This window comes from Aeromonas sp. 600527 (assembly GCF_049175415.1).
In the GTDB taxonomy this organism is placed as follows: domain Bacteria; phylum Pseudomonadota; class Gammaproteobacteria; order Enterobacterales; family Aeromonadaceae; genus Aeromonas; species Aeromonas veronii_A.
Genome location: NZ_JAAKVA010000006.1, coordinates 112,035 through 168,267 on the forward strand (window position 1 = coordinate 112,035; position 56,233 = coordinate 168,267).

Here is a 56,233-nt window from a genome sequence, read left to right on the forward strand (position 1 = left end):
CTCAAGGCGATGCTGCGGGCCAGCGAAGGACTCGACAATCTGGCCATCATGCTGCCGATGATCAGCAGCGTTAGCGAAATCAAAGCCTCCCGTCGTCTGCTGGATCAGGCGTGGCGGGAGGTGTCGGAAGAGGCGGCGAGCCGCGATGCAGTGATCCGCTACCCCAGTCTCGGGGTGATGATCGAGGTGCCCTCAGCCCTCTTTATCTTGCCGGAGATGGCGCCGCTCGTCGACTTCTGGTCGGTGGGCAGCAATGACCTGACCCAGTACCTGCTGGCAGTGGATCGCAACAACTCTAGGGTTGCCAACATTTACGACGCCTTCCATCCTGCGGTGATCCGTGCCCTGCAACAGCTGGTTGATGCTTCCCACCGCTACCAGAAGCCGGTGTCGGTGTGTGGCGAACTGGCCGGTGATCCGGTCGGTGTATTGCTGCTGCTGGCCATGGGCTATCGCCGCTTCAGTATGAACACCCACAACATCGCCCGGATCAAGTACGTGCTGCGTCAATCCACCCTGAGCGAGTTGACCGAACTGATGGCCGATGGCCTCAAACATGACAACCCCCACGTACTGCGCGGCCTGTTTGCCCGCTATCTGGAGGAACATGGTTTGGGCGGTTTGCTACGAGCCGGTCATAAATCGAAACAGAGTGATTGATAATCATGCCTTGTCCCTGCTGACGAATGATCGGAAAATGCGGCTTTTATTTTGACTGGGGCCGCATATGCAGCACGATGGATATTGGGTTTTCTCGCAGATTGATCCCGTAGCATTCAGTTTGGGACCACTATCGGTACGCTGGTATGGTCTCATGTACCTGTTCGGTTTTGCGTTTGCCATGTGGCTTGCCGGCCGTCGCGCCGATGCACCGAACAGCGGCTGGACCCGCAACGAGGTGTCGGATCTGCTGTTTTACGGTTTCCTCGGGGTAATCCTCGGTGGCCGTGTCGGTTACGTGCTGTTCTACAACTTCGATCTCTTCCTTGCGGATCCCACCTATCTGTTCAAGATCTGGACCGGCGGCATGTCGTTCCACGGTGGGCTGATCGGGGTGATCACTGCGATGATCTGGTTTGCCCACAAAACTAAGCGCCACTTCTTCACCGTGGCCGACTTTGTGGCACCACTCATTCCGTTCGGTCTCGGCGTTGGCCGGATCGGCAACTTCCTCAACGGCGAGCTGTGGGGCCGGGTCACCGATGTGCCTTGGGCCATCATCTTCCCGGAGGCCGGCCCCGAGCCGCGTCATCCCTCCCAGCTCTACCAGTTCGCACTGGAAGGGGTGGTGCTGTTCATCATCCTCAACCTGTTCTGGCGCAAGAACCCACCGCGCGGCGCCATCTCCGGCATGTTCCTGCTGTTCTACGGCCTGTTCCGCTTCCTGGTGGAGTTTGTGCGCCAGCCGGACAGCCAGCTCGGTCTCTACTTCCAGGAGATCAGCATGGGCCAGATCCTCTCCACCCCGATGATTATCGCCGGTGCCCTGATGATTTGGGCCGCCTACAAGCGTCCGCAGTTGTTCGGTAATGCCGTGAAGGAGGCGAAATAATGCGAGCTTATCTCGACCTGATGCAGAAAATCCTCGATGAGGGGACCGTCAAGTCTGACCGTACCGGCACCGGTACTATCTCCCTGTTCGGCCATCAGATGCGCTTCAATCTGGCGGAGGGGTTCCCGCTGGTGACCACCAAGAAGTGCCACCTGCGCTCCATCATTCACGAGCTGCTCTGGTTCCTCAATGGCGATACCAATACCGCCTATCTGAAGGAAAACGGCGTCAGCATCTGGGATGAGTGGGCCGACGAAAATGGCGATTTGGGGCCGGTTTACGGTGCTCAGTGGCGCTCCTGGCCTGCGGCCGACGGCTCTGTCATCGACCAGATCCAGAAGGCGGTGGATGACATCAAGCACAACCCGGATTCGCGCCGTATCATCGTATCCGCCTGGAACGTGGGCGAACTGGACAAGATGGCGCTGGCTCCCTGCCACGCCTTCTTCCAGTTCTATGTGGCGGACGGCAAGCTCTCCTGCCAGCTCTATCAGCGCAGTTGTGATGTGTTCCTCGGCTTGCCGTTCAACATTGCCAGCTACGCCCTGCTGACCCATATGATGGCCCAGCAGTGCAATCTGGAAGTGGGTGACTTCGTCTGGACTGGCGGTGATGTGCACCTCTACTCCAACCACATGGAGCAGACTGCGCTGCAGCTATCCCGCGAGCCGCGCCCGCTGCCGACCCTGGTGATCAAGCGCAAACCTGACTCCATCTTCGATTACAAGTTCGAGGATTTCGAGATCGAGGGTTATGACCCCCATCCCGGCATCAAGGCGCCCGTCGCCATCTGACAGAAAGGCGCCATGAGGCGCCTTTTTTTATATATAAAAACATTTAAAAATCTCATTATTGGCTAACTTAGTTGTGAATATGACGCAGGCAAAAACCTGTTATAGGTAGGCCAGTTCTATTTTGCTTTCGATTTTTCCGATGTTTTTGGCTGCAAGAAACGATTTTCCATTGGTTGTTGCAGGCTATAGACTTAAATTCAAGTAATTTTGTGGAAAAATTAACCATGAGTGACGTAATCAAAAAGTTCCTGAAGCTGGAGGCCGCCTCCGGAATTATTCTGATCATGGCTGCCATGCTGGCAATGATTTTAGCCAATACCGCGCTGGCTGGCGGGTATCAGGCGTTTCTCGACACGCCGGTGCAGGTGCGCATCGCGGCCCTCGACATCAACAAGCCGCTGCTGCTCTGGATCAACGATGGCTTCATGGCGATCTTCTTCCTGCTGGTTGGTCTGGAAGTGAAGCGTGAAATGCTGGAGGGGGCGCTCTCGACCCGGGTTCAGGCGACCTTCCCGGCTATTGCGGCGGTTGGCGGCATGCTGGCTCCGGCCTTGATCTACGCCTTTTTCAACTATTCGGATGAAGTGGCGCGTGCTGGCTGGGCAATTCCGGCTGCGACCGATATCGCCTTTGCCCTCGGGGTGATGGCGCTGCTCGGCAAGCGGGTGCCGGTGAGCCTCAAGGTATTCCTGTTGGCGCTGGCTATCATGGATGACCTCGGCGTCATCATTATCATCGCGCTCTTCTATACCCAGCAGTTGTCGCTGGAGGCGCTGGCCGTCGGTATTCTGGCAACCCTCACCCTGCTTTGGATGAATCGCCGTGGTGAGGATCGGATCAGCCTCTACATGCTGGTCGGTCTGGTGCTCTGGGTGGCGGTGCTCAAGTCTGGTGTCCATGCGACGTTGGCCGGTGTGGTGGTGGGCTTTATGGTTCCGCTTAACGGCAAGCGTTACGCCTCGCCGCTCAAGTATCTGGAGCATCAACTGCACCCCTGGAGTGCCTATCTGATCCTGCCGTTGTTTGCCTTTGCCAACGCAGGGGTATCGCTGGAGGGGATTGGTCTCTCCTCCCTGCTGAGTCCGGTACCCATGGGGATCATGCTGGGGCTGTTTATCGGCAAGCCGCTCGGGGTGTTCACCATCAGCTGGCTGTCGGTCAAGCTGGGCATCGCCCAGTTGCCGCCCGGGGTCAACTTCAAGCAGATTTTTGCGGTCAGCATCCTCTGTGGCATCGGGTTCACCATGTCGATGTTTATCGCGTCGCTCGCCTTCGAGCACGGTGGGCTGGATTACGGCAGCTACTCTCGCCTCGGGATCCTGGTGGGCTCTACCATGGCGGCGGTAGTCGGCTATCTGGCCTTGCGCATGGCCCTTCCCAAGGGTGAAGGGGAACAGAGTACGGAGGGACTATGAAGCTGCATACAGGGTTGTTGATGCTGTTGTTGAGCCCCGCGGCATGGGCCGGCGGGCTGGAGGATTGCAAGCAGGACGCCACTTCGGCGAACTGCTCTGCCTATCTGAACGGAGTGGTAGACAGCGCCCTGCTGCTGGGGGACAAGCAGGCCAAGGCGCGCTTTGGCGAGACCTTCTCCGAGCGGGCGCTGAGCAGCCGGGCTGGCGAGATGGTCAAACGCTCCAACAAGCGTTATTGCGCTGACCGGATGCCGGACAAAGCACGCCTCAAGGCCAGTCTGATGGAGCAGTTTGGCGCGAACAAGGTTGACTCGGTTAGCGACATGTATGACATTCTGGCGGTTGAACTCAGCTGCTACCGGAGTCCGCGTCAAGCGGGAACCCCATCGGATGTCACACCTTAACTACAACCATCTCTACTATTTCTGGATGACTCAGAAGAAGGGCTCCGTTACCCAGGCAGCGGAAGCCCTTTTTTTGACCCCGCAAACCGTCACCGGTCAGATCAAGCTGCTGGAGCAGCGCCTCGGGGGCAAGCTGCTCAAACGCAAGGGGCGCTCTCTTGAGGCGACTGAGCTGGGCCAGCTGGTGTTTCGTTATGCCGACAAGATGTTCAGCCTCTCCTACGAGATGCTCGATATCGTCAACTACCGCAAGGAGAGCCAGATCCTGTTCGACGTCGGCATCGCCGATGCCCTCTCCAAGCGCCTTGCCAGCCGCGTGCTGCTCTCTGTCATCCCCAATGATGGTTCCATCCATCTGCGCTGTTTTGAATCGACCCACGAACTACTGCTGGAACAGCTGAGCGAGCACAAGCTCGACATGATCCTCTCCGACTGTCCGGTGGACTCCAGCCAGCATGCGGGGCTGCTCTCCAAACGGCTGGGCGGCTGTGGCGTCAGCTTCTTCTGCAAGGCGCCGCTGCCTGAGAAGCCCTTTCCTGCCTGTCTGGAGGAGCGCAAGCTGCTGATCCCCGGTCGCCGTACCGCCATGGGGCGTCAGCTGACCCAGTGGTTCGAGCAGCAGGGTGTCTCCCCCAGCATTCTTGGCGAGTTTGATGATGCCGCCTTGATGAAGGCGTTTGGCTTCTTCAATCAGGGCATCTTCATGGCCCCCACCATCTATCGGGAGGAGATCCTCGAGGGGGAGGGGGTGATGCTGATCGGGGAAACCCAGGATCTGATGGAGGAGTATTACGTCATCTTCGCCGAGCGGATGATCCAGCATCCGGCGGTGAAGCGGGTCTGCGAGAGCGATTTTACCTTTCTCTTTTCCGGCCAGGAGAACTTCTCCGCTATCCAGCCTGCCACCCTGTCGTTTTAAAACGGCGCGTCACCACGTATCATCGGCGATCAGTGGCAGAGGAGAGATGTGATGCAACTTGAAGAGATGGAAGCCAATGCGAGTCGGGCTGTGGCACTGCTCAAGGCGCTAGCCAACGAACGACGGCTGTTTATTCTGTGCCAGTTGCTGGAGCGGGAGCTGTCGGTAGGGGAGCTTAACGAGCGCTTGGGATTGAGTCAGTCGGCCTTGTCACAGCATCTGGCGCTGCTGCGGCGGGATGAGCTGGTGACGACGCGCAAAGAGGCCCAGACGGTCTACTATTCGCTGCGCAGCCATGAGGTGCGTGAAATGATCAGCTTGCTGCATCGACTGTATTGCAGCGCAGATAAATAAAAAACCGGCACTAAGGCCGGTTTTTTCAGCTTTTATCAGCAGTTGCTGATTAAGCCATAGCTTTGATCTGGGCAGACAGGCGGCTCTTGTGACGAGCAGCTTTGTTCTTGTGGATCAGGCCTTTGGTCGCCATACGATCCATGATCGGCTGAGCAACAGCGAAAGCGGCAGTCGCGGCAGCTTTGTCGCCAGAGGCGATAGCAGCGATGACTTTCTTCAGGTAGGTACGGGTCATGGAACGACGGCTGGCGTTGTGCTGACGGCGTTTTTCTGACTGAAGAGCGCGCTTCTTAGCAGATTTGATGTTAGCCAAGGTAAAACTCCTAAAACTGTCTTAGCGAGTGTATTGAAAAGGCCCGGAAATATGCCCTTCCAACCACATAATGTCAAATGATTTGTGCAAATAAACACCGCCTCCCGGTGGTGTGTCAGTAGGGAGACGGTTAAACTGTCGGCCGATTCTAGCAGCATTCTTTTCATTCTGACAGTTCCAGAGGCCTCGTCTTGAGTAAGAAATTGATCAAATCCGGCATGATAGTGTCCGGAATGACGCTGGCATCCCGCGTAATGGGCTTGGTTCGCGATGTGGTCATCGCCAATCTGCTCGGTGCCGGGGTGGCCGCAGACGTCTTCTTCTTTGCCAATCGCATTCCTAACTTTCTGCGTCGCCTGTTCGCCGAAGGTGCCTTCAACCAGGCCTTTGTTCCCGTGATGACGGAGTACAAGAAAAATGGCGATGAGGGGGAAGTGCGTGAATTGTTGGCCGCTGTGGCGGGCACGCTGGGGGGCATAGTGACTGTGGTCACCCTGCTTGGTGTGCTCGGTTCGGGTGTACTGACCGCGCTGTTTGGCTGGGGCTGGTTCTGGGATTGGCTGCATGGCGGCCCTGCAGCCGAGAAGTTCGAGCTCGCCAGTCTGATGCTCAAAATCACCTTCCCCTACCTCTGGTTCATCACCTTTACCGCCATGGCGGGGGCCATCCTCAACACCTTCGGCCGCTTTGCGGTCTCGTCGTTTACGCCGGTGTTTCTCAACATCACCATGATTGCGGCGGCCTGGTGGATTGCACCGCTGATGGACAAACCTGAGATCTCGCTGGCGATTGGTGTCTTTTTGGGCGGTTTGGTGCAGTTTTTGTTCCAGTACCCCTTTTTGCGCCAAATCAACATGCTGGTATGGCCCAAATGGGGATGGCATCACCCCGGGGTGGTGAAGATCCGCACCCTGATGATCCCTGCCCTGTTCGGTGTCTCGGTCAGCCAGATCAACCTGCTGGTCAACACCATGCTGGCTTCGTTCCTGGCGACCGGTGCCATCAGTTACCTCTACTACTCTGATCGCCTGCTGGAGTTCCCCCTCGGTCTGTTTGCAGTGGCCATCAGTACCGTGATCCTGCCTGCGCTGGCGAAGAAGCATGTGGATGCCGATCCGGCGGACTTCTCCCGCACCATGGATTGGGGGGTGCGGATGGTGATGCTGCTCGGCCTGCCCGCCATGATAGGCATTGCGGTGATGCGCGAGCCCATTTTGCGGGTGCTGTTCATGCGCGGCGAGTTCGGCCTGCATGAAGTGAGCATGTCGAGCGCCAGCCTGCTGGCCTCCACTACCGGTCTGCTCTCCCTGATGCTGATCAAGGTGCTGGCGCCCGGTTACTACGCCCGTCAGGACACCAAAACGCCGGTGCGGATCGGGGTGATGTCGATGATTGCGAACATGGTCTGCAACCTCATCTTCATCTACCCGCTCGGTTACGTGGGGTTGGCGCTCTCGACCGCCTGCTCGGGTACTCTGAATGCGGCTTTGCTGTTCAAGGGGTTGTACCAGCAGAGCGTCTATCGTCCCTCCCGCCATACCGGCGTGTTCTGCCTCAAGCTGCTGGTCGCCAGCGTGCTGATGGGGGGCGTGCTCGCCTATCTGTCGCCGGATCTGGCTCAGTGGGGTGCATGGAGCATGGGTAAGGCCAGTTTGCAGCTGACCATGCTGCTGTCGCTGGGGGCTGCGGTCTATGCCGTGGTGTTGCTGCTGCTGGGCATTCGGCCGCGTCACCTTAAATCGGGGCAGCAGTAGCCGTGATCCTGCGGCGCCATGGGGATAGTGCCTCATGGCGCCGCGGGGGGGCGTGATGGGCCCGTATAGTTGAAATCAGGCTATGAGGGCTGACCATGTCTGCTGCCTGATATATAATCCGCCGATTTCCATGGCAGCAACGCACAAGGCACTGATGGAGCTTATTCGCGGCATTCACAATCTCAAGCCCCGTCACCGGGGATGTGTATTAACCATTGGCAACTTTGATGGGGTTCATCAGGGTCACCATGCGGTATTGGCACGTCTCAAGGAGAAAGCGGCCCAGCTGGGATTGCCCGCCTGCGTCATGCTGTTTGAACCGCAGCCGCTGGAGCTGTTTGCCGGCACGGCGGCGCCCGCCCGGCTGAGCCGGTTGCGGGAAAAGTACGAAGCGCTGCAGGGGCTGGATATCGATCGCATGCTCTGCGTGCGCTTCAGCCACCGCTTCGCCGAGCAGGCGGCTTCGACCTTCATCGAGCAGTTGCTGGTGGAGAAGCTCGGGGTGCGCTATCTGGTGGTCGGCGATGATTTTCGCTTCGGCAAGGGGCGGGAAGGGGATTTCCACCTGCTGGAGGAGGCGGGCCATCGCTTCGGTTTCGAGGTGATCAGCACCCAGAGCTTCCAGCTCGAACGGCAGCGGGTCAGCAGCACCCTGGTGCGTGAAGCCCTTAAGGCGGGCCGGATGGCGGAGGTGGAGCTGATGCTTGGCCGCCCCTACACCATCAGCGGCCGGGTGGCCCACGGCGACAAGCTAGGGCGCACCATAGGTTTTCCCACCGCCAATCTGGCCCTCAAGCGTCAGGTGATCCCGGTCGGTGGCGTGTTTGCGGTGGAAGTGATATGTTCCGGCAAGACCTTCCCCGGTGTAGCCAATGTGGGTGTACGGCCGACCTTGAGCGGTACACAAGCCAGATTGGAAGTACATCTATTTGATTTTTCTGGTGATCTATATGGTCAGCAGGTCAAGGTGCTGCTTCGCCACAAGCTGCGCGAAGAGCAGAAGTTTGCCTCTTTCACTGCCTTGAAAGAGCAGATCGAACGAGATGCCCTGGCGGCCCGAGCCTGGTTCGGGCTGCCACAATTCAATTTACCCAGCACTCTTTTAGAAAAGAAGGGAACCCAGGACTGATGAGCGACTATAAACACACCCTGAATCTTCCGGAAACCGAGTTTCCGATGCGTGGCGATCTGGCCAAGCGCGAACCCAACATGCTGAAACGTTGGTACGATCAGGATCTCTACGGCGCTATTCGCCGCGCCAAAGCGGGCAAGCCTTCTTTCATTCTGCATGATGGCCCCCCCTATGCGAACGGCAATATTCACATCGGTCACTCGGTCAACAAGATCCTCAAAGACATCATCATCAAGTCCAAGGGCCTCTCCGGTTTTGATTCCCCCTATGTGCCGGGTTGGGATTGCCACGGTCTGCCTATCGAACTGAAAGTGGAAGGCATGGTCGGCAAGCCGGGCGAGAAGGTTTCCGCTGCCGAATTCCGCGCCGAGTGCCGCAAATACGCCAAGACCCAGATCGAAGCGCAGAAGACCGACTTCATCCGTCTGGGTGTGCTGGGTGACTGGGAACACCCCTACCTGACCATGGATTTTGGCACCGAAGCCAACATCATCCGCTCCATGGCCAAGATCGTTGAAAACGGCCACCTGCACAAAGGCTCCAAGCCGGTGCACTGGTGTACCGATTGCGGCTCCGCGCTGGCTGAAGCCGAGGTGGAGTACTACGACAAGAACTCTCCCTCCATCGATGTGCGCTTCAAGGCCGTCGATGAGGCGACCGTTACCGCCAAGTTTGACTGCGCCGAAGGCCACACCGGCAAGGGCCCGATCTCTGCGGTGATCTGGACCACCACTCCGTGGACCCTGCCAGCCAACCGCGCCATCGCCATGCACGCCGATCTGGATTACGCACTGGTGCAGGTTGAAGGTGAGCACCCCGAGCGTCTGATCCTGGCCGCCGAGCTGGTCAAGGATGTGATGGATCGCGCCGGTATCGAGAAGTTCCACAATCTGGGTTACGCCAAGGGCGCCGCACTCGAGCTGCTGCGCTTCAACCACCCCTTCTACAGCTTCGACGTGCCGGTGGTACTGGGTGACCACGTCACCCTGGATGCCGGTACCGGTGCCGTTCACACCGCACCTGGCCACGGTCAGGAAGACTTCGTGGTCGGTCAGAAGTACGGTCTGGAAGTGGCCAACCCGGTTGGCAGCAACGGTGTTTACCTGCCGGATACCGAACTGTTTGCCGGCCAGCATGTGTTCAAGGCCAATGCCTCCGTGATCGAAGTGCTGACCGAGCGCGGCGCCCTGCTGCACCACAAGGTGTTCAACCACTCCTATCCGCACTGCTGGCGTCACAAGACCCCGATCATCTTCCGTGCCACCCCGCAGTGGTTCATCAGCATGGAGCAGAAGGGTCTGCGCAAGCGCGCGCTGGAAGAGATCGAGCGCATCGAGAAGGACGGCATTGCCCAGCAAGGCCAGAGCGGCTGGGTACCGGCCTGGGGTAAAAACCGCATTCAGGCGATGGTCGAGAACCGTCCTGACTGGTGTATCTCCCGTCAGCGTACCTGGGGTGTGCCCATCTCCCTGTTCGTCCACAAAGAGACTCAGGAACTGCACCCGGAATCCGTGCGCCTGATGCACGAAGTAGCCAAGCGGGTCGAGCAGTCCGGCATTCAGGCATGGTGGGATCTGGACAAGGCGGAGCTGCTGGGTGCCGATGCCGACAACTACGAGAAAGTACCTGATACCCTCGACGTCTGGTTTGACTCCGGTTCTACCCATGCCTCCGTGGTTGATGCCCGTCCCGAGTTCAACGGCAAGCCAGCCGACATGTATCTGGAAGGCTCTGACCAGCACCGCGGCTGGTTCATGTCCTCCCTGATGATCGGCGTGGCCATGAAAGACAAGGCCCCGTACAACCAGGTGCTGACTCACGGTTTCACTGTTGATGGTCAGGGTCGCAAGATGTCCAAATCCATCGGCAACGTGGTCAGCCCGCAGGACGTGATGAACAAGCTGGGTGCCGACATCCTGCGTCTGTGGGTAGCGAGCACTGACTACACCGGCGAGATGACTGTCTCCGACGAGATCCTCAAGCGCTCTGCCGATGCTTATCGTCGTATTCGCAACACTGCCCGCTTCCTGCTGGCCAACCTGAACGGCTTCAATCCGGCGACCGACATGGTGGCGCCTGCCGACATGGTAGTGGTGGATCGTTGGGCTGTCGGTCGTGCCAAAGCGGTACAGGCCGAGATCATGGCAGCGTTCGATGAGTACAACTTCCACGGTGTAACCCAGAAGCTGATGCAGTTCTGCTCCATCGAGATGGGCTCCTTCTATCTGGACGTCATCAAGGATCGCCAGTACACCGCCAAGGCTGACAGCCTGGCCCGTCGCTCCTGCCAGACCGCCCTCTATCACATTGCCGAGGCCATGGTGCGCTGGATGGCGCCGATCATGAGCTTCACCGCTGATGAAATCTGGGCCCTGCTGCCGGGTGAGCGCGGCGAGTTCGTCTTCACCGAAGAGTGGTACGACGGCCTGTTCGGGCTGGAAGCGGGTGAAACCCTCAACGACGAGTTCTGGGCCGAGATCCTCACCGTGCGCGGTGAAGTGAACAAGGCGCTGGAAGTGGCTCGTGGTGAGAAGCGCATCGGCGGCTCCCTGCAGGCCGAGCTGACCCTGTTCGCCAAGCCGGAGCTGGCCGCTCGTCTGAACGCGCTGGCCGATGAGCTGCGCTTCGTGCTGCTCACCTCCAAAGCCAAGGTTGTGGAGGCTGACACTGCGCCGGAAGGCTCTGTGGCGACCGAGCGTGATGACCTGTGGCTGAGCGTGGCCCAGTCTGCCGCCGCCAAGTGCGACCGCTGCTGGCACCATGTAGAAGATGTGGGCACCATCGCGGGTCACGAAGAGATCTGTGGTCGCTGTGTGACCAACGTTGAGGGTGACGGCGAAACTCGTCAATTTGCCTGATGAACATAACTCAACATAAAAGCGGCCTGCGTTGGCTGTGGCTGGCAGTGCTGGCCTTTGTACTGGACCAGGCGAGCAAGCTCGCCGTGGTCAAGTTGCTGCCATTTGGTTACCCGGGGGTGGAGATCACCCCCTTCTTCAATCTGGTTCACGTCTACAACAAGGGGGCCGCATTCAGCTTTCTGGCTGATCAGGGGGGCTGGCAGCGCTGGTTCTTCGCGGTGCTGGCTTTTGCCATCTGTGGATTGCTGATCCACTGGCTACGCAAGCAGTCGGTGACCCAGCGTTGGAGCGGTATCGCCTATTCACTCATCATCGGCGGCGCTCTTGGCAACGTCTTTGATCGACTGGTGTTGGGCCATGTGGTCGATTTTCTCGACTTCTACTGGCAGCGTACGCATTGGCCGGCATTTAATCTAGCCGACAGCTTTATCTTTATCGGGGCCGCCATGATTGTGCTGGACGGGTTCCGTGGTGAGAAAAAGGAGCAGGCATGAGCCAGCAGATCACCGCTAACAGCAGCGTGCTGTTCCACTTCTCCATCAAGCTGGAAGATGGCTCGGTTGCCGACAGCACGGCGCTGCACGGCAAACCTGCCCGCCTGCGGATGGGCGATGGCAGCCTGACCCCCACCTTCGAGCAGTGCCTGCTGGGGCTGAGCGAAGGGGAGAGCAAGAGCTTCACGCTGGCGCCGGAAGAGGCCTTTGGCCTCTCCAACCCCGACAACATCTACCATCTCGACCGTGCCAAGTTTGGCGCCGATGTGGAGCCAAAAGTTGGCACCATCATCCTGTTCGATCAGCCTAACGGTAGCGAGCTGCCGGGCATCATCCGGGCGGTCGCCGGGATGTCGGTGACGGTCGACTTCAACCATCCGCTGGCCGGTCATACCGTCACCTTCGAGGTGGAGATCCTGGGCGTTGATGATGAGGAGAAGGTGCATTAATGGATATTCTGCTGGCTAACCCACGTGGCTTCTGCGCCGGTGTCGATCGCGCCATCAGCATTGTCGAGAGCGCGCTGGAGAAGTTTGGGGCCCCCATCTATGTCCGTCACGAAGTGGTGCATAACCGCTATGTGGTGAACAAGCTGAAAGAGGCGGGCGCTGTCTTCGTCGAGGAGCTGGACGAGGTGCCGGACGACAGCATCGTCATCTTCTCTGCTCACGGCGTGGCCAAGACAGTGCGCGAGATGGCCAAGTCCCGCTCCCTCAAGGTATTCGATGCCACCTGTCCGCTGGTGACCAAGGTGCACATGGAGGTTCATCGCGCCAGCCGCAAGGGCTCCGAGGCTGTGCTCATCGGCCACGCCGGTCACCCCGAGGTGATCGGGACCATGGGGCAGTACGAGAATCGCGAAGGCGGAATGTATCTGGTAGAAACACCGGAAGATGTGGCCAAGCTCAAGGTAAAGAATCCGGATGACCTCTGCTTCGTCACCCAGACCACCCTGAGCGTGGATGAGACCTCTGACGTCATCGATGCGCTGCGCAAGCACTTCCCCAAGATCCAGGGGCCGCGCAAGGACGATATCTGCTACGCCACCCAAAACCGTCAGGATGCGGTGCGGGAGATGGCGGGGCTGGTGGACGTCATGCTGGTGGTGGGGTCTCGCAACTCTTCCAACTCCAACCGTCTGCGCGAGCTGGCCGAGAAGGTGGGTGCCAGAGCCTATCTTATCGACGATGCGTCGATGATCGAGGCGAGCTGGCTGGAAGGCGTGAAAGCGATCGGCGTCACTGCAGGTGCATCCGCCCCCGAGGTGCTGGTGCAGTCTGTGATTGCACGCCTGCGGGAGTTGGGTGGCAAGGTCGTCGCCGAGCACCCCGGTCGCGAAGAGAACGTGGTGTTTGAGGTACCACCCGAGCTGCGGATCCTCTGATCCCTGTCATCTTGCTAGATGTCGGTTTATTGCCAGAGCCACCTCGTTGAGGTGGCTTTTTTGGTCCCAACGAGTCCTTTTTGCATGTTCGCAACCAGATCGCAGCAAAAATTGATGATGTAGCTCGAACTTTTGCATTGCCGGGATTGAAACCCCAAGTGCCCGGCATAGACTTGCCAGCAAGCCCTTATTCTGGCTTAGCACACATGGAGTGTGTCTGTCCTCCTGGAACAGATCAGAGCGAAACAGGATGTTTTTGCGTTCAGGTTTTAGCCTTATCGAGCTTATGGTGACCATAGCGCTCGTCTCTTTGTTACTCACGTTGGGGGTTCCTTCCTTCAGCGCTTTGTTGCGCACCATTTCTCTCAATACTCAGGCCAACAACTTTGTTGCAGCTATCAACCTTGCCCGCTCGGAAGCCATTCGTCGCAACACGGTAGTGATCCTCTCCGCTGCTGCCGATAACCTGACCCAGCATCACTGGGAGGCCGGTTGGCAGATCTGGGTTGATGGCAACGGCAACGGCATACTGGATAATGGTGAGTTGTTGCGAGACTTTCCCGATATGGGGAGTGGAGTCCTGAGCAGCAATACCTCCCTGCTGCGTTTTAATAGCGAGGGTTTTCTTGATGGTCGTACTCCCTTGGCCCGGGTATTTTCTCTGCGTCCCGATGAGTGCAGAAATGAGGCCTCCCGTGATATCAACATCACAGTCGCTGGTCGCCCCTCCATTACCGAGGCTAGTTGCCCATGATGCGAGAACGGGGTTTGTCACTGCTTGAAATAATGATCTCGGTACTGGTGCTCTCCATCGGTATTCTGGGGATGGCTACTCTGCAACTGCAGGCTCTCAAGAGTAACCAGTCGGCGCTGACGCGTACCGAGGCGACCCAGTATGCATACATGATCAACGATATGATGCGGGCTAATCGCAGCGCGGCTCTGAACGGGCAATACAATATCGACTTGGGCGAAACTGTCTCGGGTAGCTCTATGGCGGTTCAGGATCTGCTGCACTGGAAGCGGGTCGTGGCCGAGCTACCAGGTGGCGATGGCGCCGTATCGGTCAGTGCCGGAAGGGCCACCATCACTATTCAGTGGGATAGCAGTCGGCTGTCGACTGATCCAGCGTCGCGCAGCATGATCCTGAGGACGGACCTATGAGCAGGAGCGGTTTGCCGCTACACCAGCACGGGATCGGCTTGGTCGAGGTGATGATCGCCCTGGTGCTCTCGCTGATAACGGTGGGGGTCATGATTCAGGTGTTTCTCGGCAATCACAAAACCTATCTCACTGGCGAGGCCATTGCCCGGGTGCGGGAAGATAGCGGATTTGCCACCAATCTGCTGCAAAAAGAGCTGCGTATGGTGGGCTATCAGGGGTGTCTCAGCAAGCAGGGGGTCAATATCACCAATACCCTCAATAACAGTACGGCACTGCCCTACAACTTCACCACCTTTTTGCGTGGTTACGACAATGTGACGTCCACTTTGCCAGCCGAGCTGTCTGCTCTGTTCAGCGGTTCCGAGCCCAGACCCATGCCGGGTAGCGATATCCTGTTGGTTCAGGGGCCGGTTGGGGTTGGGGTTCCGCTCAGTCGTGATAATCATAACAGTGCCGCCCAGCTGTTTGTGCAGCAGCTATCCAGCAAGGCCGACTATTGTGGTTCCGGCGCACAGGGTTATAGCGATCTGTGCGAGGGAGATATCGTCATGGTCTCCGACTGTCAGAAGGCCAGAATATTTCAGGTCACCAAAGTACAGGGCGTGGCAGGGGGGCGTGAGGTCAATATCGTCCACTCCAATGACAACAAATATACGCCAGGCAATGCCAGCAGTTCCTGGGGGGGGGCCAGCAGCCCACCCGAGGAGCGATTCGGTCTTGGCTCGGTCGTGAACAGGGTGGAAACCCGTCTCTACTATATCGCCCGCCCCTCTGCCAGCAGCCCCTACGCGCTTTATCGCAAGAACGGGGTGGCTGCAGGTATGCCCCTTATCGAAGGGGTTGCCAATATGCAACTTACATTCGGTGAGGATCAGAACCGGGATCGTGCGGCAGATCGCTACGTGAGCGCCGCAGGTAATCCAAACTGGGACAATGTACTGGGGATTGGAGTGCAACTTTTGATGCGCAGCAACCAGGGTAATGTGGTGTCGTCTCCGCAGGCCCTTAGCTTTGCCGGAGCCACCTTCCGGGCGACCGATCGCAACTGGTACTGGGTCGCCGAAACCACAGTTGCGCTGCGCAATCGGCTACCTTGAGGAGCCCAGTCATGATGGATCGACAGCAGGGGATGGCGCTGGTGATCAGCCTGATTTTTCTGGTCATGGTGAGCCTGCTGGGTATGGCCAGCATGCGTGGGGCGCAGTTGCAAGAGAAGATGGCGGGTAACCAGAAAGAGGCACTGCAGGCATTGCAGGCGGCAGAAGCGGGCCTGCGCGCTGCCGAGCGCTATATCGAGGCTGGCAACTCGGGTCCCTATGACAACAGCGCGGGCCTGTATGAATTTATCGACACCGCGGTGGATCCTGCCTCCCCTTCGACCGCCTGGCGTACCTATACCAACAGTGGTCTGGCGGGGCGCGCTCCCGAATACTTTATCGAACGGTTGCCCTATACCCAGGGGGGGAGCGAGGATCTGGCAGTCGATGAGCCCATCAGTGAGCGTCGTCTATATCGTATTACTGCAAGGGGATTTGGTCTCTCTGACGAGAGCCGGGTGCTGTTGCAATCGACCTATAGTCGCTAGGAGGCGGTGTATGGGCAAACTTGGTTTTGGCCTTTCAGTGATGCTCTGCTGTGCTTCGGCACAGGCGGCGCTCGATATTGCCCAGGTTCCCCTCTATCTCGGCACCCGGGCCGATCCCAATATCATGTTTACCCTGGATGATTCGGGCTCGATGCATTTCGAGTTGATGCCGGAGGGGTTGATTGAGAACAGCGCTCGCTACGTCTACCCCAGAGCCGACAATGTCTATGGCAGCGAGGATTATGACAACCGGACCGTGACTTTCACCAGCAATAACGACCGCAATGCCTATACCCGCTCAAGCAACAACAACAAACTCTACTACAACCCGCAGCAGAGCTATCGGCCCTGGGCCAAGGCGGATGGTACCCCGATGGCGAATGCCAGCATCAGCTGTGCACCGCACAACCCCTTCAATACCGCCGCCGGCTGTCGTGATCTGACCAAGAACAACCGCTCCAAGTCCCTGCGTTACTACACCGGATTCTCTTCCACCGATTACAAAGATGACGAGACCTTCTGGCCAGCCGTCTACTTTGCCTACAAAGGCAGTGGTGACGTGAAGAAAGTGAGCAGTTATACCCGGGTCGAGATAAAGTCCGGCAGCACCTATGGCGGGCGGCCCAATCGCAGTGATTGTAAGAGCGCCCCCGTTTGTACTTATGACGAGGAGATCCAGAACTTTGCCAACTGGTATACCTACTACCGCTCCCGGATCCTAGCGGCTCGTGCCGGGGTCGGCCGTGCCTTTGCCAGCCAAGGGCAGGCCCTCCGGGTGGGGTTTGCCACCATCAATGCTAGCGGCAGTGTGATCCGCGGGGTAGCGCCTTTCTCCGGAACCGATCGCAGCGCCTTTTTCAGCGACCTTTACAGCCGCGATATTCCGGCCGCCGGCACGCCGCTGCGCACCAGTCTGAAGGACGTGGGGGAGTACTTCTCCCGCACTGACAAAAACGGCCCCTGGGCGGCCAGTGCCGGCAGCACCTTGCCCCACCTCACCTGCCGGCAGAGCTACAACATCCTGATGACTGATGGCTACTGGAACGGAAATTCTCCCTGGGTCGGCGATCAGGACAAAGATAGCATCGAGAATACGCTGGCCGATGTGGCCTACCAGTACTGGAAGACCGATCTGCGCCCCGATCTCGCCAACAAGGTGCCGACCAGCACGGCGGATCCGGCCAATTGGCAGCATCTGGTCAACTTTACCGTCGGGCTTGGCGTCAACGGTTCCCTCAATCCTGCCAACGGTATCCCGAGCCGTTGGCCCAATCCCCATGATCCGGATGACAAGGAGTACAAGAATGCGACCTACATTCCGGAGTACAAGATTGATGACCTGTGGCACGCGGCACTCAACAGCAAGGGGAGCTTTTTCAGCGCGGCGGATCCGGATACCTTCGCCGCAGCCCTGAGCAGCACCCTGGCCCAGATCGCGGCCCGCAACAGCTCCGCCAGCTCGGTGACTGCCAACGCAACCCGGCTGGACAGCAATACCCACATCTACCAAGCCCGCTATAACAGCGGCGACTGGTCGGGGCAACTGGTCTCGATCCCGCTGAACAGCGATGGCACCCTTGGGGAGATCGCCTGGGATGCAGCTACCTTGATCCCCGAGCCTTCAGCACGCAATATTTTCACCCGGCAAGACGGTGTCGGCATCCCCTTCCGTTGGGATACGCTGAATGTGGCCAACCGGGCTCTATTCAATGTTGCTGGTGACAACCAGGGAGAAAGCCGCGTCGCCTATCTGCGCGGTGAGCGCAGTGGCGAGCAGCGCAATGGCGGTGCGTTTCGCAATCGTAGCGATCTGCTTGGAGACATCATTAATTCAGATCCCGTCTATGTGGGCAAGCGTGATTACGGTTACAGCAGTGCAGCCGGTCTGACCCAGCCAGAGCGGGAGGGTTACCAGGCTTTTCTAGACTCAACGGCGATTACCCGCCGCCCCCCCATGCTCTATGTCGGTGCCAATGACGGTATGCTGCACGGATTTCGAGTCTCCGACGGTGTCGAGCGGCTGGCCTATATCCCGTCCAGCCTGCTGGGCGAGCTGACTCAGTTGACCAGACCGAATTACAGCCATCGCTACTATGTGGATGGGACGCCCAAGGTGGGCGATGCCTATCTGGGCAGTCGCTGGAAGAGCATCTTGCTGGGATCCACTGGTGCCGGTGGCAAGGCGGTATTTGCCATCGATGTGACGGCCCCGGATAACTTCACCGCAGATAAGATGCTGTGGGAGTTCACCAATAGCGAAATGGGGGTTGCACTGGCGGCACCCACTTTGGTCCGGGTCAAAGCCGACAACAAATGGGTTGCTCTGGTTGCCAATGGTTACAACAGCACCAGCCAGACTGCGAGGCTATTTGTGCTGGATCTGGCAACTGGCGCCATTATCAAGGAGATCGATACCCAGGTGGGGTCGGCCAGCGAGCCCAATGGTTTATCTTCCCCCTTACCGGTAGATCAAGACGGGGACAGGGTTGTCGACTATGTCTATGCCGGTGACCTGCACGGCAATCTGTGGAAATTCGATCTGACCGGCAACAACAGTGCCCAGTGGGGAAGTGCATTGAAAACGGGCAGCAAGCCCACGCCGATGTTTCAGGCCTGTAATGGTAGTTGCAGTGCCAGTACGCGTCAGCCGATTACCATGCGCCCTTTGGCTATTCGTCACCCTAAGGGGGGGGTTATGGTAATGATGGGGACTGGCAGTTATTTTACCAATGATGACAAACTGGTTCTCGCCACGCCGAGGCTGGAAGCGGTGTACGGTATCTGGGATACGGGGGCTACCGTGCTCAGTAGCCAGCTGTTGCAGCAGAGCATCACCCATGAGTTTGTGGCCAACGGCACCACTATCAAGTTCAACGTGAGGGTTGTCTCCAACCGGAATGTCAATTACACCAGCCAAAAGGGTTGGTATCTGCTATTGAAATCGCCAAGCTTGAGCAAGGGGGTAGGGGAACGGGCTGTCTCCGAGATGCTCTATCGGCATAAGCGTTTAATTTTCAACACATTGATTCCGTCAGCGGATGCCTGTGATTTTGGTGGCCGCTCCTGGCTGATGGAGCTGGATCCCATCTCGGGTGCCAGACTAACCTACTCGGTGTTTGACGTTAACGGCGACGGGGCTGTTAACGATGATGATTATGTCGCGATCAAGGATGATGCTGGTAATGACATCAAGGTACCTGTCAGCGGGAAACAGTTTGATGAGCTCACCACGACGCCAAGCGTGGTGGAGGATGCCGAGATGGAGCGAAAATATATCAGCGGCTCCAGTGGTAATATCTCGGTCACGCTGGAAGAGGGGGCAGGCGATCTGGGTGGCCGTCAGTCCTGGTTGCAACTGGAGTAGAGGTTGGCATGGAACGTGGTTTTACCCTGATTGAGTTGATGATAGTGGTCGCAGTGGTCGCCATTCTGGCCGCGATCGCATATCCCAGTTACAACAACTACATGGCGGCAGCCAAGCGAGCCGAAGCTAAGGCCGTATTGCTGGAAGCTGCACAATATCTGGAGCGGGAGTTTACCGCCAGCGGCAATTATGACGCAGGTAACCTGACCTCTGCCGGCCTGGCGACCCTACCGAGGGATGGTGGTGCTGCTTATTACAATGTGGCGCTCAATGCCAGTGGGGCACGTTATACCCTGACCGCTATTCCGACCGGTGTGATGAATGGCGATCCCTGTGGATTGTTGACCCTCGATCAGAGCGGACTGCAGGGGGTATCACGAGCCACCATGACAGCCACCGAATGCTGGTAGCGTTCAGTTCCAGCACTCGGCAGGGTGCTTGATGTCGGCCTTGTTGATAGTCAGGGTATCACAGGCCGTGCTGCCAGCCTTGTCACCGACCTGGGCCCCCTTGCTGGTGGCTACCAGTGTGTAGGCGGTGGCGGTGGCGCCAGAAATGCTAAAGGTGTAGTAGTCGCTGGTTGGGTTGCCCACACTGGCTATCGCACTGCTGTAACTGGCATTGGAGATGCGAAATTCTTCCTGTTTGAGCTGCATGGTCAACAAGCCCTTGATGGCATCGGCTCGACGAGATTTACGCAGACCGTCGGTAAAGCTCGGGTAGGCGACAGCAGCAATAATGGCAACAATGGCAACGACCACCATCAATTCCAGCAGGGTGATTCCAGATTGTTTGATTCTCATGGGCGCGGCAGGGTTCGTTAAACAGGTAGATACTATAGGATAGTACTTACCTCATACTCTACTGGCATGAGCGAAAAGAAAGGAGTATTTAGCCAATGGAATTCACAGAGGGGCGCTCAGCCGGTTTTACCATGATTGAATTGATGATCGCCATGGCTCTGGTCGCCCTGCTACTAACCGTGGCTATTCCCAGTTACCAGTCATTGCGCCAGGAACAGATGGTCAAGGCGGCTACCCAAGCTGTTTACACGGATATCATGCTGCTCAAGTCTGAGGCTATCAAACGTAATAAACCGATTATCTTCAAGATATTTAATGCGGGGCAGGCCAATTGGTGCTATCGCATAGCTCTTGATTCTACATGTAATAGCTGCATGGATTCATGTTCTGCTATTGAAGGTCGCAAGGGCGTCGATGCCAGCGAGTTTAAGGGTATTACTCTGACTACAAACTATGAGTTATCCGGTTCTGAACATGCTCTTGAAATCAATAATCGCAGAGGCTCATTCAAAGATCTTCACGGCAGTGGCGGTTTGGGCAATGGTTCTATTTGTCTGAAGAACGGTGCCTCTGAGCACAGGGTTATTATTGCCACGAATGGCCGAGTGAGAACCGAGCCTGTAACGGGGAGCTCTCCATGCGATTAGGTCTGGCACGAGGCTTTAACATAGTCGAGTTAATGGTGGCCATGGTCGCAGGTTTGTTTTTGGTCGCGGCAGTAACATCCTTGTTCGCCACTATTCTCAAGGCCAATCAAACATCGATGCAGGTGAGTCGTCTAAATCAGGAACTGCAAAGTATCACCGATATGATTGCCCGCGATGTACAGCGAACCGGTTACGACCAGGCTGCGACTGCATTCCTCGGTGCTGCATCGGGTGTCAAATCGCCATTTTATTTTGATACCACCAGCGATTTGAGGAGTGAAACGATCAGTGGCTCCAAGATTTATCGCTGTATCAGGCTGAAATACGATGATGATAACAATGGAATACTTGGTACCAATGAAACCTTTATTTACAGCTACGACAGTGCTGACAAAGGGGTACAACTTGGTTCCAGTTGCAGCACAGGTAATTTACTTAGCACCGATGACACTATTGAGGTGACTGACCTGACTTTTTCGCTCCTTGGAAGCAGTGCCTCGGCTGGCGCGAGAACGGTACGTTTGAGCATATCGGGTCAGTTAAAGGCGAATCCCGCACTTAAACTCACCCTGCAGCGTGATATCAAGCTGCGTAACGACGGGTATTGATGCCATGAAACGTCATCTTGGCTTTACCACATTCACTATTACGCTATTGCTTATTGTGATCCTGCTTGGCATTTCATTGCTGGCGGGCAAACTGATGGTAGCAGACCGTCGTGTCAGTCTTAATGAAGTACAGTATCGCCAGGCACTTGCACTGGCCGAGCTGGGCCTCTCGGATGGGGTTGGACGGCTCACGCAAGATGCTGCTTGGCGTACCCCTAGTAGCGGTATATCTATCACTGTTTCAGCTGGAAATTATACCCTGCAGGCACAGGACGAACCGGCAGTGGTTGTCGGTGGGGCGAATGTAGTTCCTGTTAGAGTGCGCGCTATGGCGAGCTTGGTGGACAGTACTGCCAATGCCGAGGTTGAAATTAAGGCCATCAAGATAAGCGTATTGGCGGGCACACCGGCGGCCCCTCTGACGATTGCTGGTGGCATGGCAGTATCCGGCAACTTTACAGTGGTGGCTAACCCCAACGGTGGAGGACCGGGCGTCCCGCTATCAGTCTGGACAAATGGCAATGTGGATTTGACCAATGGTTCTGGCCAGACCTGCCATCAGGGGGACTACAGCGGCGGGTGCAGTGCTTACATTAGTCAGAAGGGCGATAAACAGTCGGACATAAAAGACAATGATACTGCATTCCCCACTGATCTGGTCTGGTATCTGTTCAATGAAAATGACGACGCTACAGGGTGGGCCAATCTGGAGTCGCGAGCAGTACAACTACTGAAAAATTGTGATTCGCTTTCGACGGCATCGAGCGGCCTGATTATTGTCGATGGAGACTGTAAACCGGGTGGGTCAATTGGGTCTACATCTGCGCCTGTAGTACTCATCGTGCGCAATGGCAATCTGACAGTAAATGGGAGCGCCACCATCTATGGACTGGTGTTTGCCTATTCATCCACACCTGCAACTACGACTACCGATATCAGCTTGAAAGGGGGGGCCATCGTCAATGGTGCTGTAGTGGCCAACTATCAACTGGGCAAAACGGCTAACGGTACCTTTGATGCCAAGTATGATCAGGCGGTGTTGAGCAATATCGAAAATGGGGCGGCGTTTCAGAGCATCAATCTGGTGCCTGGTAGCTGGCGCGATTGGTAGGAGCATGTATGAAACCGCACAAGGGATTTGGGCTGTTAGAGATTTTGATCACTCTGGTTCTGCTGGGGGTGGGGGTTGCTGGACTGGTGGCTATGTCTCGTTCATTGCTCAATACCTCTCAGGATAGTCGCCGCTATGAAGTAGCCATGCGGCTGGCGGAGTCAAAGCTGGATGCATTTCGTACCTTCAATGGGGTGGTGAGTGCGGTTTCTCCGCTCACTGCCTATAACAGTATCGCGGCCGGTTCCAGCTCGGCCACTCCTCCCGATGGTGGTGGGACTTATGCTCTTACTTGGTCTGTCAGTAACCAGTACTGGAATGGTTCTGCTTGGCAAACGGCTATCCCGGCGGGTTACTTGCGTGCCTACCCTGGCCGAAAGGTGGTTAATGTAACCGTCAGCTGGAGTGACAGCGTCGGGCAGTCTCATTCCTTGCTGCTTTCTGGCGCTGTATCGCCGGTGGAGTCGTTAACCCAGAATCAGTTTAACGGGGGGCTGGATACCAGTCGCGAACCGCCCCATGTGGTTTATACCCCCGGGGTTGCGCCTGATGTCATTTCCATCCAGATTGACCAGGAAGGGCGCAAACAAGAGACCAGCAAGCCATTGCCCACCGTGACCTCCAAGGACGGTACTGTCGGCAAATTGGTGCAATTCGAGACAGTTACCTATAAGCCAGACAATGGTGGCAATACCCAACAGGTGCTGCAGGATCTGGCATCGGTTTCCTGTTCCTGCAGCTATGGCTCGAGCGTTAATGCCTACTTGCCAGGTAAGGCCATTTTGACCAGCAGCAATCTGTTGTACTGGAACGTGGGCTCTCAGGTTACCAAGCAGACCGGGGTACTTAATAGCAGTGTCAGAGATCAACCGAGTCTCTGCACCAGCTGCTGCAAGGATCATTTCGATGGTAGCGGCAGCAGTTTCGAGCAGTTTTACGCTCCACTCAATACCAGCCGACTGCGCTACAACAGTGGCCTCTCATCGGTCAATAGCGGCGATTATGTGGATGCCTGCCGCTTTGTCAGGCTTGATGGCTACTATCGTCCCCTGCCGGACTGGAACCTGATCAAAGTTATCGTGACCAGCGCTGATTTTCTTGCCAAGCCCGCAAACCAGACTAGCTATCAGAACTACATCAAGTACGTAGTTACTACCTACATCACCTGGCAGAAGAACATTCTCAACTGGACCGCAAACCCCACGGCTACGGCGCCGACGATCACCGAGTTTGCGGATTGGTTGCCTGCCAATGCTGCGACAGGAGGAGATACCAGCACCAAGATCACCATGAATACGGGGACCGCCCAGTTGATTGCCAGAGGTATCTACGTGGATCTGCTCTCGCCAGACAGTCTCGCGAAGCTCGATCTGACTTCTCAGGATCTGTTGGCCAAGGTCCCGTTTCAGGATATCAATCTGACCATGCTGGCGGAGTGGAGTCTGGTGCCATTGAGTGGCCAGTTGACTGGCAGTGCCTCTGACTATGTCGGTGTGACCAACGAGCCGGTCAAGACTGTCGTTGATCTTGGCAGCTATTATTTTGGTAGCTATAGCCGTGGCTATCTGTCCGCCAAGAAGAGCACCAAGGATGCATCCAACGTGTTGCAAAGTGCATCGATCAAGGTGACTGCCTATCAGGGTAACTCGGGGATCACCGCTTCGCTTATCTCACCGGTAGACCGAAATGAGGCCAAGGTCGCCATCATGCCTATCTCGGTCGATACCAGCTCCCAGACGGTGCCAACCCTCACGGTATCAGGGCGGATCGAGTGCCTAGAAAAAGTCAGTAACAAGGATTCATCGCCTACGGCGTGCAATAAGAATACCTTTAACGGGCTGAATCCGCCCACTACGACTACTAGTGGTGCCACTTGCCGTATTGATAAACCCCAAGCTAACAACCAGCCGGCCACCTATGTCTGTACTGCTCCGCAAAACAGTACTCTGGTGATAAGTTTTTCTTATAGTGCCCAGGGCAATACAGCCTATTTGCTGAAGCCCGCTTCTCTGAGCATTGCCATGACACCGCCTGCCAACGGTCAGGTGATTAGCGGTCCTTGTGCCCTGCTGGTGGACAATGGTGTAACCAACGCAACCAATCTAAGTTGCACCCCTTGAATCCGGGGCGCTGGCACAGCCAGCGCCTTTTCTTTATCATTCCCCATCATTTTCGAATACAAGATGCATCGCCATGGCAAAAGCCCTCTCTCTGATGCTTGCCCAGTTGAATCTGACGGTAGGCGCCATCGAAGATAACACTGACAAAGTGCTCGCTGCGGCGGCTCAGGCCGAGCGGCAAGGTGCCGATCTGCTGGTCTGCTCCGAGCTGGCCCTGACCGGCTATCCTCCGGAAGATCTGCTACTGCGCGCCGACCTGATGGTCCGGGTGGAAGCCGCGCTGACCCGCATCGCGGCATGGCAAGGTGCTTGCGCCATTCTGGTGGGCCATCCCTGGCGTGAAGGGGAGGCGCTCTATAACGCCGCCTCCCTCTATGAGCAAGGCAAGCTGATTGCCCGTTACTTCAAGCAGGACTTGCCCAACTACGGGGTATTCGACGAGAAGCGCTACTTCACCGCCGCGACCGAGACTTGTGTGGTGCCGTTCCGTGGTCACCAGCTGGGGATGCTCATTTGCGAAGATTTATGGCAGCCGGGTCCGGCGCTGGCCGCTAAGGCCGCGGGGGCAGAGCTGCTGCTCACTATCAATGCCTCGCCCTATGATCAGGAGAAACCCTGGATCCGCCGCGAGCTGATGGCCGAGCGCTGCGATCAGACCGGTCTGCCACTGGTTTACCTCAATCAGGTATGCGGTCAGGATGAGCTGATTTTCGACGGCTGCTCCAAGGTGTTCAGCAGCCAGGGCGAGTTGACCCACAAGCTGGCCCCGTTTGCCGAAGAGCTGGCGCTGGTACGTTTTGCTGATGGTCAGCCGGTGAAGGAGCGGGAACCCGCTGCGCCGCTCGAGCCGTTGGCCGAGACCTATCAGGCGCTGGTGCTGGCAGTGCGCGACTACGTTACCAAGAACGGCTTCCACGGCGCTGTGCTGGGCCTATCTGGCGGCATCGACTCGGCGCTGACGCTGGCCATTGCGGCCGATGCCATCGGGGCCGACAAGGTGCAGGCAGTGATGATGCCGTTCCGCTACACCGCCCAGATGAGCGTGGAGGATGCCAAGGAGCAGGCTGAGCGGATGGGGGTGGAGTTCAATATCATCTCCATCGAGCCCATGTTCGAGGGCTTTATGGCCCAGCTGGCACCGCTGTTTGAAGGGACTGCCCGCGACACCACCGAGGAGAACTTGCAGGCGCGCTGCCGTGGCGTGCTGTTGATGGCGCTCTCCAACAAGCGTCGCCGTATCGTGCTGACCACCGGCAACAAGAGCGAGATGGCTGTCGGCTATGCGACTCTTTATGGCGACATGGCCGGTGGCTTCGATGTGCTGAAAGATGTGCCCAAGACGCTGGTGTTCAAGTTGTGCGAGTATCGCAACTCGGTCGACTACGTGATCCCGCAGCGGGTTATCGACCGCCCCCCTTCGGCAGAATTGGCGCCGGATCAGGTGGATCAGGACAGTCTGCCCCCGTACGACATCCTCGATGCGATCCTCAAACGCTATGTGGAAGAGGATGCCTCGGTCGCCGACATGGTGGCAGAAGGGTTCGAGGAAGCGGTGGTACGCAAGGTGATCCGGTTGGTGGATCTCAACGAATACAAGCGCCGTCAGGCGGCGGTCGGGCCCCGCATCACGGCTCGCAACTTTGGTAAGGATCGCCGTTACCCCATTACTTCCGGGTTCGGTAAACAGAACTGGTAAGGAGTCACCATGAAGAAGATTGAAGCCATCATCAAACCGTTTAAGCTGGACGATGTGCGCGAAGCCCTGGCCGAGATCGGCATCAACGGCATGACCGTCTCCGAAGTCAAAGGCTTCGGTCGCCAGAAGGGTCACACCGAGCTCTATCGCGGTGCCGAATATATGGTCGACTTTCTGCCCAAAGTGAAAGTGGAGCTGGTGGTACAGGACGAGGATCTCGATGCCTGTCTGGAAGCGATCCAGAATACCGCCCGCACCGGCAAGATTGGTGACGGCAAGATCTTCGTCTGCGAGGTGGAGCGCGTCATTCGTATCCGTACCGGCGAAGAGAACGAAGACGCTATCTGATGTCGTTTTTGCCTCGTTATGTTCAGGAGAGCAAAACAAGTTCTGCTCTGATGTCCCGAAAGCGCATAGTGGCGGTGGCCGGCCTGCTGGCAGTACTCACTGCGTGCAGTACCCGCCCGCCGGCCCAGCCGGAAAATCTGTGCCAGATCTTTCGCGAGAAGCCGGAGTGGCACAAGGCCGCGCTCAAGATGAACGAGAAGTGGGGGACGCCGATCCATGTGGTGATGGCCATGATGTATCAGGAATCCTCCTTCGTGCACGATGCCCAGCCGCCGATGCAGTATTTCCTCTTCATCCCGACCGGGCGGGCCAGTTCGGCCTACGGCTATGCCCAGGTCAAAGATGAAACCTGGGCCGACTACCAGCGGGAAACCGGCAACGGCTGGAGCGATCGCGACGACTTTGCCGACGCCATCGACTTCATGGGCTGGTACACTCACAAGGCCCAGCGGCTGAACGGCACCTCCAAGTGGGATGCGTATGGCCAGTATCTCAACTATCACGAAGGGTGGGGTGGCTATCGGCGTGGCAGCTACCGCAGCAAGGGATGGCTTATGAAGACATCCCGCAAGGTGGAGGCCCGCGCCCAGCGCTACGGCGCCCAGTATCGACAATGCAAGGATCAGCTCTCCAGCGGGGGCTGGTTCTGGTAACCAAATCAGGAGTCAGAAATGCCGTTATTGGACAGTTTTACCGTTGACCACACCCGCATGGCTGCGCCGGCGGTGCGTGTTGCCAAGACCATGCAGACCCCGAACAAGGACACCATTACCGTGTTCGACCTGCGTTTCTGCGTGCCGAACCAGGAGATCCTCTCCGAGCGCGGCATCCACACCCTCGAGCACCTGTTTGCCGGTTTCATGCGTGATCACCTGAACGGCAATGGGGTGGAGATCATCGACATCTCCCCCATGGGTTGCCGTACCGGCTTCTACATGAGCCTGATCGGTGCACCGGACGAAGCCCGGGTTGGCGCCGCCTGGCAGGCCGCCATGAGCGACGTGCTGACCGTGCAGGAGCAGGGCAAGATCCCCGAGCTGAACGAGTATCAGTGCGGCACCTACAGCATGCACTCGTTGGAAGAGGCGCACGCCATCGCCCGTCATGTGCTGGAGCGCGGTATCGGCGTCAACCACAACGACGAGCTGGCCCTGCCGGAAGAGAAACTGAAGAGCCTGTGAGGCGGATGAGCTGTCGCTCATCGGGTAATCTCTTCGGGGAATGTTAAAAGAGCCAGTCAGCTATGCTGACCGGCTCTTTTTTTATTTCGCCCGATCGCGGTCGTGGGGATGACTTGCTCCCCTTGCCGACTCTGATTAGGATGGTTTTTGACCTGAATCTGTTGGCGGAGGTGTGACGATGAAGGGGGTATTGCTGCGTTGGTTGGCCCGTTACGATGCGTGGTGTGAGGAGTGGGGCCTCACCCAGGAGAACCGGCGCTGCTGTACGCCGGTTCGTTATGATGATGATTCAAGCCAAGAGCGAGCTGGCGCAGAAGAGGCTGAGCTCAATCAAAATTGCGGGTCACGGCGCCGGTAACGCTGTTGTACTCGAAGCCGAGGCCATTTAGATAATCCGAGCTGGTTTGGAAGCGGTTGATTGAGTCGCGCAGGATATAGCGGCAGTTGAAGTGTTTCTCGTTGCCTTCATCCTCATCTTGATGGCCTGAACCGACTTGTGTGGATAGATAATCAAACCCTTCTGGGATATTCACAGCGTTGGGAGCTATGGGGGTGACCGTTTGGTCTCCATCAAGCAGGTCATTGAATAGCAATTCACAGTCATCATCATTGTTGACCGATATATGGTTACCTGAGCCCGGCTGATATGGTTTATCGCTTCCCGCACTCCCTTGATCTTCCTTCGAGCCCGTTGGCCAACCATATCGATTGATATCCAATTTGCCTTTACCAAAGCTGCTCAGATTGTAGAGCGCGATTGCTTGTCCCTGCATTTTCACCGCCCATCCAGCATGAGCCAGCTGAACTGCACTGGCAAAGCTGCCTGCGGTCGCCGAGACCGTGCTTTTCAGGGCATCATCCTTGATATTGATAAAGCGGGGCAGGGCGGTGACGGCCAGGATCCCCAGCACTATGATCACCAGCACCAGTTCAATCAGGGTAAAGCCGTTGTTTCTGTTGTTCATCATGTTCAATGACCCATTAAATACCGCAAACAGGTGTGAGTGATATGCAGCTGATAGATACCCATTGCCATCTCGACTTTCCGGTGTTCGACCAGGACAGGGAGGCGCTGCTGGCCCGTTGTCGGGCATTAGGGGTGACGGAGTATATCATTCCTGCCATCGCAGAGGATAACTGGACTCGTGTGATGGCACTGGCAGAGCAACATGACGGCCTCTTTTATGGTCTGGGCATTCATCCCTGGTATGCCGGTGAACAGCGTGAGGGGGTGATGGAACGGCTGCGAACGCTGGTGATGAGCCAGCCTGCCGGGCTGGTGGCCATTGGCGAGTGCGGGCTGGACCTCCGTTCTCACGTGCCGCAGGAGGGGCAGCGTGCGCTGTTTGAGGCTCAGATCCGGCTGGCTGCCGATGTCGGGCTTCCCCTGATGATCCACTCGGTGCGTGCCAATGACACTGTGGCCAAGCTGTTGCGCCGTTTCAAGCCGCCTCGTGGCGGGGTGATCCATGCTTTCAGCGGTTCGTTGCAGCAGGCGGAGGCCTTCTGGCAACTAGGCTTTCGACTCGGGGTGGGCGGGGTAATCAGTTTTGAGCGGGCGAACAAGACGCGAGAGGTATTTCGGGCTATGCCGCTCGAGGCTTTGGTGCTGGAAACCGATTCGCCCGATATGCCGTTACAAGGTGATCAAGGCACCCGGAATACCCCGGAAGCGCTGCCGAAAATAGCAGAAATATTGATGACATTGCGGGAGGAATCATCGGTAGATGTTGCCAAGGTGTTATTTGAAACTGCCCGGCATCTTTTCCATCACGACCTATTGTCATGAAACAAATTCGCAACACCTGATTTAGTTGTCAGGAAAAAAAATGAGCGTAAAAATCGTTTGCTGTCTAATTTTGTGACACTTGGGCATTTTGATAACGATAAAATGTGACCAGCATTCTATTTTATCGGACTTTAATTAGTATAATGCGCTCCCCTTGATTAGTTGGGTTTGATAACAACTCACTAACAAGCCAGGTGCTACTAGAGGAAGATAATAATGAATTTGTTCATGGGTCTGGTAGGGATGGCGACGCTCGTCCTTATCGCGGTGCTGTTCTCCAGCAATCGCAAGGCAATCAACGTACGTACCGTTGTCGGTGCGTTCGCAATTCAAGCCGGTCTGGGGGCGTTTGTACTCTATGTTCCGGTTGGTCGCGATATCCTGGTCGGCGTGTCCGATGCGGTATCCAGCGTGATCAGCTACGGCCAGAACGGGATCGACTTCCTGTTCGGCGGTCTGGTCAGCAACAAGATGTTTGAAGTATTCGGTGGCGGCGGCTTTATCTTTGCCTTCCGTGTTCTGCCGGTCATCATCTTCTTCTCTTCCCTGATTGCCGTGCTCTACTACCTGGGCATCATGCAGATGGTCATCAAGTTGCTGGGCGGCGGCCTGCAGAAAGTGCTGGGCACTTCCCGCACCGAATCCCTCTCTGCAACTGCCAACATCTTCGTCGGTCAGACTGAAGCGCCGCTGGTGGTTCGTCCTTACATCTCCAAGATGACTGACTCCGAGCTGTTCGCCGTCATGTGTGGTGGTCTGGCTTCCGTTGCCGGTTCCGTACTGGCCGGTTATGCCTCCATGGGCGTGAAGATGGAGTACCTGATTGCTGCCTCCTTCATGGCTGCACCGGGTGGTCTGCTGTTCGCCAAGCTGCTGGTTCCCGAGACCGAGACCCCGAACTACGACGAAAGCTCTGCCGATGCCGAGCTGGATGACAAGCCTGCCAACGTCATTGACGCTGCTGCTGCTGGCGCCTCTGCCGGTATGCAACTGGCCCTGAACGTCGGCGCCATGCTGCTGGCATTTATCGGTCTGATCGCCATGATCAACGGCATCTTCTCCGGTGTGGGTGGCTGGTTCGGTTATCCGCAACTCTCTCTGGAACTGCTGCTGGGCTGGATCTTCTCCCCGCTGGCGTTCCTGATCGGTGTGCCCTGGAATGAAGCAGTGGTTGCCGGTTCCTTCATCGGTCAGAAGCTGGTAGTGAACGAGTTCGTGGCTTACCTGAACTTCGCTCCGTACCTGAAAGACGAAGTACTGATCAACGGTGTGGCCATGTCCGATCACACCAAGGCGATCATCTCCTTCGCACTGTGTGGTTTTGCCAACCTCTCCTCTGTTGCCATCCTGCTGGGTGGTCTGGGGTCCATGGCGCCGAACCGCCGCGGCACCATTGCACGCTTTGGTCTGAAAGCCGTACTGGCTGGCTCTCTGTCCAACCTGATGTCTGCCACTATCGCTGGCTTCTTCCTGGCACTGTCCGGCATGTAATCGTCGCCTGACTGACAGGGTATAAACACGAACGCCACGGCACCTGCCGTGGCGTTCGCGTATGGAGCGGTGACAACCGTTTTCCTATCTAAACTAATAATAAAATGAGTCAAATCGGAGGTTATATGAATGAAGTGCTACTGGCGATGGTGGCCGGCTTTATAGTTGGTTTGTTGTTTTCTTTCCTCAAATTGCCGATCCCGGCACCTCCCGTTTTGTCCGGGGTAATGGGGATCGTCGGGGTCTATCTGGGGGGATTGGCCTACTCTTGGATCCTGACTCGTTTCTTTTCGTAAGGCTTTTTTAGACCTGGATTTGCCAGATGTGAGGTACCTCTGAAATTGGCAAATCCGGCTTGCAAACAGGGGGTATCTCGGCTGAAATAGGCGTTGCCAGCAGGGTGCTGGCAATGACTAATACTCGATGAAATCGGGTGTTGGCGGTCAAATGGAATTGATTGGGAAGTCGGGTCAGATGCTGTCGGCCTTTCTCAAGTCTTCATGGAACCAAGTCCGCACTTTTGTAAGAAAGTGACAGGGCTCTTGCCTTATTTACAGTCGCAGTGCCTGCAGGGTGTTTTGAATAGCATCCCGATAGTGCCGGTGCCTTCGCACTGTAATTCCATTCCCGTATAGCTGGGGATTACTGCCTGTGCATCCATCGCTGGATGGTATGGTGGTGCCCGGTTATCTGGATTAAATCGAGACTTTGGAGAACAGAATGACTGATCTGAAAGTGGCCGCTCAGCGCGCTCTGAACCTGATGGACCTGACCACCCTGAACGATGACGACACCGATCAGAAGGTGATCGACCTGTGCCATAAGGCCAAGTCACCGGCTGGCCTGACCGCCGCCGTCTGCATCTACCCCCGTTTTATCCCTATCGCTCGCAAGACCCTGCGTGAGATCGGCGCTGCCGACGTACGCATTGCGACCGTGACCAACTTCCCGCACGGCAACGACGACATCGAGATCGCCGTGGCCGAGACCCGTGCCGCTGTCGCCTACGGTGCTGATGAAGTGGACGTGGTGTTCCCGTACCGTGCCTTCATGGCCGGCAATGAACAGATTGGTTTTGATCTGGTCAAAGCCTGTAAAGAGGCCTGTGGTGCCAAGGTGCTGCTGAAAGTGATCATCGAAACCGGCGAGCTGAAAGAAGAGGCGCTGATCCGTCGCGCTTCCGAGATCTGTATCGATGCCGGTGCCGACTTCATCAAGACCTCCACCGGCAAGGTGCCGGTCAATGCGACCCCAGAAGCGGCACGCATCATGATGGAAGTGATCAAGGCCAAGAATCCGAAAGTCGGCTTCAAGCCAGCTGGTGGCGTGAAAGACGCCGCCGTTGCCGGTCAGTACCTGGCCATGGCCGAAGAGATCCTCGGCAACGACTGGGTATCCGCCCGTACCTTCCGCTTTGGTGCATCCAGCCTGCTGGCCAGTCTGCTGGCCACTTTGGGGCATGGCGACAAGCCGGCCAACACCAGCGGTTACTAATAGGTCGATGAGAGGGCGGACAGCTGTCCGCCCTGTTAGCCCCCACCATGCGGTGTGCGGGCAAAGATTCAGGCTTGTGTAACGCCAGCAATGGCGGAGGGAATGAAAGATGTTTTTGCCTCAAGAAATTATTCGCAAGAAGCGCAACGGTGAAGCGCTCAGTACCCAAGAAATTCAATTCTTCGTTCAGGGCATTACCAACAACACCATCGGTGAGGGGCAGATTGCCGCGCTGGCGATGGCGGTCTACTTCAAAGACATGACCATGGATGAGCGGGTTGCCCTGACCTGCGCCATGCGCGACTCCGGCATGGTATTGACCTGGGATCACCTCAATCTGGGTGGCCCGATTGTCGACAAGCACTCCACCGGCGGGGTGGGTGACGTTGTCTCCCTGATGCTTGGCCCGATGGTCGCTGCCTGCGGCGGTTTCGTGCCGATGATCTCCGGTCGTGGTCTGGGCCATACCGGCGGTACCCTCGACAAGCTGGATGCCATTCCCGGCTACCAGACCTCGGTCGACAACGACCGTTTCCTGAAAGTGGTGAAAGAGGCGGGCGTGGCCATCATCGGCCAGACCGGCGATCTCGCCCCTGCTGACAAGCGTATCTATGCAGTACGTGACATTACTGCAACCGTCGAATCCATCGCCATGATCACCGGCTCCATCCTCTCCAAGAAGCTCGCCTCCGGGCTCGAAGCGCTGGTGATGGATGTGAAAGTGGGCTCCGGCGCCTTTATGCCAACCTTCGAAGCCTCCGAAGAGCTGGCCAAGAGCATTGTGGCCGTGGCCAACGGTGCCGGTTGCCGCACCTCTGCGCTTTTGACCGATATGAACCAGGTGCTGGCCTCCAGCGCCGGTAACGCGGTGGAAGTACGTGAAGCGGTGCGTTACCTGACAGGTGAATACCGCAACCCGCGGATCCACGAAGTGACCATGGCGCTGTGCGCCGAGATGCTGATCTCTGCCGGTCTTGCCAGCGACGAGCGCGATGCCCGCACCAAGCTGCAGGCGGTGCTGGATAACGGCAAGGCAGCCGAGATCTTCGGTCGCATGGTGACTGGTCTCGGTGGCCCGGCCGATTTCATGGAGCGTTATGACGCTTACTTGCCCAAGGCTGCCATCGTGCGCCCGGTCTTCGCGGCCAACAGCGGTTTCGTGACCGCCATGGATACACGCGAGCTGGGTCTGGCCGTGGTGGCGATGGGCGGTGGTCGCCGCGCTGCCGGTGACAAACTTGATTATGCGGTCGGTCTGACCGACTTTATCCGCCTGGGTCAAAGCGTTGATGCTGACAAGCCGATCGCGATGATCCACGCTCAGACTGAAGAGCAATATGCTCAGGCTGCCAGCATGGTGCAGGCGGCTGTCCGGATTGGTGGCGAGCGGCCGGAGGCACTGCCTGAAGTGTACCGCCGTATCACCCTGGCCGATTTGTAACAAGGGGAAGACCCATGAAACGTACCTTTATTCTGATGATGGACTCTTTCGGTATTGGCGCTGCTGCCGATGCCGACAAGTTCGGAGATGTGGGCGCCAACACCCTTGGCCATATCGCCAAGGCGTGTGCGGCAGGTGAAATTGAAGGCCGTGGCGCCCTCAATCTGCCCAACCTCAACAAGCTGGGTCTGGGCCATGCCTGCGAGCAGGCCTCCGGCTACTTCCCGGAAGGGCTGAAGAAAGATATCGAGGTGGTCGGTGCCTACGGCTTTGCTCAGGAGCTCTCCTCCGGCAAGGACACCCCGTCCGGTCACTGGGAGATCGCCGGTGTGCCCGTTCTGTTCGAGTGGGGCTACTTCAAGGATCACCACAACAGCTTCCCGCAGGAGCTGCTGGACGCCATCGTCGAGAAGGCCGGTCTGCCGGGTTATCTCGGCAACTGCCATGCTTCCGGTACCCAGGTGCTGGACGATCTGGGCGAAGAGCACATGCGCACCGGCAAGCCGATTCTCTACACTTCTGCCGACTCCGTGTTCCAGATTGCCTGCCACGAAGAGACCTACGGCCTCGAGAAGCTCTATGAGCTGTGCCACATCGTGCGCGAGCTGCTGGAGCCCTACAACATCGGCCGCGTGATTGCGCGTCCGTTCGTGGGTACTGGCAAGGGCAACTTCAAGCGTACCGGCAACCGTCACGACTACTCAGTGCTGCCGCCGGCGCCGACCGTGCTGGATTACATGAAAGATGCGGGCGGTCAGGTAGTCTCCATCGGCAAGATTGCCGACATCTATGCCCAGCAGGGCATCACCAAGCAGGTGAAAGGGACCGGTCTGACCGAGCTGTGGGATCGCACGCTGGAAGAGGTGAAAGCGGCCGGTGACAACACCATCGTCTTCACCAACTTCGTCGACTTCGACTCCTCCTATGGCCACCGCCGTGATGTTGCCGGTTATGCCGGTGCGCTGGAGTATTTCGATTCCCGCCTGCCAGAGCTGTTTGAGCTGCTGCAGGATGGCGACGTGGTGGTGCTGACTGCCGACCACGGCTGCGACCCGACCTGGGGTGGGACCGACCACACCCGCGAATACATTCCTGTGCTGTTCTTCGGCAAGCCGGTCAAGGCCGGCTCCGTTGGTCGTCGCGAGACCTTTGCCGATATCGGCCAGAGCATCGCTGCTTACCACGGTCTGCCGAAACTGGCGTACGGTACCAGCTTCCTGTAATTTACCCGCCCGCCACTTCGGCGGCGGGCAATTTATAAAACAATAAAACTCAACCTAGTGTGAAGGAATCAAGAGAATGGCAACTCCTCATATCAATGCGAAAGATGGCGCCTTTGCTGATACCGTGCTGATGCCGGGCGATCCCCTGCGCGCCAAGTACATCGCTGAAACTTTCCTGGAGAACGTCGAGCAAATCTGCGACGTGCGCAACATGTTCGGCTTCACCGGTACCTACAAGGGCCGTCGTATCTCTGTAATGGGCCACGGTATGGGTATCCCCTCCTGCTCCATCTACGCAAAAGAGCTGATCACCGATTACGGTGTGAAGACCCTGATCCGTGTGGGCTCCTGTGGCGCCGTGCGTGAAGACGTGAAACTGCGTGACGTGGTGATCGGTATGGGTGCCTGCACCGATTCCAAAGTAAACCGTCTGCGCTTCAAGGATCACGATTTCGCTGCCATCGCCGACTTCGACCTGGTTGCCAATGCCGTGCAGGCCGCCAAGAACAAGGGCGTTGCCGTGCGCGTCGGTAACATCTTCTCCGCCGACCTGTTCTACACTCCGGACCCCTCCATGTTCGACGTCATGGAAAAATACGGCATCCTGGGTGTCGAGATGGAAGCCGCCGGTATCTACGGCGTGGCCGCAGAGTACGGTGCCAAGGCACTGACCATCTGCACCGTCTCCGACCATATCCGTACCGGTGAGCAGACCACCTCCGAAGAGCGTCAGCTGACCTTCAACGACATGATCGAAATCGCGCTGGATTCCGTCCTGCTGGGCGACAACTAATCCCGCAGCCTCTGGAACCATGCAAAAACGGCGACCTCTGGTCGCCGTTTCTTTATCCGTTTACTGCGCCGCATCATTGTTGGTTGGCGGTGGGGAGGGCGGGGGACTTCGTTTTTTGTGCTTGCGCACTCGCATATAGTTGCGACGAATGCCGTAGGAGATAAGCAGACCTGCCAGCAGGGCAACCAGCAATATCAGCCGCTGTTTCTCCTGAATCGTTTTGAGTCTGGTGTCCTTGTCCGCCAGCATCTGCTGCTCTTCCAGGGTGATGCGCAGGTAGCCCAGTGTCTGATCGCCATCCAGGACCTCCTGTACGAACTGGATCCGACCCTTACCTTGTTCCGGCATCGATTTGTTGTTGTCGCCGATGGGCAGCAGGCTCTCCAGCGGTACGGCCTGTTCCGACTGTGCGAGCGGAATGCCGCGTCCATCATAGAGAGTGACATCGAGGATCTCCGGCTCGGTCGCCAGATCCCGGGCCAGCCGTTCCAGCTCACTGCTGTTCTCCTCCTTGAGCCAGCGCTTCATGTCGCGGGCAGCATAGGCGACCAGCGCCTGGGCGCGGTTGCGTGCTTCGGTGTGCAGCGCAGCCTGGCTCTCTCCCTGCATATGAAGGAGAACAACAAGTACCCAGCAGCCGAGCAGCAGGCCGGCTACCAGACTGAGCACACGTTTGATGGGAAGATGACGCTGCAAGCGCGAGACCTCATGCTGACAAGGAGTGCCGGATCTTGGCGCTTGCCTGCGCAAAAAGCAATACGCTACTCTGGGTCAGCATTGTTAACCCCCTGATCACCAAGGAAGGCGTATCCCTTATGTTGCTGTCCCGGCTCTCCCCCCAGATATCCGATTGGTCCGCGTTGTTGTCCGGCTCACCTTATTGGCAGCTCAACGCCGATGCGTTGCAACCGACAGAGACCCCGCTGGCGGGCGGTTGGTTGGTGCTGTTTGGCAAGGGGCTGGGCGCCTCCCATCTGGCGTGCCTGTCACCACTGTTGGCTGCGCAGGGGCTGGTGGCCACCCTCTATCCTCCCGCCGAGGTGACGGGTGTGCCGCTGCTGTTGCTTGGCTGCGATCGCTTCTCTCCCGCGCTGGTGGCCGAACTCAAGAGCGGTGAGTGGGAGATCGATCTTTGCCATCTGCCCGCGCTGCCGACCCTGAGCGAGCCCGGCCTGCTGGTGATGGATATGGATTCCACCGCGATCCGTATCGAGTGCATCGACGAGATCGCGCGGCTGGCGGGGGTCGGCGATCAGGTGGCGGCGGTAACAGCTGCTGCCATGCAGGGCAAACTGGAGTTCTCCGACAGCCTGCGCAACCGGGTGGCCCTGCTGGCTGGTGCGCCGGTCACCATTCTCGACGAGGTTGCCGCCAACATGCCGTGGATGCCTGGCCTGCAGCTAATGGTCGATACCCTCAAAGAGGCTGGCTGGAAGATGGCCATCGCCTCCGGCGGGTTTACCCATTTTGCCGGTGAGTTGCAGCAAGTGCTGGGACTCGATGCTATCTTCGCCAACGAGCTGGCGGTGGAAGGGGGGCAGCTGACCGGCAAGGTGAGCGGGCGCATCGTTGATGCCAGCGTCAAGGCCGAGGTGTTACAGCTGCTTGCCCAGGAGTACGGCATTGCTGCCGTCCAGACCGTGGCCATCGGCGATGGTGCCAACGATCTCAAGATGATGGGGGTCGCTGGTCTTGGGATTGCTATTCATGCCAAGCCGCTGGTGCGGGCACAGGCTGCAGCAGCCCTCAATCATCACGATCTGGAGGGCGTGCTCTGCCTGCTGACGGCTCGGTCCTGCAGCGAGCGACGCTGGGATAAGCGCTGAGACCGTTTCAAGGAGGAAACCAATTAAAATGGAATTGTTGCAGCAGTCTCTGTTTATCCCCTGTGGCGCCCATCAACTGCATGTCCGCCATATCAAGCCCCGTGTCGCCGTGCATGGTGAGCCAATCCTGATGGTCCATGGTGCCATCGAGAACGGCCGGATTTTCTACACCGAGTCGGGCAAGGGGCTGGCCTGTTTTCTGGCCCGCCACGGCTATCAGGTCTATGTGGCTGATTTACGAGGGCGTGGGCTCAGCACTCCGGCCATCGCCGAGCAGGCGGAGCACGGCCAGCACGAGCTGATCACCGAAGATCTGCCTGCCCTGCATCGCTGGATTGGCGAGCGCCATCACGGCTTCAAGGTGCATTGGGTGGCTCACTCCTGGGGTGGCGTCATCATGGCCTCGACACTGGTGCGCTTCCCTGAGCTGGCGGAGCAGGTGGCCAGCCTGCTCTTCTTCGGTACCAAACGGGGGGTCTCGGTACAAAATCCGGAACGTTGGTTGAAAGTGGACCTTATCTGGAACCGACTGGCCCCCTGGCTGGCTCGTCGCCGCGGTTTTTTGGCCGCTCGGGATCTCAGGTTTGGAGCCGATGATGAGCCGCTGCGCTATCTGCAGGAGACCATTCCCTGGGTCAAGTGTGGACCCTGGCGGGATCCTTACGACGGTTTTGCCTATGATGAGGGCGCGGCGCGGGTGAACTGGCCGCCGCTCTGGATGATCTCGGCCAAGGCTGACAAGGTATTGGGTCATCCGACCGATGTGCGCCGCTTCAGCGACGAGATGGGGTCAAAGAGTCGTCACACCCGATTGGGGCGTGATAACGGCAACTGCCTCGATTATGACCATATCAATATGCTGACCGCCCCGCAGGCACAGGAGGATCATTTTCCCCAGATCCTTGAATGGCTGCTCCATCCGCAGGCGGCATGACAAAAACAGGGCGCATCTTGCGCCCGGGTCGATAGGTCAGAGGGACGGCGGCGTGATGCCGAGCCGGAACAAGGTTGCCTGGGTGGTGTCGGTCAGCTCGCCAACCCCCACGACACTCCACAGCTCCTCTTCCAGCCGCTTTGCCTTGTGAATAGCGAACTTGGCGATGTAGTCCAGCTCGTTGGCGATGAAGTTGGTGTCGGGGCGTCCTGTGCGGGAGATGCCGACCAGCACAGAGTAGAACTCCCCCTGCTGCAGTGCTTGCTCGATGAACAGGCGTTTCTCCTTTAGGCTGCCAAAGCTGCTGGCAAGGCGACTGGTGCAGATGGGCAGGCCCGCCTTGGTCTGGATGCTGGCAATGTATACCTCATCTTCTCGCGGTTTATCCTCACGCTCAATGGCTCGCAACGGATTCATCAGTAGCTCCTTGAGCAGCTCCCCCTGAAACAGTGGGTAGAGGTTCTCCTGCTCAGGTTGTTCGGCACAGGCGGTGAGTATCCGTTGAAGGCTGCGCGGAGTGAGTGACTTGCCAATGGCAGCGAGCTTGGGAGCCCCCTTCAGCTTGTTGATATAGACCGGTGAGTTGAACAGATGGTGGGTGTAGATATTGCGCAGTGCTCGCGCCAGTCCGCGATAGCGGCGCTGTTCCTGCGCCGCCTTGAGCTTGCTCTGGTTGCTCTCGATCAGCAGGCTGAAGAACTGACGACCTGTATGGCGATCAGAATCCCCATCGATACAGAGGTGCAGCACGGTGCGAGTCATGTTGAGACTAACCAGCCGGTAGGAGAGATGCTGCAGATCCATGCTCTTGGATAACTCCTGCAGACGGGGCAGGGCGATGGTCACCACATCGTTTTTATCACCGGCAAACGCCTCTTCCAGCTCGATCTGCAAGCCATGGGCCGAGATATCTCGGGTCCAGCCAAGCCATGACTTGCCGTTGTGATGGATAGCAACGGCTGTCTTGTGGATATAGCGCAGTTCCTTGCGCAACTGCACATAGTGCAGGGATTCAATCTCGAAGGGGGCAACGCCCAGCTCGTGACCAAAACGTTGTAGTTCATTGGCATTGTTGCCGAGCTCGCCCTCCGGGCGGAACTCCTCCCGTTGGGACTCCAGACTGATCTCCTGCAGCAGGCCGCAATACCCAATCAGTTTGAGACGTTCGAGTAACAGAATATCCTGCAGTTGCGAATTTTCGACCCCCTGCAACTGCCCTACATCTGCCTCCAGCGATTCACACGCCTCCAGTGAAAACTTGTAGACACGCCAGCTGGGACGCCGGGAGCCCACCTGGAAGAAGAGGGCGGTGAGGCCACTCTGGCGAAGCTCTTCAGCAGTGGCAGAGAAGAAATAGATATGGCTGCGTACCGTGTGGGTAAAGCAGTAGATGAGGGTCTCGGTCGTGGTGCCGGGGGCAGGGCAGAGTCGTTTCATCCGTTTTGCTGAGAAGAGTCCCGCCAGGGCATCGCGGTTCTTCTCGTCGCGCCAATACTCCAGCAGGTGCTGGTTGTTCTCGGTGCGCAGGGCTATCTCGAGTGAGGGACTGTCTCCTGTGCTGAAGAAAAGCGGCATGCCGGTCATCCGTGGCAGGTAGAACTGCTCATATCCCTTGATGATGGCGGCGGAGAGCAGATAGTCGACGCTGACCCGATAGCGGATTTTGTTGGCCTCGATGAAGTCGCTAAGGAAGGCATCGAATGCAGGCTGATCGCCAGAGCGCACCAGCCTCAGCCAATATTTCCCCTCCTTGCTCTCTTCACCGAGGATCTGATAACCGACCGGTTGATGCAGCACCGGATTGGGGTGGTCCCGCTCCATTCCTGTGAAGAAGACTTCCACCTGAGCGCCGGTCTGGTAATTGGGCAAATAGGGGACAGAGACTCTCATGCCGCCGAGGGAAAGATCGGAACTTTTGGCGAATAACTTTTCCCCGTCATGAAGTTTGATGAGCAAGGGCGAGCTGAAGTGCATCCGCTCCTGCCGTCGTCCATAGTAACTGGCAAAGACGATGGTGTTGACGTCGTATTGTCGGAAGGGACTGACAGGGGGTTGCAGCAGACCATCTACCCGGGCGTGGTGATGGTTCTTTTGCCATTGCTGCAGTGCTTCGTAAACGCCAAGGGTATAGGCGTCACGGTAGAGATAACACTGGGACTGAAACAGTCCGATGGCCTCGGTCGGCATAAAGTGGGTGATACCGTCGAACTCGTGCACCAGGCACTCGTCCTCCAGCTCATCGCGCATGTCGATAACCCTGCGGCAGGGGGAGCATTTGCGATTTAGCTCCATCTTGATCAGAAAACGGCCGTTGCTGTTTTCGTCCTGAGTCAGACGGTTGAAGATCTCTTCGAAATCTTTCTCCCGCAGCAGGGGTACAAGTTGTTCAATCAGATGTTGTTGGTGTACTGAATCCATGTGTTCCTGCCACGGAAAGTCACTTTTCCGATTCTGGGTTTGATCTGTCGGTCGCAAACAAGTATATCAAGCAGGAATTCATCCTGTCCCCGAGTTATCAATGGCTAAAAATAAAACTGCTTATGTTTGTTCCGAATGTGGTGCCGACTTCACACGCTGGCAAGGTCAATGCAGCGAGTGCAAGGAGTGGAATACCATCACCGAGGTACGCCTTGGCTCCGTCACTCCCGCTGGCAAGAGTGCCCGTTACACCGGTTATGCCGGCGCGGTCGGTAGTCAGGTACAGACATTGGCAGAGATTGCCACCACCGAAATCCCCCGTTTTACTTCCGGTTTCAAGGAGTTGGATCGGGTGCTCGGTGGCGGAGTGGTGCCTGGCTCGGCGATTCTGATCGGTGGTAACCCGGGGGCTGGTAAATCAACCCTGCTGCTGCAGACCATGTGTGGTCTGGCAGAGCGGATGAAAACTCTCTATGTCACCGGTGAGGAGTCGCTCCAGCAGGTGGCAATGCGGGCCAACCGCCTTGGTTTGCCTACCGATAAGCTGCGGATGCTCTCCGAGACCAGCGTTGAGCAAATCTGTTTGATTGCCCAGCAGGAGCAGCCGCAGATCATGGTGATCGACTCCATTCAGGTGATGCATGTGGCGGATGTCCAATCTTCCCCCGGTTCGGTCTCACAGGTGCGTGAGGCGGCAGCGTTACTGACCCGTTACGCCAAGCAGAACCATGTGGCCATCTTCATGGTGGGTCATGTGACCAAGGATGGCAGTCTGGCTGGTCCCAAGGTGCTCGAACATTGCATCGACTGCTCGGTACTGCTCGACGGTGGTCACGATTCCCGCTTTCGAACCCTGCGTTCTCACAAAAACCGCTTCGGGGCGGTCAATGAGCTGGGGGTGTTTGCCATGACTGAACAGGGAATGCGTGAGGTGAGCAACCCCTCCGCTATCTTCCTCAGCCGAGGGCAGGAGCAGGCGCCCGGTTCCATCGTCATGGTTATCTGGGAGGGCACCCGGCCGCTGCTGGTGGAGCTGCAGGCGCTGGTGGACTACTCCCAGCTCTCCAACCCGCGCAGGGTGGCGGTGGGGATGGATCACAACAGGCTCGCCATGTTGCTGGCGGTGCTGCACCGTCACGGCGGGTTGCAGATGGCGGATCAGGATGTCTTCATCAACGTGGTTGGCGGGGTCAAGGTCGAGGAGACCAGTGCGGATCTGGCGCTGCTGCTGGCGATGGTCTCCAGCTTCCGGGATCAGGCACTGCCCAAGGATCTGGTGGTGTTCGGCGAAGTGGGTCTTTCCGGTGAAATTCGCCCGGTGCCGTCTGGCCAGGAGCGGTTGCAGGAGGCGGCCAAGCACGGTTTCCGCCGTGCCATCGTGCCGCACGCCAATGCCCCCAAGCATCCCATCGAAGGGATGGAAGTGGTGCCGGTCAAGAAGCTGTCTGAGGCACTCGAGGCACTGTAATTCTCCTGCATTCCAGTCAAGACAACAGCACAACGAAAAAAGAGCGCCTTGGCGCTCTTTTTTATGGGCTGGAACCTGCCATCAGGGCTGGCTGTGTTCCAGATGCTCGCTCAGCAGTTGTTCCAGCTCGCGGTGGAGCAGCTCTTCGTCGCCGACGTTAAGCTCGATCATCCGCTTGAGATGGGTAGCACTGTCGATATCGATGTGGTGGCAGTAGAAACCCAGCTTCTTGCTGGCTTCGTGGGTCAGCTCGACCTGCATTTTGATCTCGATATCGCTACCGCTCAGGATAAAGCTGAGCTGGTACTCCTTGTTGTCACGGCTCTCCCAGTCGTCGGGGCGGATCAGCAGGGCTCCCTGCAAGGAGACGTCGACAAGCTGGGTCTGCCACTTCTGTTCCCCCTGGGTGAGTTCTGCCATGGTCAAGTAGAGGATCCGTGCAAAACGGCGGCGCTCAGACATGCTCATCTCCTGTATGCAATAAGTGTGGACGCTAGGGTCATTGCTCTGAGTGTAATCCACCTTGGTTGCCAGTATCTTGAACTTGCTCCGAAAATGGCATTCAGGCTTGCTGGGTACTTAAGGATTCCACCACATGAAGCGCCTTGACCAAGCGGTCTTCCTGTTTGAACCGCTCTTCCAGAACCGGACCCAACTCGTTGAGATCATCATCTAGTAGCAGCAATTGGGCCTCGTCGGCATCACTGTATTTGTCGTTGAACTCGAGGGCGAATTCAGTGCTGTTACGAATATGGGGATAGATGCGCTTGGCCAGCTCCAGTGTTTCGCCGCTGGCTTGCTCGAAGGCGGTGACGACGTGGTGGTAGATCTCGAAATGGCCCGCGCTGACATAGTCGACCAGGCGGTCGCAAAACTGATGCAGCTCTTCTGTTTTGGGCAGGCTGCGTTGCTTGGTCCGCGCCGGAGTAAGGCCTGCCAGCTGCATGTATCCGACCAGCAACGCTTGCCTTGCATCCAGCCAGTCGTCGATAGCCTTATGCTTGCCTGCCAGCGCCTGCTTGGTCTGTTCCAGTTTCGTCAACATAATCCCTATCCCTCCGTGGGGCAAAGGCTGGCCGATTGTTCGGTATTCCGAGCCGTTTGAGCAGTGACACAACCTATAACTAGGGAAAATCTGGGCAAGCGTCAATAGCCATGGGGGGATAATGTTAAGTGGCGAAGAAATAGTCAGTGGATTGTGTCTGCGTGCTAGCAGGTTTCAGGCCTGCTCACGGTTTTTCGCGTGTGGAATGTGACTATTTCCGCAGATCTTGATGAAAACCCCAGCGTTTGACGCGTTCGGCTCGATAAAGGCTTTGCCTGTGAGTTTTTTTTTGCATAGAGTGACCCAGCGCTAAATGCCCGATCATAAAGGAAATGTTATGAACAAAGCTCAACTTGTCGATGCGATTGCCGCCAAAGCAGATCTGAGCAAAGCTCAGGCCAAAGTGGCTCTGGAAGAGATCATCAATGGTATTACCCAGAGCTTGAAAGAAGGCGATGCTGTGCAACTGGTCGGTTTTGGCACCTTCAAGGTCACCCACCGCGCAGGCCGCACCGGTCGTAACCCGCAAACTGGTAAAGAGATCCAGATTGCTGCTGCCAACGTGCCTTCATTCGTGGCTGGCAAGGCTCTGAAAGACGCCGTCAAGTAAGTCCGAAAGTCTGTTTTGTCCAATGCCAGTCAGCTTGCTGACTGGCATTGTTTTTATGGGGTTTTCCCATCCTTCCGGTTAGCGCTCCCTGGCTTTTCCTGTTGTACCAGTTCCTTTGTCAACCTTGTTGAGTCTGAGGCCTTATGCCGTCTGCGGAGTGGATGGCAGCGGCCAGATCCGCTCATAGGCCCAGGTAAAGACCATGATGTAGACGAGGTAGAAGGCGACGAAACCGAGATCCAGCATCAGGGCGTCCCACACTCCCAAATCGAGCCAGAACATGACGCAGGGGAGGGAGAGCATCATAAAGCTCGCCTCATAGCCAAACGCGTGCAGGAAGCGGTCCAGTGGTCGTTTGTTGGTGCGCCCGCACAGTTTGAGCAACCCCTTGTCGAACAACAGGTTCCAGCCGTAGGTCCAGGCGGTGGCGACGATGGAGAAGAAGATGGCCAGCGAACCGACCTCGGCGACGCCCTGACCGAACAGCTGGCTGATCAGCGGTGCGACCAGTGCCAGCCCGATGCCTTCGTAGAGAACCAGATAACGAAGTCGATCCGGGGTGGTGCGTAGTTGGGTACTACTCATGGGTGATGTGCCTCCTGTGGGAGGCGCATTCTAATCAGGGAGTGGTTAAAAGAGAAGCATCGGCCCGTCATGACGGGCGTTGAGGGGCATGATGATGCGCCCTCTTTGCGATACTTCTCTATTGCCAATTTGGGCGTTAGCCCTGAGTGGTCAAGTCTGCGACTCAGGCGCCGGTTGGCGTGACCCGGGTCAGCATGGCAAAGCCCTCTTCCACTTGAGTGAGCTGTACCTTGGCCTCCCCCAACTCGGCGAGCGAGGCAACATGGGTGCCGCCACAGGGGATGGTGACCTCCTGGCCTTCCAGCATGCAGTGCCAGTAACGGGAATCGATGATCGCCTCGCCAGCGCGGCTACGGCGGATCTCGCCTCCGGCTGCAATCCAGTCGGCCAGTTGCTGGTTGACTTTCTCTTCAATCAGCGCCAGATCTGCCAGCAGCGCCTCGCTGTTGACCCCTTTCTTGCGCAGGCTCTTGCCGATGCGGTACTGCTCCCGCGAACCGCAAGGCTCGACCCGCGAGCTTTGAATAGCAAGACGATCGAAGTCGGGCTGGCCCAGTGCATCGCGCTCGCTTACCTCCTTGCGCCAGTAGGGGATGAGTACCCTGTTGAGGGCTAGTGCCGCCAGATGGCAGCCACTATGGCCCTGACTCAACGCGTGGCGGGCAGCGCTATCCACTTGCAATTCGACCTGGCTGCCAACGGCTAGCGCGTGGTCTCCGGTCAGCGGGTGGACCACCACGAAACGCCACCCCTCTGCGCCCCGCTTGACCGGAATCGCAGTATCGACGAACAGCTCGCCATCCGGGCTGATGGCCCCCATCCGGCAAGGGCCAATGGCGGTTTCGCCCCCTTCCCAGCGAGCATGGCCCACATCCCCCGGCTGATCGGGCCAGAGGTGGCTCTGGGGATGAAAGGGGGTGAGGTCGGTGACCAGCAGCGTGGTGTCACCGCGCTGGCAGCAGACCACGCTGGCCTGCTCTTGATGATGGCCCAGTACGAAGCTGGCTCGGGTATGTTCCATGGCAAGGCTCCCGCAACGATAAATGAGAAGAGAAAGCGGCAGCATACGCCAAAGTGCGAAGAGGCTCATTAACCAGAGTTAATGAGCCTCTCTTCTCGGTTTTACGGTTCGCTAGATCATGGCGACCAGCAGATAGGCATTGAGCCCGATCACCAGTGCAACGATAAGGCGGCCGACGGCTTGTGTGACCGGATGGTTGCGATGTTGCCCCATCAGCGCCCGATCGCCGGTCAGCATCAACAGCGGGATCAGGGCCAGCGCGATGCCAAAGCTCAGGATCACCTGACTCAACACCAGAATTTCGGTGGTGTTGAGTCCCATGGCGATTACCACGAAGGCGGGAGCCATGGTGATGGCGCGACGCAGCCAGAGCGGGATGGTAAAGCGGACAAAGCCCTGCATCACCACTTGCCCGGCCAGGGTGCCCACCACGGTAGAGCTGATACCGGAGGCGACCAGCGAGAGGCCAAACAGGGTGGCTGCAGCCTGACCCAGCAGCGGAGTGAGGGTCTGGTAGGCGGATTCCAGCTCCGCCACCTGCTGGTAGCCCGAGCTGTGGAACGCGGCGGCCGCCATCGCCATCATCGCCAGATTGACGAAGCCGGCGATAGTCATGGCAATCGCCACATCGACCCGGGTGGTGTGCAGCCGCTGGCTGACCGAGCCCTGATCCTGCGTGTGCTGGGTCAGTGCCGAGTGCAGGTAGATAACGTGGGGCATCACGGTGGCACCGAGCACACCGGCGGCCAGATAGACGGCATCGCTGTTGGGCAAACCGGGGAAGAGGGCCCCTTCCAGCAGGCTGGGCAGATGGGGGCGGGAGAAGATCAGCTCGACGATGTAGGCCGCCGCGACAAACAGCAGCAGGCCACCGACCACGAATTCCAGCGGTTTCTGACCACGGGATTGCAGCATCAGGATCCCCCAGGTCACTACGGCGGTGATACAGGCTCCTTCAAGCAAGGTCACGCCAAGCAACAGCTTGAAGCCGACGGCGGCGCCGATAAATTCGGCGAGATCGGTGGCCATGGCGATGATCTCTGCCTGCACCCAGTAGGCCCAGACCGCCGGTTTCGGCAGTCGGTCGCGGATGTGCTCCGCCAGATTCTTGCCGGTGACGATGCCGAGCTTGGCCGAGAGGGTCTGCACCAGCATGGCCATCAGGTTGGCCCATACCACCACCCAGAGCAACTGGTAGCCAAAGGTAGAGCCCGCCTGAATATTGGTGGCGAAGTTGCCCGGGTCGATATAGCCGATGGCGGCGATAAAGGCAGGCCCGAGCAGGGTCAGTTTGAATTTGCGGGCTGGAATCGTAGTCGTCAGTGCGGGTTGCATGGCATCACCCTCCATAAGGATATGGAGAGAGAGTAGATCTAAGTGATAATTATTATCAATTGTTGTTTCTGATGATTTCCATCGGGAAAAACATTTAAGGCGGTCAGTTGCAGTGAGGGATGTGATTTCGTACAATACGCCGCCCTATAAAAGCAGCGACTAAACACCTTTATGTTCCTTGCCTCCGAGGTCTGGCTGCACCTGGGCGGAGGCTGAATTAATCCGTAAGGAGCTAAAATGCGTCATTACGAAATCGTCTTCATGGTTCATCCGGACCAGAGCGAGCAAGTTCCCGGCATGATCGAGCGTTACACCGGCGCCATCACCACCTCCGGTGGTACCATTCATCGCCTGGAAGATTGGGGCCGTCGTCAGCTGGCTTACCCGATCGACAAACTGCACAAAGCCCACTACGTTCTGATGAACGTAGAAGCAGAGCAAGCCGTTATCGATGAGCTGGAAACCAACTTCCGCTTCAACGATGCCGTTATCCGCAACATGATCATGCGCACCAAGCACGCCGTGACTGAAGTTTCTCCGATGGCCAAGGCCAAAGAAGAGCGCTTCACCCGTCGTGACGACGAGCGCCGCGAAGAAGCTACTGAAGCTGCTTCCGAAGAGTAATTCTGGATCACTGACTAGAGGATAAAGGCCATGGCACGTTATTTCCGTCGTCGTAAGTTCTGCCGCTTCACCGCCGAGAACGTTACCGAGATCGACTACAAAGATATCGTTACTCTGAAAAACTACATCACTGAATCTGGCAAGATCGTACCGAGCCGTATCACCGGTACCCGCGCCAAGTATCAGCGTCAGCTGGCACGCGCCATCAAGCGTGCTCGTTACCTGGCTCTGCTGCCGTACACCGATCTGCACAACAAGTAAGAATCGGCCCGGCACTTAAGCCTAACTCAACGAAATTTATAGAGGAAAGGTAATGCAAGTTATCCTGCTCGACAAAATCGCCAAACTGGGCGGTCTGGGTGACCAAGTTTCCGTGAAATCTGGTTATGCCCGTAACTACCTGATCCCGCAAGGCAAAGCTGTTATGGCCACCAAGGCCAACATCGAAGCTTTCGGTGCTCGTCGCGCTGAGCTGGAAGCCAAACTGGCTGCCAACAAAGCTGCTGCTGAAGAGCGTGCTGCCAAGCTGGCCGAACTGGCTACCGTGGTTATCGCTTCCAAGTCTGGCGACGAAGGCAAGCTGTTCGGTTCCATCGGTACCCGTGACGTGGCTGAAGCCATCACTGCTGCCGGCGTAGCCGTTGCCAAGAGCGAAGTCCGCATGGGCAACGTTCTGCGTAACACCGGTGACTACGAAGTTGCTGTTCAGCTGCACGCTGACGTTAAAGCAACCGTACAGATCCAGGTTGTTGCCCTGTAATAGCGATTCGCTTTTGCAGAAAAAACCCGCGCACTTGCGCGGGTTTTTTATTTTCCGGCCCGGGGGTAGAGTGAAGGTCTGTTCCACTGGAGGAGATCTTTATGGCTTGGGTAGAAGGTCGCGTCATCGAACGCATCGAATGGACACCCACTCTGTTCTCCCTGCGGGTAGCGGCCGAGCTGGCTCCCTACAAGGCAGGCCAATTCACCAAGCTGGCCCTCGAGCAGGGCGATCGCCGCATTCAGCGCGCCTACTCCTTCGTCAATCCTCCCTCTGCGCCATATCACGAGTTCTATTTGGTCGAGATCCCGAGCGGTGAGCTGACTCCGTCCCTCGGCTCGCTGCAAGCAGGTGACACCCTGCTGGTACAATCCCAGGCCACCGGCTTTCTGACGCTGGATGAGGTGCCCGCTGGGCGCGATCTCTGGCTGCTCTCGACCGGCACTGCCGTCGGCCCCTTCCTCTCCATGCTGGCCGATGGCGAGGCCTTCAACCGTTTCGAGAATCTGGTGCTGGTGCACGGGGTGCGTAAAGGCGAAGAGCTGAGCTATCAGGATTTGATCGCCAGCTTTGCCGAGCAATATGGCGAGCGCTTTCGCTATGTCCCCTTTGTCAGCCGCGAGCCCTGGCACGATGCAATGGCAGGGCGGATCCCGGCGGCGATTGCCAATGGTCAGTTGCAGGCTAGAGTGGGGTTGGAGTTCTCACCCGAGCTGAGCCAAGTGCTTATCTGCGGTAATCCGGAGATGGTGAAAGAGACCCAGCAGACCTTGCTGGCGCTGGGGTTGGCCAAGAATCTGAGGCGTGCGCCGGGCAATATCAGTGCGGAGAATTATTGGTAAAACAATCAGCACAGGGGCACCAGGCCCCTGCTGCATCAGGAGAGGGCGTTCAGTTCTTCTTGCCGTTACCCTTGTTTTTATCCTTCTGTTTGTCGTGACCTTGCCCCGGGTTATTGCCGCTGTGGATGCTGCGGTTGTAGTGATCCCGGTACTTGCCATCCATCTTGTCGCAGTTGAGTTTGATCCGGCTGTCGCCAATGCCAAGATCCAGACAGTTGTCCTGCCACCAGTCGTACTCCTTGTCATCCCAGTCGAGATTGATCTTGATGTCATCACCGGAGATCTTGATGCCATCGCTATTTTTGCTTGGCGGTGCCGCAACCGCGATGCCGTGCGCCATGAGCAGGGAAAGCAGCAGGGCGCCGCGCCGGATAACGGGGTTGTGTTTAGCTTGGGTCATCGCAAGGGTACTCCTGTTGTTACTGGTCGCTCTGCGAGTTGGCTGGGACCTGGTTGGTTTTCGGTGGCTGGTTGCGATTCTCTTCATCTTCCAGATTGAATTTGACCGCCTTGCAGTCGACGGAGGAGGTCTCCCCGATATCCAGAGTGAGGCAGTCGTTCTGGGTCCAGCCGAACTGTTTGTCATCCCAGTCCAGATTGAATTTAAGCTCATCGACGGAAAATTCGGTGCCACCGCTCTCTGGATATTGCTGTGTCGCAGCGGCGCCGCCGGTAACCAGAAGAAGGGAGAGTAGCAAGGTGGTCGTACTGTTCATGATGGCCTCGGATAATTGCAACGGTGGATGAGTGTACGGATCTGGGCTGAACCCGGGCGGAATCGCACCTCATCTCACCAGATGATCAAGTCAGGGAGGAATTGTATCGCTTTTCTGCTGCCGATTTGTCCGTTTTGGTCGCACTCTGGGCAGCTGGTTGCCAATCTGAAGGAATTCAGTCATTTGCCCTTCTCTGTGCGAGTCTGGCGACTATAATCGGCAGCCAACTTTTCCTGCACAGCACACCCCTTCATCATGACCACACAGGACTCCTCCACACAGCGCTACCCCAAGGGGTGGTTCGCTCTGACGACGGTATACAGTTTCACCGGGTTGGCCATTCTGGCTTCCATTATCTTCTCCCTGCTGCTGTTCCTCTCCATCGATGACAACCCGCTGATGAAGTGGCTGTTCGGCGGCTTGGCCATCATCTTCGAGCTGGGCAAGTTTTACGTCTGGTACGAGTACGGCGAGCGCAAGGCGCGGCGGGATTTGAGTGGCGCTTTCTGGTCGCTGTTGTTCTACAGCGTGCTGGCTGCCATCTCCATCGGCGGCAGTATTGGTGGCATCAACAGCGCCACCAACACGGTACTGAGCCAGCAGGCGCGCCACGAGCGGGAACTCGCCCGTTTCGACGAGCAGATCGCCAGCATCGAGCGGCAGATCCAGCTCAACGAGGAGGCGGCCCGCAAATATATCGAGCTGGAGCGCATCTCCAGTGGCGTCTCCTCGTTGCAGCACGCCAATACCAAGCTGCGCTTGCAGCAGGATGAGCTGCGTCAGCAGCGCGATGCCAAACCGGTCAACGAACAATCCTCCATGCTGGGGTTGATGAGCAGTCTGGCGGACGGGGTGGGGATGAGCATCAGTCAGGTGCAGTTCCTGCTGGTCTGCTTCCTCTCGGTGTTGCTCGACGTGTTCGGTGCCTTTTTCGTCAGTCTGATCGGCGAGGAGAACCGCTTTCGCCGGATGTGGCGCTGGCAGCAGGATCAAGCTCGCAGAGAGGCGCAGGAGGCGTTGGCGATGGCTGCCCAGCCCGAACCCATCATGCCCCCAGAGCCAGCCCCCGAAGTGCTGGAGCAGGTGCGCGGTGCGCTGATGAGTGGTGAGCTCAAGTGCAGCAAGCGCTCGGTGGCGCAGGCTTTGTCACTCTCGTTGGAGGAGGTGGATCGGGTGTTCCACCACCTGCTGTCGCAGGGGGTGCTGGGGCAGGGGAGCAATCGCCACTACTACCTCAATCCGGCGCTGGAGCAGCAAGCCGGATAGTGAGAAGGCCACCGAAACTCGGTGGCCTTTTTCGTTATCGAGTGGCTTGGCACTCAGTGAGTCAGCACCATCATCAGGCTGAGGAAGGCGGCTAGTCCGCCACCGATGCCGATGATCCAGTAAAACCCCTTGGCCCCCTGTTTGAGCGGGATGCGGAAGTAGAGCAGAAACGCCCACCACCCCAGTGCCAGCAACAGAGGAATAAGAAACATTCGAGCCATGGTGTCCTCGCTGTTATTCTGTTGACCCTTGATCAATCAACAGGATGGATTGTGCAATGACGCAACTACAGATTACCGCATTCGGTGACCCCTCGGTACTCAAGCTCAACCCTTCCCTCGATAAGGTGCCAGCCGATGGCGAAGTGCGGGTGCGCATCTGCTTTGCAGGGGTTAACCCCATCGATGCCAAAACTCGCGCCGGTCTTGGCTGGGCGGCGGCCCAGAACAAGGACAAGCTGCCCTGGACACCGGGTTATGACGTCTCCGGCGTGGTAGAGAAGGTGGGCCCCGGCGTGACCTCGCTGGTCGAGGGGGATTTGGTGTGCGGCATGGTCGGTTTTCCTCTTACCGCCGGTGGCTACGGGGAGTCTGTGGTGGCAAGCGAGAGCGAGCTGGTCAAACTCGACGGGGTGAGCCTGCAGCAGGGGGCGGCGCTGCCGCTGGCCGGTCTCACCGCCTGGCAGGGGCTGCTTGAGCACGGCGGCCTCCAGAGCGGTCAGCGGGTATTGATCCTCGCCGGTGCCGGTGGTGTCGGCCATCTGGCGGTGCAGTTTGCCAGCGCCTATGGCGCCGAGGTGGTGGCTACCGCCAGCCCGGACAACCATGGCTTCCTGCACGCACTGGGGGCGCGCTGGATGGTGGATTACCACGATGCGAACTGGCCGGCACGAGTGGTGGCAGAGGCCGGTCAGGTCGATCTGGTGCTGGATCTGGTGGGCGGCGAGAGCGGCAAGGCGGCGCTGGCCTGCGTCAAGTCGGGTGGTCGCTTGGTGACTGTGCCTACCATTACCGCCCAGTTGATCAAGGATGCTGGGGCTGCGGCGGGGATCGAGGTGGTCGGCATGCTGGTTCACCCCGACCAGAAGCAGCTGGGGCAGATGTTGATGCTGCTGCGTCAGGGTGAGGTTAAGGTTACCCTCGCCGGTGAATTCCCCCTGGCCGAGGGGGCGCTGGCCCATCAGGCCATCGAAGGGGGCCATGTGCGCGGCAAGCTGCTGCTACGGATGCCTGCGGCCGATGGCTATCCCGGATGAGCGAGATGATGGAGATGGCACATGGTGTGGCTGTTATTGAGCGCCTCGCGTCCTTGCCTGGGGGGTGGGGACGCGCATCATGAATGAGTTAATGGAGATGGGGCTGGGGTGGCTCTTTTTAAGCGCCTTTACCTCCGCCACCCTGCTGCCCGGTAGCTCCGAAGTGCTGCTGGGGGCCATGGCGGCCAAGGGGGAGTGGAGCATGGCGAGCCTGCTGCTGTGGGCGACGCTGGGCAATACCCTCGGCTCCATGACCACCTGGTGGCTCGGCTGGCTCGCCACCTTCAAGAAAAAACCGGAAGATTTTCAAGGCCGTGGGGAACAAAAAGCCTTAGGCTGGCTCAAACAACATGGTCACTGGTGTCTGCTGCTTGCCTGGACGCCGGTGGTCGGTGATGGTCTCTGTCTGCTGGCCGGTTGGCTGCGCCTCTCCTTCTGGCGCTCTCTCATTCTGATCGGGCTCGGCAAATTGTTCCGTTATGCCCTGGTTTTTCTGCTGGCCAGTCACATTTTCTAGCCTGTTTTTGTCACTCACGAGGTTACCGTGAACAAAGTCATACCTTTAACGATTCTGCTGGGCTTCACCCTGCCGGTGCTGGCGGCACCGACCCTGATTGCCGAACAGGGCAAGGAGGAGGGCAAGCTCGCCATCCCCTACCAGATGTACAAGCTGGACAACGGCCTGACCGTGATCCTGGCCCCTGACCGCTCCGATCCGCTGGTGCACCTCGATGTGACCTATCACGTCGGTTCATCCCGCGAGACTGTCGGCAAGTCCGGTTTCGCCCACTTCTTTGAGCACATGATGTTCCAGGGCTCGAAACACGTCGGTGATCAGGAGCATATGCGGATCATCAACGAGGCCGGTGGCGACATGAACGGCACCACCAACAAGGACCGCACCAACTACTACGAGACTGTGCCTGCCAACCAGTTGGAAAAAGTGCTCTGGCTGGAGGCGGATCGGATGGGCTTCCTGCTCGATGCGGTGAGCCAGAAGAAGTTCGAGATCCAGCGCGCCACCGTCAAGAACGAGCGGGCCCAGCGGGTCGACAACCAGCCGTACGGGTTGGTGAGCGAGAAGGTGGGGGAGGCGCTCTATCCGCGTACTCACCCCTACTCCTGGCAGCCTATCGGTTACGTGGAAGATCTCGACCGGGTCGATGTGAACGACCTCAAGCAGTTCTTCCTGCGCTGGTATGGCCCCAACAACGCCACCCTGACTCTGGGCGGCGACTTTGACAGCAAGCAGGCTCTCGAATGGATCGAGAAATACTTCGGCTCCATCCCGCGCGGCCCGGACGTGGCCGAGCCGACGCCAAGGCCGGTGACTCTGCCCGAGACCCGCTACGTGACGTTGCAGGACAAGGTGCACCTGCCGCTGCTCTATATCAGCTACCCCACCGTCTCCCTTGGTGATCCGCAGGAGCCTGCGCTCGACATGTTTGCCGACGTGCTGGGCGGTTCCGCCAGCTCCATGCTCTACCAGTCGCTGGTGAAAACCGGCAAGGCGATCGATGTGGGGGCGTCTCACTACTGCGAAGAGCTGGCCTGTACCCTGACCGTCTACGCCTATCCCAATCCGTCGCAGGATGGCAGCCTCAAGACCCTCAAGGGGGAGGTGGACAAGGTGATCGGCGAGTTCGCCCAGCGCGGCCTCAAACCGGAAGATCTGGAGAAGGCGATCGCCAAGTACCGCGCCTCCGCCATCTGGGGTCTGGACAGCGTATCCGGCAAGGTGAGCCAGCTCGCCATGGGTCAGGTGTTTGCCCAGGACCCCAACTATGTGTTCAAGACCCTCGATGCCATCGGCAAGGTGACACCGGAGCAGGTGAAGGCCGCCTACGACAAGTTCATCGCCGACAAGCCGGCGGTGGTGCTGAGCGTGGTGCCCAAGGGCAAGACCGAGTGGCAGGTTGCCACCCCGAACTTTACTCCCGCCAAGCGCGAGCTGCCGGATTACAGCAAGCATGACGAAGCGCTGGCCGAACGACCGGTTAAAGACAATTTCGATCGCAGCGTGCAGCCCAAGGCGAGTGAGGCGGTGAGCGTCAAGGTGCCCGCCATCTGGCACGGCAAGCTCGACAAGAACATCGAGATCATCGGCACCAAGAGTGACGAGATCCCGGCCGTCTCCATCATGATCGCCCTGCCGGGCGGTATTCGTGCCGAAGATAAGGGGCAGCTTGGGCTGGCCAATCTGACTGCCGCCATGATGGGGCAGGGCACGGTGCGCCTGACCGAGGCTCAGCTGAGCGACGAGCTGCAAAAGCTGGGCTCAAGCATTGATGTCTCCAGCGCCCAGTACAACAACCTCATCACCGTCAGCTCGCTGGCGGACAAGTTGCCCCAGACCCTGGCGCTGGTGCGCGAGGTGCTGGAGCGCCCGGGCATGCGGGAGGCGGACTTCGAGCGGGTCAAGGCGCAGCTGCTGCAAGGGATGCAACAGGCCCGGCAGCAGCCCGAGTGGCTGGCCGGGCAGGCGTTCCGCGAACTGGTCTACGGCAAGCAGAACCGCCTCGGGCAACCTACCGACGGGGTACCGGCCGATGTGGCCAAGCTGACCCTGGCGGACGTGAAGCACTTCTATCAGGCCTACTACAACCCCACCAACGCCAAAGTGGTTGTGGTCGGTGATGTGGACCAGAAGCAGATCGAGGAGCAACTTGGCTTCCTGACCGAGTGGAAGGGGGCAACGCCAACCCTGGGGGATCTCAAGCTCAAGGGTGAGCAGGCCAAGCCGGGCATCTATCTGGTCGACAAGCCGGGGGCGCCCCAGTCGGTGATCCGCATCGGTCGTCGCGCCATGCCGTTTGATACCACGGGGGATTACTTCACCGCCGGGCTGATGAACTTCAACCTGGGTGGTAACTTCAACAGCCGCATCAATCTCAACCTGCGGGAAGACAAGGGCTACACCTACGGCGCCAGCTCGGGCTTCTCCGCCAACCGCGAGGTGGGCACCTTCGCCACCGGTGCCAATGTGCGGGCCGATGCAACCGTGGATGCCATCCGCCAGTTCCTCAAGGAGATGGACAACTACCGCAAGAGCGGCCCGACACCGGTGGAGCTGGCCTATATGCGCAGCGCGGTCTCCCAGCAGGATGCCCTCTCTTACGAGACCTTGGGCCAGAAGGCGGGCTTCCTGCTGCAGATGGTGATGTATGACCTGAAACCGGACTATGTGCAGGCCCAGAACAACCTGATCAAGACGGTGTCGCCCGAGGCGCTAAAGGCCAGTGCCGCCCGTTGGCTCAATCCGGCCGATATGGTGATCGTGGTGGTGGGAGACAA

At 57.8% G+C, this 56,233-nt stretch carries 59 protein-coding genes (2 of these 59 only partly in view); 46 read left to right on the top strand and 13 right to left on the bottom strand.

What is annotated here, in order from left to right:
- The 7 genes from ptsP to G5154_RS10075 form a co-directional block, all read left to right on the top strand.
- A protein-coding gene (gene ptsP / locus G5154_RS10045) for a phosphoenolpyruvate--protein phosphotransferase (RefSeq protein WP_421250759.1) crosses the window boundary here: on the top strand, positions 1-660 show its end. 1,620 nt of this gene lie to the left of the window's left edge; only the last 660 of its 2,280 coding nucleotides appear in the window; the start codon falls outside the window, past its left edge; it ends in the stop codon at positions 658-660.
- 67 nt (positions 661-727) lie between these two features.
- Positions 728-1,552 (top strand): prolipoprotein diacylglyceryl transferase, encoded by an 825-nt coding sequence (gene lgt, locus G5154_RS10050; RefSeq protein ID WP_031227775.1) that lies wholly within the window; start codon positions 728-730, stop codon positions 1,550-1,552.
- Positions 1,552-2,346 (top strand): thymidylate synthase, encoded by a 795-nt coding sequence (thyA, locus tag G5154_RS10055; protein ID WP_421250760.1) that lies wholly within the window; start codon positions 1,552-1,554, stop codon positions 2,344-2,346. The genes lgt and thyA overlap by 1 nt, the downstream gene beginning before the upstream one ends.
- 224 nt (positions 2,347-2,570) lie before the next feature.
- Positions 2,571-3,761, top strand: a complete 1,191-nt coding sequence (gene nhaA, locus G5154_RS10060) for a Na+/H+ antiporter NhaA (RefSeq protein WP_157161451.1) — start codon at positions 2,571-2,573, stop codon at positions 3,759-3,761.
- Entirely contained in the window at positions 3,758-4,165 is a 408-nt protein-coding gene (locus tag G5154_RS10065; RefSeq protein WP_005348920.1) for a hypothetical protein, read from the top strand. Before nhaA ends, G5154_RS10065 begins: the two co-directional genes overlap by 4 nt.
- Positions 4,152-5,084, top strand: a complete 933-nt coding sequence (gene nhaR / locus G5154_RS10070) for a transcriptional activator NhaR (RefSeq protein WP_005340434.1) — start codon at positions 4,152-4,154, stop codon at positions 5,082-5,084. Before G5154_RS10065 ends, nhaR begins: the two co-directional genes overlap by 14 nt.
- A gap of 51 nt (positions 5,085-5,135) precedes the next feature.
- Entirely contained in the window at positions 5,136-5,438 is a 303-nt protein-coding gene (locus tag G5154_RS10075; RefSeq protein WP_005341367.1) for an ArsR/SmtB family transcription factor, read from the top strand.
- 49 nt (positions 5,439-5,487) lie between these two features.
- Here G5154_RS10075 and rpsT read toward each other — a convergent pair whose 3' ends face one another.
- Complete coding sequence (rpsT, locus tag G5154_RS10080) at positions 5,488-5,751, bottom strand: 30S ribosomal protein S20 (protein WP_005308808.1); 264 nt, start codon at positions 5,749-5,751, stop codon at positions 5,488-5,490.
- Between the two features lie 191 nt (positions 5,752-5,942).
- On the opposite strand from rpsT, the gene murJ reads away from it, so the two are divergent.
- The 12 genes from murJ (at position 5,943) to tppA (ending at position 19,899) form a co-directional block, all read left to right on the top strand.
- Positions 5,943-7,505 (top strand): murein biosynthesis integral membrane protein MurJ, encoded by a 1,563-nt coding sequence (gene murJ / locus G5154_RS10085; protein WP_337073211.1) that lies wholly within the window; start codon positions 5,943-5,945, stop codon positions 7,503-7,505.
- A 154-nt stretch (positions 7,506-7,659) separates the two neighbouring features.
- A complete protein-coding gene (gene ribF, locus G5154_RS10090) occupies positions 7,660-8,634 on the top strand; it encodes a bifunctional riboflavin kinase/FAD synthetase (protein ID WP_111901026.1) in 975 nt (324 codons plus the stop codon).
- Positions 8,634-11,495: an isoleucine--tRNA ligase gene (gene ileS / locus G5154_RS10095; protein ID WP_421260209.1), complete on the top strand. Its 2,862-nt coding sequence runs from the start codon at positions 8,634-8,636 to the stop codon at positions 11,493-11,495. The genes ribF and ileS overlap by 1 nt, the downstream gene beginning before the upstream one ends.
- Positions 11,495-11,992, top strand: a complete 498-nt coding sequence (gene lspA, locus G5154_RS10100) for a signal peptidase II (RefSeq protein ID WP_421263928.1) — start codon at positions 11,495-11,497, stop codon at positions 11,990-11,992. The genes ileS and lspA overlap by 1 nt, the downstream gene beginning before the upstream one ends.
- Positions 11,989-12,441, top strand: coding sequence for an FKBP-type peptidyl-prolyl cis-trans isomerase (fkpB, locus tag G5154_RS10105; RefSeq protein ID WP_005341354.1), 453 nt, complete (start codon positions 11,989-11,991; stop codon positions 12,439-12,441). The genes lspA and fkpB overlap by 4 nt, the downstream gene beginning before the upstream one ends.
- On the top strand, positions 12,441-13,376 hold the full coding sequence (ispH, locus tag G5154_RS10110; RefSeq protein WP_421250763.1) for a 4-hydroxy-3-methylbut-2-enyl diphosphate reductase: 936 nt from the start codon (positions 12,441-12,443) through the stop codon (positions 13,374-13,376). The genes fkpB and ispH overlap by 1 nt, the downstream gene beginning before the upstream one ends.
- A gap of 250 nt (positions 13,377-13,626) precedes the next feature.
- Positions 13,627-14,130, top strand: a complete 504-nt coding sequence (gene tppE, locus G5154_RS10115; protein WP_216980084.1) for a type IVa pilus pseudopilin TppE — start codon at positions 13,627-13,629, stop codon at positions 14,128-14,130.
- Positions 14,127-14,540, top strand: coding sequence for a type IV pilus modification protein PilV (gene pilV / locus G5154_RS10120; protein ID WP_216980085.1), 414 nt, complete (start codon positions 14,127-14,129; stop codon positions 14,538-14,540). The genes tppE and pilV overlap by 4 nt, the downstream gene beginning before the upstream one ends.
- Entirely contained in the window at positions 14,537-15,637 is a 1,101-nt protein-coding gene (locus G5154_RS10125; protein WP_216980086.1) for a PilW family protein, read from the top strand. Before pilV ends, G5154_RS10125 begins: the two co-directional genes overlap by 4 nt.
- Positions 15,638-15,648: 11 nt before the next feature.
- The gene (locus tag G5154_RS10130) at positions 15,649-16,125 is read left to right on the top strand and encodes a pilus assembly PilX family protein (RefSeq protein WP_123173790.1); all 477 of its coding nucleotides are present in this window, start codon (positions 15,649-15,651) and stop codon (positions 16,123-16,125) included.
- A 10-nt stretch (positions 16,126-16,135) separates the two neighbouring features.
- Complete coding sequence (locus G5154_RS10135) at positions 16,136-19,489, top strand: pilus assembly protein (protein WP_421250764.1); 3,354 nt, start codon at positions 16,136-16,138, stop codon at positions 19,487-19,489.
- 8 nt (positions 19,490-19,497) lie between these two features.
- Positions 19,498-19,899, top strand: a complete 402-nt coding sequence (gene tppA, locus G5154_RS10140) for a type IVa pilus pseudopilin TppA (RefSeq protein ID WP_216980088.1) — start codon at positions 19,498-19,500, stop codon at positions 19,897-19,899.
- 3 nt (positions 19,900-19,902) lie between these two features.
- On the opposite strand, the gene G5154_RS10145 is transcribed toward tppA, so the two are convergent.
- Complete coding sequence (locus G5154_RS10145; RefSeq protein WP_216980089.1) at positions 19,903-20,292, bottom strand: type IV pilin protein; 390 nt, start codon at positions 20,290-20,292, stop codon at positions 19,903-19,905.
- A gap of 95 nt (positions 20,293-20,387) precedes the next feature.
- Between G5154_RS10145 and G5154_RS10150 the strand changes: the two genes are divergently transcribed.
- The 8 genes from G5154_RS10150 (at position 20,388) to luxS (ending at position 28,003) form a co-directional block, all read left to right on the top strand.
- Positions 20,388-20,939, top strand: a complete 552-nt coding sequence (locus tag G5154_RS10150) for a GspH/FimT family pseudopilin (RefSeq protein ID WP_216980090.1) — start codon at positions 20,388-20,390, stop codon at positions 20,937-20,939.
- Between the two features lie 20 nt (positions 20,940-20,959).
- Positions 20,960-21,547: a PilW family protein gene (locus G5154_RS10155; protein WP_216980263.1), complete on the top strand. Its 588-nt coding sequence runs from the start codon at positions 20,960-20,962 to the stop codon at positions 21,545-21,547.
- A gap of 4 nt (positions 21,548-21,551) precedes the next feature.
- Positions 21,552-22,658: a PilX N-terminal domain-containing pilus assembly protein gene (locus tag G5154_RS10160; RefSeq protein ID WP_421250765.1), complete on the top strand. Its 1,107-nt coding sequence runs from the start codon at positions 21,552-21,554 to the stop codon at positions 22,656-22,658.
- 8 nt (positions 22,659-22,666) lie between these two features.
- Positions 22,667-24,778 carry a type IV pilus modification PilV family protein gene (locus tag G5154_RS10165; protein ID WP_337073216.1) on the top strand — a complete coding sequence of 704 codons (2,112 nt, stop codon included), beginning with the start codon at positions 22,667-22,669 and terminating at the stop codon, positions 24,776-24,778.
- A 73-nt stretch (positions 24,779-24,851) separates the two neighbouring features.
- Positions 24,852-26,474 carry an NAD+ synthase gene (locus G5154_RS10170; RefSeq protein WP_421250766.1) on the top strand — a complete coding sequence of 541 codons (1,623 nt, stop codon included), beginning with the start codon at positions 24,852-24,854 and terminating at the stop codon, positions 26,472-26,474.
- Positions 26,475-26,483: 9 nt separating this feature from the next.
- Complete coding sequence (gene glnB / locus G5154_RS10175) at positions 26,484-26,822, top strand: nitrogen regulatory protein P-II (RefSeq protein ID WP_005308848.1); 339 nt, start codon at positions 26,484-26,486, stop codon at positions 26,820-26,822.
- A gap of 50 nt (positions 26,823-26,872) precedes the next feature.
- Positions 26,873-27,475, top strand: coding sequence for a transglycosylase SLT domain-containing protein (locus tag G5154_RS10180; RefSeq protein ID WP_421212800.1), 603 nt, complete (start codon positions 26,873-26,875; stop codon positions 27,473-27,475).
- Between the two features lie 18 nt (positions 27,476-27,493).
- On the top strand, positions 27,494-28,003 hold the full coding sequence (gene luxS, locus G5154_RS10185; protein WP_017782209.1) for an S-ribosylhomocysteine lyase: 510 nt from the start codon (positions 27,494-27,496) through the stop codon (positions 28,001-28,003).
- Between the two features lie 326 nt (positions 28,004-28,329).
- Here the strand turns inward: luxS and G5154_RS10190 are convergent, their stop codons facing one another.
- Positions 28,330-28,971 (bottom strand): type II secretion system protein, encoded by a 642-nt coding sequence (locus G5154_RS10190; protein WP_337073220.1) that lies wholly within the window; start codon positions 28,969-28,971, stop codon positions 28,330-28,332.
- A 41-nt stretch (positions 28,972-29,012) separates the two neighbouring features.
- Between G5154_RS10190 and G5154_RS10195 the strand changes: the two genes are divergently transcribed.
- The 7 genes from G5154_RS10195 (at position 29,013) to deoD (ending at position 36,234) form a co-directional block, all read left to right on the top strand.
- Positions 29,013-29,792 carry a TatD family hydrolase gene (locus tag G5154_RS10195; RefSeq protein WP_216980097.1) on the top strand — a complete coding sequence of 260 codons (780 nt, stop codon included), beginning with the start codon at positions 29,013-29,015 and terminating at the stop codon, positions 29,790-29,792.
- Between the two features lie 216 nt (positions 29,793-30,008).
- A complete protein-coding gene (locus G5154_RS10200; RefSeq protein WP_005341329.1) occupies positions 30,009-31,283 on the top strand; it encodes a NupC/NupG family nucleoside CNT transporter in 1,275 nt (424 codons plus the stop codon).
- Positions 31,284-31,408: 125 nt separating this feature from the next.
- A complete protein-coding gene (locus tag G5154_RS10205; protein ID WP_005340467.1) occupies positions 31,409-31,579 on the top strand; it encodes a XapX domain-containing protein in 171 nt (56 codons plus the stop codon).
- A 424-nt stretch (positions 31,580-32,003) separates the two neighbouring features.
- Positions 32,004-32,777 carry a deoxyribose-phosphate aldolase gene (deoC, locus tag G5154_RS10210; protein ID WP_005341328.1) on the top strand — a complete coding sequence of 258 codons (774 nt, stop codon included), beginning with the start codon at positions 32,004-32,006 and terminating at the stop codon, positions 32,775-32,777.
- A 109-nt stretch (positions 32,778-32,886) separates the two neighbouring features.
- Positions 32,887-34,218, top strand: a complete 1,332-nt coding sequence (deoA, locus tag G5154_RS10215; RefSeq protein ID WP_005358033.1) for a thymidine phosphorylase — start codon at positions 32,887-32,889, stop codon at positions 34,216-34,218.
- Between the two features lie 14 nt (positions 34,219-34,232).
- On the top strand, positions 34,233-35,441 hold the full coding sequence (locus G5154_RS10220; RefSeq protein ID WP_139408470.1) for a phosphopentomutase: 1,209 nt from the start codon (positions 34,233-34,235) through the stop codon (positions 35,439-35,441).
- A gap of 76 nt (positions 35,442-35,517) precedes the next feature.
- Positions 35,518-36,234, top strand: coding sequence for a purine-nucleoside phosphorylase (gene deoD / locus G5154_RS10225; protein ID WP_040096807.1), 717 nt, complete (start codon positions 35,518-35,520; stop codon positions 36,232-36,234).
- A gap of 60 nt (positions 36,235-36,294) precedes the next feature.
- On the opposite strand, the gene G5154_RS10230 is transcribed toward deoD, so the two are convergent.
- Entirely contained in the window at positions 36,295-36,930 is a 636-nt protein-coding gene (locus G5154_RS10230) for an AhpA/YtjB family protein (protein WP_005341324.1), read from the bottom strand.
- Between the two features lie 119 nt (positions 36,931-37,049).
- On the opposite strand from G5154_RS10230, the gene serB reads away from it, so the two are divergent.
- Positions 37,050-38,060 (top strand): phosphoserine phosphatase SerB, encoded by a 1,011-nt coding sequence (gene serB / locus G5154_RS10235; RefSeq protein WP_421250767.1) that lies wholly within the window; start codon positions 37,050-37,052, stop codon positions 38,058-38,060.
- Positions 38,061-38,088: 28 nt separating this feature from the next.
- Positions 38,089-38,994, top strand: a complete 906-nt coding sequence (locus G5154_RS10240; RefSeq protein WP_421250768.1) for an alpha/beta fold hydrolase — start codon at positions 38,089-38,091, stop codon at positions 38,992-38,994.
- Positions 38,995-39,030: 36 nt separating this feature from the next.
- On the opposite strand, the gene G5154_RS10245 is transcribed toward G5154_RS10240, so the two are convergent.
- Positions 39,031-41,412, bottom strand: a complete 2,382-nt coding sequence (locus G5154_RS10245; RefSeq protein WP_421250769.1) for a PilZ domain-containing protein — start codon at positions 41,410-41,412, stop codon at positions 39,031-39,033.
- 100 nt (positions 41,413-41,512) lie between these two features.
- On the opposite strand from G5154_RS10245, the gene radA reads away from it, so the two are divergent.
- Entirely contained in the window at positions 41,513-42,880 is a 1,368-nt protein-coding gene (gene radA, locus G5154_RS10250) for a DNA repair protein RadA (protein ID WP_005341318.1), read from the top strand.
- A gap of 81 nt (positions 42,881-42,961) precedes the next feature.
- On the opposite strand, the gene G5154_RS10255 is transcribed toward radA, so the two are convergent.
- A complete protein-coding gene (locus G5154_RS10255) occupies positions 42,962-43,342 on the bottom strand; it encodes a PilZ domain-containing protein (RefSeq protein ID WP_005340482.1) in 381 nt (126 codons plus the stop codon).
- Between the two features lie 100 nt (positions 43,343-43,442).
- On the bottom strand, positions 43,443-43,925 hold the full coding sequence (locus tag G5154_RS10260; protein WP_005348975.1) for an Rsd/AlgQ family anti-sigma factor: 483 nt from the start codon (positions 43,923-43,925) through the stop codon (positions 43,443-43,445).
- A 337-nt stretch (positions 43,926-44,262) separates the two neighbouring features.
- Between G5154_RS10260 and hupA the strand changes: the two genes are divergently transcribed.
- Positions 44,263-44,535: a nucleoid-associated protein HU-alpha gene (hupA, locus tag G5154_RS10265; protein WP_005340484.1), complete on the top strand. Its 273-nt coding sequence runs from the start codon at positions 44,263-44,265 to the stop codon at positions 44,533-44,535.
- Between the two features lie 141 nt (positions 44,536-44,676).
- Here the strand turns inward: hupA and G5154_RS10270 are convergent, their stop codons facing one another.
- The 3 genes from G5154_RS10270 to G5154_RS10280 form a co-directional block, all read right to left on the bottom strand.
- Positions 44,677-45,120: a PACE efflux transporter gene (locus G5154_RS10270; protein WP_064337327.1), complete on the bottom strand. Its 444-nt coding sequence runs from the start codon at positions 45,118-45,120 to the stop codon at positions 44,677-44,679.
- A gap of 163 nt (positions 45,121-45,283) precedes the next feature.
- On the bottom strand, positions 45,284-46,141 hold the full coding sequence (locus G5154_RS10275; RefSeq protein ID WP_421250770.1) for a hypothetical protein: 858 nt from the start codon (positions 46,139-46,141) through the stop codon (positions 45,284-45,286).
- Positions 46,142-46,252: 111 nt separating this feature from the next.
- Complete coding sequence (locus G5154_RS10280) at positions 46,253-47,476, bottom strand: Nramp family divalent metal transporter (RefSeq protein ID WP_421250771.1); 1,224 nt, start codon at positions 47,474-47,476, stop codon at positions 46,253-46,255.
- A 237-nt stretch (positions 47,477-47,713) separates the two neighbouring features.
- Here G5154_RS10280 and rpsF point away from each other — a divergent pair, with 237 nt between their 5' ends.
- The 4 genes from rpsF (at position 47,714) to G5154_RS10300 (ending at position 49,702) form a co-directional block, all read left to right on the top strand.
- Complete coding sequence (gene rpsF, locus G5154_RS10285; RefSeq protein ID WP_005308887.1) at positions 47,714-48,100, top strand: 30S ribosomal protein S6; 387 nt, start codon at positions 47,714-47,716, stop codon at positions 48,098-48,100.
- 30 nt (positions 48,101-48,130) lie between these two features.
- A complete protein-coding gene (rpsR, locus tag G5154_RS10290) occupies positions 48,131-48,361 on the top strand; it encodes a 30S ribosomal protein S18 (protein ID WP_005308890.1) in 231 nt (76 codons plus the stop codon).
- Between the two features lie 52 nt (positions 48,362-48,413).
- A complete protein-coding gene (gene rplI / locus G5154_RS10295) occupies positions 48,414-48,860 on the top strand; it encodes a 50S ribosomal protein L9 (protein WP_005340490.1) in 447 nt (148 codons plus the stop codon).
- A 101-nt stretch (positions 48,861-48,961) separates the two neighbouring features.
- Positions 48,962-49,702 (top strand): ferredoxin--NADP reductase, encoded by a 741-nt coding sequence (locus G5154_RS10300; protein WP_421250772.1) that lies wholly within the window; start codon positions 48,962-48,964, stop codon positions 49,700-49,702.
- Between the two features lie 49 nt (positions 49,703-49,751).
- Here the strand turns inward: G5154_RS10300 and G5154_RS10305 are convergent, their stop codons facing one another.
- Positions 49,752-50,102 carry a hypothetical protein gene (locus tag G5154_RS10305; protein WP_042053367.1) on the bottom strand — a complete coding sequence of 117 codons (351 nt, stop codon included), beginning with the start codon at positions 50,100-50,102 and terminating at the stop codon, positions 49,752-49,754.
- Positions 50,103-50,121: 19 nt separating this feature from the next.
- Complete coding sequence (locus tag G5154_RS10310) at positions 50,122-50,418, bottom strand: hypothetical protein (RefSeq protein ID WP_040067567.1); 297 nt, start codon at positions 50,416-50,418, stop codon at positions 50,122-50,124.
- A gap of 255 nt (positions 50,419-50,673) precedes the next feature.
- On the opposite strand from G5154_RS10310, the gene G5154_RS10315 reads away from it, so the two are divergent.
- Positions 50,674-51,684: a Preprotein translocase subunit SecY gene (locus tag G5154_RS10315; protein WP_421250773.1), complete on the top strand. Its 1,011-nt coding sequence runs from the start codon at positions 50,674-50,676 to the stop codon at positions 51,682-51,684.
- Positions 51,685-51,737: 53 nt separating this feature from the next.
- On the opposite strand, the gene G5154_RS10320 is transcribed toward G5154_RS10315, so the two are convergent.
- Positions 51,738-51,905 (bottom strand): hypothetical protein, encoded by a 168-nt coding sequence (locus tag G5154_RS10320; RefSeq protein ID WP_005308905.1) that lies wholly within the window; start codon positions 51,903-51,905, stop codon positions 51,738-51,740.
- Positions 51,906-51,961: 56 nt separating this feature from the next.
- On the opposite strand from G5154_RS10320, the gene G5154_RS10325 reads away from it, so the two are divergent.
- The 3 genes from G5154_RS10325 to G5154_RS10335 form a co-directional block, all read left to right on the top strand.
- The gene (locus G5154_RS10325; protein ID WP_421250774.1) at positions 51,962-52,939 is read left to right on the top strand and encodes an NADP-dependent oxidoreductase; all 978 of its coding nucleotides are present in this window, start codon (positions 51,962-51,964) and stop codon (positions 52,937-52,939) included.
- 79 nt (positions 52,940-53,018) lie between these two features.
- Positions 53,019-53,456 (top strand): YqaA family protein, encoded by a 438-nt coding sequence (locus G5154_RS10330; protein WP_101531118.1) that lies wholly within the window; start codon positions 53,019-53,021, stop codon positions 53,454-53,456.
- A gap of 27 nt (positions 53,457-53,483) precedes the next feature.
- Positions 53,484-56,233: the 5' portion of a M16 family metallopeptidase gene (locus G5154_RS10335; protein WP_421250775.1), read on the top strand. The gene runs 64 nt beyond the window's last position; 2,750 of the gene's 2,814 nt are visible here — the first part of the coding sequence; it begins with the start codon at positions 53,484-53,486; its stop codon lies off the right edge, out of view.

Coding starts and splice junctions, on each gene's coding strand:
- lgt (WP_031227775.1), top strand. CDS start 728: ATGCAGCACGATGGATATTGGGTTTTCTCGCAGATTGATCCCGTAGCA.
- thyA (WP_421250760.1), top strand. CDS start 1,552: ATGCGAGCTTATCTCGACCTGATGCAGAAAATCCTCGATGAGGGGACC.
- nhaA (WP_157161451.1), top strand. CDS start 2,571: ATGAGTGACGTAATCAAAAAGTTCCTGAAGCTGGAGGCCGCCTCCGGA.
- G5154_RS10065 (WP_005348920.1), top strand. CDS start 3,758: ATGAAGCTGCATACAGGGTTGTTGATGCTGTTGTTGAGCCCCGCGGCA.
- nhaR (WP_005340434.1), top strand. CDS start 4,152: ATGTCACACCTTAACTACAACCATCTCTACTATTTCTGGATGACTCAG.
- G5154_RS10075 (WP_005341367.1), top strand. CDS start 5,136: ATGCAACTTGAAGAGATGGAAGCCAATGCGAGTCGGGCTGTGGCACTG.
- ribF (WP_111901026.1), top strand. CDS start 7,660: ATGGAGCTTATTCGCGGCATTCACAATCTCAAGCCCCGTCACCGGGGA.
- ileS (WP_421260209.1), top strand. CDS start 8,634: ATGAGCGACTATAAACACACCCTGAATCTTCCGGAAACCGAGTTTCCG.
- lspA (WP_421263928.1), top strand. CDS start 11,495: ATGAACATAACTCAACATAAAAGCGGCCTGCGTTGGCTGTGGCTGGCA.
- fkpB (WP_005341354.1), top strand. CDS start 11,989: ATGAGCCAGCAGATCACCGCTAACAGCAGCGTGCTGTTCCACTTCTCC.
- ispH (WP_421250763.1), top strand. CDS start 12,441: ATGGATATTCTGCTGGCTAACCCACGTGGCTTCTGCGCCGGTGTCGAT.
- tppE (WP_216980084.1), top strand. CDS start 13,627: ATGTTTTTGCGTTCAGGTTTTAGCCTTATCGAGCTTATGGTGACCATA.
- pilV (WP_216980085.1), top strand. CDS start 14,127: ATGATGCGAGAACGGGGTTTGTCACTGCTTGAAATAATGATCTCGGTA.
- G5154_RS10125 (WP_216980086.1), top strand. CDS start 14,537: ATGAGCAGGAGCGGTTTGCCGCTACACCAGCACGGGATCGGCTTGGTC.
- G5154_RS10130 (WP_123173790.1), top strand. CDS start 15,649: ATGATGGATCGACAGCAGGGGATGGCGCTGGTGATCAGCCTGATTTTT.
- G5154_RS10135 (WP_421250764.1), top strand. CDS start 16,136: ATGGGCAAACTTGGTTTTGGCCTTTCAGTGATGCTCTGCTGTGCTTCG.
- tppA (WP_216980088.1), top strand. CDS start 19,498: ATGGAACGTGGTTTTACCCTGATTGAGTTGATGATAGTGGTCGCAGTG.
- G5154_RS10145 (WP_216980089.1), bottom strand. CDS start 20,292: ATGAGAATCAAACAATCTGGAATCACCCTGCTGGAATTGATGGTGGTC.
- G5154_RS10150 (WP_216980090.1), top strand. CDS start 20,388: ATGGAATTCACAGAGGGGCGCTCAGCCGGTTTTACCATGATTGAATTG.
- G5154_RS10160 (WP_421250765.1), top strand. CDS start 21,552: ATGAAACGTCATCTTGGCTTTACCACATTCACTATTACGCTATTGCTT.
- G5154_RS10165 (WP_337073216.1), top strand. CDS start 22,667: ATGAAACCGCACAAGGGATTTGGGCTGTTAGAGATTTTGATCACTCTG.
- G5154_RS10170 (WP_421250766.1), top strand. CDS start 24,852: ATGGCAAAAGCCCTCTCTCTGATGCTTGCCCAGTTGAATCTGACGGTA.
- glnB (WP_005308848.1), top strand. CDS start 26,484: ATGAAGAAGATTGAAGCCATCATCAAACCGTTTAAGCTGGACGATGTG.
- G5154_RS10180 (WP_421212800.1), top strand. CDS start 26,873: ATGTCCCGAAAGCGCATAGTGGCGGTGGCCGGCCTGCTGGCAGTACTC.
- luxS (WP_017782209.1), top strand. CDS start 27,494: ATGCCGTTATTGGACAGTTTTACCGTTGACCACACCCGCATGGCTGCG.
- G5154_RS10190 (WP_337073220.1), bottom strand. CDS start 28,971: ATGATGAACAACAGAAACAACGGCTTTACCCTGATTGAACTGGTGCTG.
- G5154_RS10195 (WP_216980097.1), top strand. CDS start 29,013: ATGCAGCTGATAGATACCCATTGCCATCTCGACTTTCCGGTGTTCGAC.
- G5154_RS10200 (WP_005341329.1), top strand. CDS start 30,009: ATGAATTTGTTCATGGGTCTGGTAGGGATGGCGACGCTCGTCCTTATC.
- G5154_RS10205 (WP_005340467.1), top strand. CDS start 31,409: ATGAATGAAGTGCTACTGGCGATGGTGGCCGGCTTTATAGTTGGTTTG.
- deoC (WP_005341328.1), top strand. CDS start 32,004: ATGACTGATCTGAAAGTGGCCGCTCAGCGCGCTCTGAACCTGATGGAC.
- deoA (WP_005358033.1), top strand. CDS start 32,887: ATGTTTTTGCCTCAAGAAATTATTCGCAAGAAGCGCAACGGTGAAGCG.
- G5154_RS10220 (WP_139408470.1), top strand. CDS start 34,233: ATGAAACGTACCTTTATTCTGATGATGGACTCTTTCGGTATTGGCGCT.
- deoD (WP_040096807.1), top strand. CDS start 35,518: ATGGCAACTCCTCATATCAATGCGAAAGATGGCGCCTTTGCTGATACC.
- serB (WP_421250767.1), top strand. CDS start 37,050: ATGTTGCTGTCCCGGCTCTCCCCCCAGATATCCGATTGGTCCGCGTTG.
- G5154_RS10240 (WP_421250768.1), top strand. CDS start 38,089: ATGGAATTGTTGCAGCAGTCTCTGTTTATCCCCTGTGGCGCCCATCAA.
- G5154_RS10245 (WP_421250769.1), bottom strand. CDS start 41,412: ATGGATTCAGTACACCAACAACATCTGATTGAACAACTTGTACCCCTG.
- radA (WP_005341318.1), top strand. CDS start 41,513: ATGGCTAAAAATAAAACTGCTTATGTTTGTTCCGAATGTGGTGCCGAC.
- G5154_RS10255 (WP_005340482.1), bottom strand. CDS start 43,342: ATGTCTGAGCGCCGCCGTTTTGCACGGATCCTCTACTTGACCATGGCA.
- G5154_RS10260 (WP_005348975.1), bottom strand. CDS start 43,925: ATGTTGACGAAACTGGAACAGACCAAGCAGGCGCTGGCAGGCAAGCAT.
- hupA (WP_005340484.1), top strand. CDS start 44,263: ATGAACAAAGCTCAACTTGTCGATGCGATTGCCGCCAAAGCAGATCTG.
- G5154_RS10270 (WP_064337327.1), bottom strand. CDS start 45,120: ATGAGTAGTACCCAACTACGCACCACCCCGGATCGACTTCGTTATCTG.
- G5154_RS10275 (WP_421250770.1), bottom strand. CDS start 46,141: ATGGAACATACCCGAGCCAGCTTCGTACTGGGCCATCATCAAGAGCAG.
- G5154_RS10280 (WP_421250771.1), bottom strand. CDS start 47,476: ATGCAACCCGCACTGACGACTACGATTCCAGCCCGCAAATTCAAACTG.
- rpsF (WP_005308887.1), top strand. CDS start 47,714: ATGCGTCATTACGAAATCGTCTTCATGGTTCATCCGGACCAGAGCGAG.
- rpsR (WP_005308890.1), top strand. CDS start 48,131: ATGGCACGTTATTTCCGTCGTCGTAAGTTCTGCCGCTTCACCGCCGAG.
- rplI (WP_005340490.1), top strand. CDS start 48,414: ATGCAAGTTATCCTGCTCGACAAAATCGCCAAACTGGGCGGTCTGGGT.
- G5154_RS10300 (WP_421250772.1), top strand. CDS start 48,962: ATGGCTTGGGTAGAAGGTCGCGTCATCGAACGCATCGAATGGACACCC.
- G5154_RS10305 (WP_042053367.1), bottom strand. CDS start 50,102: ATGACCCAAGCTAAACACAACCCCGTTATCCGGCGCGGCGCCCTGCTG.
- G5154_RS10310 (WP_040067567.1), bottom strand. CDS start 50,418: ATGAACAGTACGACCACCTTGCTACTCTCCCTTCTTCTGGTTACCGGC.
- G5154_RS10315 (WP_421250773.1), top strand. CDS start 50,674: ATGACCACACAGGACTCCTCCACACAGCGCTACCCCAAGGGGTGGTTC.
- G5154_RS10320 (WP_005308905.1), bottom strand. CDS start 51,905: ATGGCTCGAATGTTTCTTATTCCTCTGTTGCTGGCACTGGGGTGGTGG.
- G5154_RS10325 (WP_421250774.1), top strand. CDS start 51,962: ATGACGCAACTACAGATTACCGCATTCGGTGACCCCTCGGTACTCAAG.
- G5154_RS10330 (WP_101531118.1), top strand. CDS start 53,019: ATGAATGAGTTAATGGAGATGGGGCTGGGGTGGCTCTTTTTAAGCGCC.